The following is a 40,822-nucleotide window of genomic DNA, read 5'->3' as shown; positions in this document are numbered from 1 at the left end:
CTGCTCCTTATTAAGGTGTGCCTGCACCAGCAGCGCTTTGGCACGATTGCCTTGCTCGCCTTTTACCGACTTGATGGCGGCGAGCTGGGTCATGGCGGCATCTGTCTTGCCCTGTTGCAGCAGCAGTTCGGCGGCGCGCATGGCCGCTTTGGGCTGACCATGCTGGTTGGCCAGCTGTTGCCAGCTATCGACCGCTTGTGACCACTCCCGGGCACCTTCCCACAATTGGGCCAGCAGTTGGCGATTTTCAGCACTTTGCTTCATCTGTCCCTTGGTCATGGCCGCTTCAAGCAGACGGGCCCCACGATAAGGCAGCCCTTGCCAGGCATAGAGGCGGATCAGCTGATTGCGGGCAGACGCGTCATCCATCAGTTTTTTGTCGATGGCGGTCTGCAGCAATGCCAACGCCTGATCACCCCGTTTGGCAGAGAGGTTGAGCGACACCGCCTGCTGCCACCATTTGCTCTCTTTGGGTTCGTGGCTGATCAGCTCGGCCGCCTGATCGGCCGCCACGCCATAACGTTGCTGAGCGGTGAGGGCGGAGAGACGAATGATGGCAGCCTGCTTCTGCCAACCCTTTTTCAACAACTGTTCACTCTGGCTGGCGGCGTCACCGTACTGCTTGTTGTGGTAATAGAGGCCGGCCAGACGCAGGCGCAGTGCATCGTCTTGCTTGAGCGCCAGCGCCGCCTTGTAGCTGGCGATGGCACCAGACCAGTTGGATTGCTGGGCCTGAATATCGCCGCGCAGTCGCAGCAGCTGGAGCTGTTGTTGCTCGGGCCACTCTTTATAGGCAAGGGCCTGTTCGACATAACGGCTCGCCTGGGTGGTCTGTTGCAGATTGGCTGCCAGCGAGGCTTGCAACTGCGCCAGCCAGGCACGTTCGGCATCGCTATTTGGCTTGAGACCGGATGCCTTGCTCTGGGCTTGTTGCCACTGACCAGACTGATAGAGCTTCATCACGGGTTCAAGCTGACGGGAGAAGTGAGGGCTGACCTCCATCGCCAGACAGGCTTGGCCAACCAGGGCCAGCAGACAGATCCAGATCCGCAACATAGTTATGACTCCAGTTTGAATTTGAGCGTGATGACTTGCACCAGCTTGTCGGTGGCGCCCGGTCTCGGCTGATAGCGCCACTTGTTGATCGCCTGAATTGCCGCCCGCTCGAACTGTCGCTTGGGCTTAGCCTCAATCACCTCGACATCCTGCACACCACCTTCAGCATTCACGCTAAAACGCAGGGTGACGAATCCTTCGATCCCTGACTGCTGGGCACGATAGGGGTAGACCGGCTCGATCCGTTGCAGCGGCATCAGCATGTCACCGACGCCAATGCCCGCCCCCTGCTGCTGGCCGTGGTAGTTGCCACTCAATACCGGCGCGGTACTGGTCGCCACACCGGGGGCATAAACCTGCACAGCGCTGAGGCTGGATACCAGATCCAGACTCGGCTCAACGGCCGCCAAGGGGGCCGCTGCGGGCATCGGCAGCGGTGTCGAGGCCAATGCGGCAGGAGGCTCTGGCAGAGGCTCGGGCTCCTGCGGCACCGGACGCTCGCGCACCTGCACCTCGGTCACCTCGTTCTGCATATTGATGACAATGGGCTTCTGCTCGCTCGCCAGCTTCTCGCCCCGGGGCGGTTCAACCAGTGTGGCCATAAACAGCAGGATGCCCAGACTGAGGGCAATCCCCAGCCCCAGGCTCATCAGCTTGTATTTCATTTCGGCGCCACCGCCACAGCGATATTGGCGATACCCGCCGCCTTGGCCTCATCCATCACCCGCACCACCTTGCCGTGGGGCACTCGCTCATCGGCCTGGATCACCAGGCTGGCATCGGGTTGCTCCGCCAGCAGGCGGGCGATAGTGGCCTGTACCCGTTCCACATCGATCTGCTTGCGGTCGAGGAAGATCTGACCCTGAGCCCCGATCGCCAGCATGATGCTGGAGGATTTCTGCGCCTTGGCCTGAGTGGCCTGAGGTCTGTGTACCTCGAGCCCGGCTTCACGCACGAAGGAGGTGGTAACAATAAAGAAGATCAGCATGATGAACACGATATCCAGCATGGGGGTCATGTCGATCTGCACTTCGTCACGCTGGCGTTTGGATTGCCGTCTCATTGCATTACCTTCTCTTCTCGCAGGCCGTCCCGGGTCTTGGCCAACGCACGCTTGGCCTGACTCTCGAGCCGACTGAGTAACAACACGCCGGAGAGCGCCACCACCATGCCTGCCATGGTGGGGATGGTGGCGCGGGAGATCCCGCCCGCCATGCTCTCCGGGTTAAAGCGGTTGGCCGCGGCCAACGCATCGAATACACCGATCATGCCGGTCACAGTGCCCAGCAACCCCAGCATGGGGCAGAGCACCACCAGGGTGCGGATGAAGATCAGATGACGGTTCAGTTCCAGCTCGGCCTGCGCCAGCCAGCGGCTGCGGATTGCCCGGGCGTGCCAACTGTGGCGCTCGCTGCGGGCTTGCCAGCGGCCAAGCAGCTGTTGCTGCAAGGGGCCGAAACCCAGATTGAGGTAGAGCAGCCGCTCGATCATCAAAATCCACATCAGCACCAGCAGGGCCAGAATGACCCAGAGCACCGGACCGCCACGGCCCATGAAGCTCTGCAGCTGTTGCCAGATGTCGAGCATCATGCGGCTCGCTCCATCCCGTTGTTATTGCTCTCGGCGCGCTCGGCCAGAATGCCGGCCACCTGCTGCTCCAGTACATTGGAGAGCTCGGTGAAGCGCGATTGCAGCAGGCTGTGGGCCAGGATCAGCGGAATGGCAGCCACCAGTCCCTGTACCGTGGTGACCAGCGCCATAGATATGCCACCCGCCATGATCTTGGGATCGCCGGTGCCAAACTGGGTGATGGCCTGGAAGGTACCGATCATCCCGGTCACGGTACCGAGCAGGCCCAACATGGGGGCTATGGCCGCGATCACCTTGACCATTCCGATGCCGCGCTCCATGCGAGGAGTCTCCTGCAGGATCGCCTCATCAAGACGCAGTTCGAGGGTCTCCATGCTCAGCTCGGGGTGTTTGTCCGCCACCGTCAGCACCCGACCGAGGGCGTTGTCAGCGTGATACTCGCCGCTCTTGAGCTGGCGACGAACCCGACCCAGTTCACGGGAGAGGCTCCACAGCCGTACCGCAGCAATTCCCAGACCGATAGCAGCCAGCAGCACGATAATGGCGCCGACCTGACCACCTTGCTGTACCTGTTGCCAGAAGGTGGGCGCCTGCGCCAGCATCGCCAGCAGAGTGCCATGAGAAGGATCCAGCGGCAGCGCTTCCCCTTCCTGACCCTGATAATCAGCAACGGCAGAGAGTACGCTACCGGGCAGACCCAGTACCGGGCTCAAGCCTTCGGCGGTCGGTTGCAGGAAGCCTTCGCTCCCCAGCAGGGCAAAACTGCCAACCCGGGTCAGCGACTGCTCGCTGGCAGCCCCCTGGGCATCGAGCACCTTGCCGTTGAATTGGGCAATCCGGCCAGATTCGCGGATCTCCTGCAGCAGAGTGGCGGGCAGCAGGGCGAGGGCGGCGCGATCCGGCACCTGTTTATCCTGTGCCATGGCTTTCAGCGGGGCGAGACGCTCAGGGTACTGACCCTCGACGGCGGATTCGCTCAGCAGCTTGACTGCATCGCTGGCCCCCTGACGGGTGACCGCGAAGATCTCGTTCATGTCGCCGGAGGCTTGCTCCCACTGGGCGTTCAGCTCAGTCAGCTGCTTCTCGTTGCTGGCGAACTTGCCGGCCAGCTCCTTGCTCAGGCGCTGGGCCTCGGCCAATTTGGCGCGGGCACTGTTCAGCTCTTTGGAAACAGATGCCAGATCTTGTTGAGCCTGCTGTTCGCGAGCCTGTTCCTGCTGCTGCCACTCATCATTGGCGACAGTGGCATTGGCACCGCAGGAGAGGGCAATAAGGAGGGGAAACCACTTCATGGTGACTCTCATGATTGGGCCTCCTGACTGCGGCTGACAGAGAGGGGGACATTGAGCAACTGGGGAACTTTCTTGTCGCCGGCCACATCCATCGCCTCGGCGATAGGGGAGAGCCACTGGCTATCGAGGGCTTGCCACTGCTTCGCTTCGGCAGACCAGCGCCATGCCTGACTGCGATCGGCAGTCATCGCCAGCAGGGAGACCCGACCCAGTGCCAGCACATCAACCCGACGCGGGGCACCATCCAGCTCCAGCTCGGCGGAATAGCTATCCATCCGACTGCCATATTCGGCTTCGATCTGATAGGCCTGCAGCAACTGGCGGAATTTCTCCGCCTCGCTCACGTCCGCACGGGCCAGGGTCGCTTTCAACTGTTCAACCCGCGCCAGACGATCTTCCTTGCGCAGCGGGATGTCGTTTTGCACCAGCTGTTCCAGATCGGCCTGCATCTGCAGCATCAGCGGGATCAAGCCCTGACGGGTCTCTTGCACCGCCTCCAGCTGCTGGCTCAATTTTCCCAGCTCATTTTGCTGATCGGCCACCAGAGATTGCATGTAGCGGTTGTAGGCTTCGAGGTCACGCAGTTGCAGCTGGGCATTTTGCAGCTCCAGTCGTGCGGCAACGGCGGCATCGGCGGCTTTTTCCACCCGCTGCTGGGAAGCTTTCCCGGCGGCTATGCTGTTCTTGAGGGCGGGAGCAACCAGCTCGTCACCGACCGCAGCAAAGTGGACTGACAGTGGCAACAGTGCCACACCCCATAACTTGTTCATGGAATCACGTCTTATTAATGATAACTATTATCATTATCTCAAATGGCGTGCGGGCTGGCAACGAGAGGATTTTCTTGGCCTTTATGCACAAAAACAGGATAATTTTTAGACACGCACGGATAAATGGCATCGAGTGCCATCTCAAAAAAACATAAATAACGAGAAAAATCTTTTCGATCAGTGTGATAGAGATCGAAAAAGGAGAAAGTCATGCTCAACGATGCTATCTGGGAACACATCGACAAGTTCACCAAGGCAACAAAAACCAGCGATATCCAGCAGCTGCTGGAGCGCTTTAGTCATCAAATGGGCTTTGATTACTTCCGGCTGCTGATTATTTTCCCCATCAGCATGCAAAAATCCCACGTGGCACTGTTCAACAACTGTCCGACCAGCTGGTTCGATGCCTACAGCGAAAACCAGTATCTGACCCAGGATCCGGTGGTCTATCTGGGGCTGAAACAGACGCAACCGATCTTCTGGAACAAACTCGACTGCGACTCGCCCTGGCTGCCCAGCGCCAGCCGCGACGTGATGAATCTGGCTGCCGATTTCGGGGTGCGCAACGGCGTATCCTTCCCGCTCCACACCCCGCAGGGAGAGCACGGAATTCTCTCATTCATCACCAAGGACAAATCCAACACTGACCTGATGTTTGAAAACGTTCCCCTGCTGTCGTTTTGCGCCAGCTATATCTTCAACTCGGCGCTGCAGCTGATCAAAAGCCGCCCCGATTTGATGAGATACCTGACCGAGCTGTCGGATCGGGAAAAGGAGTGCCTGTTCTGGGCCAGCGAGGGCAAAACCTCCTGGGAGATCGCCACCATCCTCGGCATCAGCGAACGGACGGTGAACTTCCATCTCAATCAGGTGACCAACAAGACCGACTCGAAGAACCGCAGTCAGGCCATCGCCAAGGGGATCACCAGCGGCATCATAGTGCCCTCCCTCGACGAGGTGACCATCACCAACCTGCGCCTCTCCTGAGCGGAGGCCAGTAACAAAAAGAGCCGCAATTGCGGCTCTTTTTTTATCTCTGACAGCGACTTACTCGACCGTCACCGATTTTGCCAGGTTGCGCGGCTGATCCACGTCGGTGCCCTTGATGAGGGCAACGTGGTAGGAGAGCAGCTGCAGCGGCACGGTATAAACGATCGGCGCGATCACCTCTTCCACATGGTTGAGATTCATGACTCGCATGGTCTCGTCGCTCTTGAAGCCGGTATCGGCATCGGCGAAGACGTAGAGGATACCGCCGCGGGCACGCACCTCTTCCACGTTGGACTTGAGCTTCTCCAGCAGATCGTTGTTCGGCGCCACCACAATGATGGGCATCTCGGCATCGATCAGCGCCAGCGGGCCGTGCTTCAGTTCGCCTGCGGCATAGGCTTCGGCGTGGATGTAGGAGATCTCTTTCAGCTTGAGCGCACCTTCCATGGCGATGGGGTACTGACTGCCACGGCCGAGGAACAGGCTGTGCTGCTTGTCGGCAAACTCTTCGGCCAGCGTCTCGATCTGCTTGGCCAGCGCCAGGCTCTCTTTAATGCGCTGGGGCAGGGCGTGGAGCGCCTTGACCAGCTCGGCCTCGGCGGCCGCACTCAGGTTGCCGCGGCAGTGACCGACAGATGCCACCAGCATCAGCAGGCCAGCCAGCTGGGTGGTGAATGCCTTGGTGGAGGCCACACCGATCTCGGCACCGGCACGGGTCATAAAGGCCAGCGCCGATTCACGCACCAGCGAGGAGCCCGGTACGTTGCAGATAGCCAGCGAGCTCATATAGCCGGACTCCTTGGCCAGACGCAGAGCGGCCAGGGTATCGGCGGTCTCACCGCTCTGGGAGAGGGTGATCAGCAGGCTGTTGGGACGCACCACGGATTTGCGATAGCGGAATTCGGAGGCGATCTCCACATCGCAGGAGACGCCGGCAATCTCTTCAAACCAGTAGCGGGCGACCATGCCGGAGTGGTAGGAGGTACCGCAAGCGACGATCTGTACATGCTCCACCTTTTCGAAGATGGCGCGCGCGCCGTTGCCGAACGATTCGACCACTACGTGATCGCTGCCCAGACGCCCTTCCAGAGTGTTGGTGATCGCTTTGGGCTGCTCGTGGATCTCCTTGAGCATGTAGTGGCGATATTCTCCCTTGTCACCGGCATCGTGGGAGATATCGGACTCTTTCTCCTCACGCTCAACCGGATTGCCGCTTACGTCGAAAATGTGCACGTCGCGGCGAGTCACTTCGGCCACATCACCCTCTTCCAGGAAGATGAAGCGACGGGTTACCGGCAGCAGGGCCAGCTGGTCAGAAGCGATAAAGTTCTCGCCGATACCGCGGCCAATCACCAGCGGTGAGCCGGAGCGGGCAACGACCACGCGGCTGTCGTCGCGGCTGTCCATCACCACGGTACCGTAAGCACCGCGCAGCTGCTTCACCGCCTTTTGCATGGCAGCCAGCAGGGAGTCGGCGGTTTTCAGCTCGTGATGCACCAGATGAGCGATCACCTCGGTATCGGTATCCGAGTTGAACTCGTAGCCCAGCCCCTTGAGGGTTTCACGCAGCTCTTCGTGGTTCTCGATGATACCGTTGTGTACCACCACGATATGGTCGGAGACATGGGGGTGGGCGTTGCGCTCTGAGGGCTCGCCATGGGTTGCCCAACGGGTGTGGGCGATGCCGGTACCACCGTGGACGGACTGCTCGTCGAGCGCCTTGGCCAGCTCGGCCACCTTGCCCAGACGACGTACCCGCTGCAGCGGCTGGCTGGCGCTGAACACCGCCACACCGGCGGAGTCGTAACCGCGGTACTCGAGGCGACGCAGCCCCTCTACCAGAATTTCAGCCACATCACGTTGGGCAACAGCCCCGACGATGCCACACATACACTTCTCCTTGAGATGCAAATCGTAAATTCGGTTGGATGGTTCAGAGCTCGATGTCAGCAAGTGACCGGGGCGCAGATAAGCGTCACCCCTTGGGCTTGAATCTGTTCTCTGGCCTCGCTGGCCAGCCCCTCGTCGGTCACCAGGGTGTGGATGCTTGACCAGGGCAGTTCGAGATTAGGGATCTTGCGGCCGATCTTCTCCGACTCGACCATGACGATGACCTCCCGCGACACCTCGGCCATGACGCGCGACAAGCCCACCAGCTCGTTGAAGGTAGTGGTACCGCGATCCGGGTCGATGCCGTCAGCCCCGATAAAGAGCTGGTCGAAATCGTAGGAGCGCAGCACCTGCTCCGCCACCTGACCCTGAAAGGATTCGGAGTGGGGATCCCAGGTACCGCCGGTCATCAGCAGGGTGGGTTCGTTCTCCAGCTCGCGCAGGGCGCCCGCCACGTTGAGGGAGTTGGTCATCACGATGAGGCCGCGCTTGTTGCCAAGCAGCGGGATCATGGCGCTGGTGGTGCTGCCGCTGTCGATGATGACGCGGTTGTGATCACGCAGCCGTTCGGCTGCCGCACGGGCAATCGCTAACTTTCGATTCGAAATTTGTTCGGGGTTCGACTCCACCACCATCTCGGAGGGAAGGGGAATGGCGCCACCGTAGCGACGCAACAGCAGACCACCGGTCTCCAGCACGGCCAGATCTTTACGGATGGTCACTTCAGAGGTAGAAAAGTGCTTGGCGAGGGCGTCGACGCTCACTTCCCCCTGCTCTTGTACCAGGGTGACTATGGTGTGACGGCGCTGCTGAGTATTACGTTTGGTCATTTTTAAGTTTCGATTCGAAAGAACATCGAAATGTTAGCGCCTTTTTTGGAAAAATAAAACAGCAAATAGGATCCGCTTTGCTTCAATGCCAGAATGAGGAGCCGATTTGCGACGAGGATGCCATGCAAAAGAGAGTTATCTGGCTGGTGGAAGATGAAGCCAGCATCGCCGACACCCTGATTTATGCCCTGCAGACCGATGGCTTCGAGGTGGAGTGGTTCACTCTGGGCCAGCAGCTGCTGAGCCGGTTGGCCCAGAGCCGGCCCGACTTTCTGATCCTCGATGTGGGGCTGCCCGACATCAGCGGTTTCGAGCTCTGCAAGCAGGTCAGAACGCTGACCGACACTCCCCTGATGTTCCTCACCGCCCGCAGCGAGGAGATTGATCGGCTGATCGGGCTGGAGATCGGCGCCGACGACTATGTGGCCAAACCCTTCTCGCCGCGGGAGGTGTGTGCCCGGGTGCGGGTCATCCTGCGCCGCAGCCAGCCCTCGGCCCAGCCAGCCCCGCTACTGGCACTGGATGAGGAGCGAGCCCGTATTCACTTTCGCGGTCAACCGCTGGCCCTCACCCGTTACGAATATCTGCTGCTCAAGACCCTGATGCAGGCGCCGGGCCGGGTCTACTCCCGCCAGCAGCTGATGGATCTGGTGTGGCAGGATGCCGAAGAGAGTCTGGATCGCACCGTCGATACCCACATCAAGACCATCCGCGCCAAGCTGCGTGAGCATGACCCCGAAGCCAACCTGATCCTCACCCATCGCGGGCTGGGCTATAGCCTGGAGCTGGCATGAGACTCGGACTGCAACTGCTGTGCGGCCTGCTGCTGATCTTCGCGCTGGCCGCCTGGTTCGTGCTGGAGATCTTCGTCGAGGAGATCAAACCGGGGGTGCGCAGCGCCACCGAGGATACTCTGGTCGACATGACCCAGCTGCTGGCACCGCTGGCGCTCGATGATCTGCAAGCGGGCAATATGATGAACGGGCGGCTGGCCAGCGCCTTCGCCCGTCTCAACCAGAATCCCATCAATGCGATGATCGACGGCCACCTCAAACAGCAGGCGGAGTACCGCATCTATGTGACGGATCGGCGGGGGATGGTGATTTACGACTCCGACGGCACGGATCTGGGCAAGGATTATTCCCGCTGGAACGATGTCTACCGCACTCTGCGCGGTCAGTATGGCGCCCGCAGCACCCGCACCGATCCCGACGATGCCGCCAGCTCTACCATGTATGTGGCGGCACCGCTGCGGGAGGGGACAGAGATCATAGGCTCCCTCACCGTCGCCAAACCCAATCGGACCCTGATGCCCGCTATCGAGCGGGGTGAACGGGAACTGCTGCAGGCCGCCGGCCAGATGCTGTTCATCTCGCTGCTGATCGGCAGTCTGCTGGTTTGGTGGCTCAACCGCTCCATCGGCAAACTGGTGCACTACGCCGAATCGGTCAGCAAGGGGGAAGCAGCGCCGCTGCCGCAACTGCACACCGTCGAACTGGATCGGCTCGGCCACGCCCTTGAAACCATGCGCCACCAGCTCGATGGCAAGAGCTATATCGAGGGCTATGTCCACAGCCTGACCCACGAGCTGAAGAGCCCGCTGGCGGCCATTCGCGGGGCAGGGGAGATCCTGGCCGAAACGCCGCCCCCCGAGGTGGCCAGGCGCTTTATCGGCAACATCAATCAGGAGAGTGCCCGCATGCAGCAGCTGATCGAGCGGATGCTGCAACTGGCACGGCTGGAGTCGGGGCAGGGGCTGGATCGGCAAGCGGTAGAGCCAGCCGGGCTCGGCAAGCGGGCGCTCGATGCCCGCCAGATTATCGCCCAGCGCCGGCAGGTAGCGCTGGTCGCCGAGCTGGCCAGCGCGCCGAAACAAAAATGGGACCCGCTGCTGGTAGAGCAGGCCATCGGCAACCTGCTGGACAACGCCATCGACTTTTCACCGGCAGGCTCCAGCGTCACTCTCAGCGGCACCCAGCAGGAGGATGGCTACTGTTTTCGGGTCACCGACAGCGGCCCCGGCATTCCCGACTACGCATTGCCACGGATCTTCGAGCGCTTCTACTCACTGCCGCGCCCAGACAAGGGCAAGAGCAGCGGTCTTGGGCTCAGTTTCGCCCATGAGGTGGCCCACCAGCATGGCGGCCATCTGAGCCTCGCCAACCGGCCGGAAGGTGGCGCCATCGCCGAACTCTGGCTGCCGCTCATCTAGCAACGGCCACTTCACATTCACCACACAGAGCGGCGCTATCCTGCCGCTCTTTCACTTATCAACCCAAGGAATCGCCCCATGTCTCGCCTGCTTCTTTCCGGCCTGCTGGCTACCGGTCTGCTCTATGCAGTGCCGGCCTCTGCCGCCAGCGGCTGTTTTCTCTATGCCGACGGCAACGGTCAGACCCTCTCCAGCGAAGGGGACTGCTCCAGCCAGCTGCCGCCCGCGTCCACCTTCAAGATCCCGCTGGCGCTGATGGGTTACGACAGCGGCTATCTGGTGGATGAAGAACATCCGGCGCTGCCCTACAAACCGAGCTACGATGGCTGGCTGCCCGCCTGGCGCGAAACCACTACCCCGCGCCGCTGGGAAACCTACTCGGTGGTCTGGTTCTCCCAGCAGATCACAGAATGGCTGGGGATGGAGCGCTTCCAGCAATACGTCGACCGCTTCGACTACGGCAACCGGGATCTCTCCGGCAATCCGGGCAAGCATGACGGTCTGACTCAGGCCTGGCTCAGCTCCAGCCTCGCCATCAGTCCGGAGGAGCAGGCCCGCTTCCTCGGCAAGATGGTGAGCGGCAAGCTGCCGGTCTCGGCGCAGACCCTGCAATACACCGCCAATATCCTCAAGGTGAGCGAGATCGACGGCTGGCAGATCCACGGCAAGACCGGCATGGGCTACCCGAAGAAGCTGGATGGCAGCCTCAACCGCGATCAGCAGATCGGCTGGTTCGTCGGCTGGGCCAGCAAACCGGGCAAGCAGCTCATTTTCGTTCATACCGTGGTGCAGAAACCGGGCAAGCAATTCGCCTCGATCAAGGCGAAAGAAGAGGTGCTGGCCGCCCTGCCCGCGCAACTCAAGAAACTCTGATCCCCACATAACCTGACGACAGGGCTGGAGGCCAAAGCTTCGCAACCCGCTCCGATCATCAGGGTCAGCCCGCCGACACCGGGCTGACCGCCATCCGCACAAGAGACAAAAATGAAATTATTCCTGTGGCTGCTCTGGCTTCCGGCCAGCATGGCGCTGGCCGCCTGCGACCTCTCCGATCGCCTGACCCGGCAGGGGGCTGTCATCCATGATCGACTCAACCAGATCGAATGGCAGGTGTGCAGTCTGGGCAGCGAGTGGCAGGAAGGGAAAGGGTGCGTGGGCACACCGGCCCTGCTGACGCTGCTTGAAGCCAAGGATGAAGCGGCCCGTCTTGGCGAGGGGTGGCGACTCCCCACCATCGAGGAGCTCTTCACCCTGCTCGACGAGGATTGCCGGGCGCCGATGACAGACCCCAACTTCTTTCCGGACATCCATGACAACGGGGAAAATGCCGCTCCCTACTGGGCATCCAGCACCATCGAGGAGATGCCGGAGCTTATCTACTACATCGACTTTATCCACGGCTTGATCGATGGCCATACCGATCGCTTCGCGCAAGCCGCCCGGCTGGTGCGCTCCCGCCCCTGAACAATCCCACGGCGCCTGATGGCGCCGTTTTGCTCAGTTCACAGCCACTTCACACAAGCCCATCACCACTTCACGCCAGACTGACAGACTCGCTCCACAGAACAAGGAGACGTGTCATGGTCAAACAGATATTCACCCACAAGATCTTTCTGCTGCTGTTGCTCAGCCTGCTGCTGATGGTACCGGTGCAATCCATCATGGAGCTGAACCGGGAGCGGCAGATTTACCGCAATCAGGCGATCCAGAGCATCATGGCCAGCAGCAGTGGCCCGCAGCGGCTGATGGGGCCGGTTATTGTGCAGCCCTATACCCGTTCGGTGACGGTCGAGCAGGATGGCAAGCGCTTCGTCCGTCAGGAGCAGACCTATCACTACCTGCTGCCGGAACAGCTCGACGTGCAGGCCACCATGGAGGTGACCCCGCGCAAGCTCGGCATCTATCAGGCGCAGGTCTATCAGACCCGGCTCTCCCTCTCCGGCCGTTTGCCGACAGCCGCTCAACTACAAGAGAGCGCGCCGCTCGCCGGGGATGACGAGCTGGTGGCAGGCAAACCCTACCTGAGTCTGGTGCTCTCCGATGCCCGCGGCATCAACAGCGTGCCCGAGTTGCAGCTCGGTAAGCAGCGCACCCCCTTTGCCCCGGGTGCTCGCCTCGGCAGCACCCTGGCCGGGATCCATGCTCCTCTCGACAGCCTGCCGCAACAGGATGGCACCTTCCATCTGGAGCTCAATCTGCAGGGGATGAACGAGCTGGAAGTGGTGCCGCTCGGCCGGGAGAGCAAGCTGCAACTGGGCGGCAACTGGCCCCACCCCAACTTTATCGGTGACTTCCTGCCGGCCAGTCGCAGCCTCAATCAGGAAGGGTTCAACGCCAGCTGGCAGACCAGCTGGTTCGCCACCGATATGGAGAGCCGCTTCAATCGGGCGATGAATGGTGGGGAGGGTGTGTTGCCGACCTTCAGCGTCAGTCTGGTGCAACCGGTGGATCACTATCAGCTCAACGAACGGGCGGCCAAATATGCCCTGCTCTTCATCGGCCTAACCTTTATCAGCTTCTTCATGTTCGAACTGCTCAAGGGGCTGCGGCTCACCCGATCCAGTACGCGCTGGTGGGCATGGGGCAGGCCATCTTCTATCTGGTGCTACTGGCCCTGACCGAACACCTCGGCTTTGGCTGGGCCTATCTGGTGGCCGCGCTGGCCAGCGTGCTGCTCAACGGCTTCTACCTCAGCCATGTGCTGGGTGGCCCGAAGCAGGGGATCGGCTTTGCTGCGCTGCTCGGGCTGGTCTATGCCATTCTCTACAGCCTGCTGCAGGCCGAAGAGATAGCTCTGCTGCTCGGCGCCCTGCTGCTGTTCGCCACCCTGGCGCTGATCATGCTGCTGACCCGCAAGCTCGACTGGTATCAGGTGATGGACTACAACGCCCCCGCCACCACATGGGCAGCTCCCCAACCATCGAGCAGTGACACCGACCATCAGTCATAAGCAAAAAACCGGCGCCATCAGGCGCCGGTTCTATTTCATTGATCGGGCATCACTTCTTCTTGGCCGGACGAGCCCAGTTCTTGATGTGACGCTGGGGTACCCGGGTTATCACGAGTTCATTTTCACCCACGTCCTTGGTAATAGTAGAGCCGGCACCCAGGGTGGCCCCCTTGCCGATGCGAACAGGCGCTACCAGTTGGGTATCAGAACCGACGAACACATCGTCCTCGATGATGGTCTGGAATTTGTTGACCCCGTCGTAATTGCAGGTGATGGTACCGGCACCGATATTCACCCCGGCACCGATCTCGGCATCACCCAGATAGGTCAGATGACCACACTTGGAACCTACCCCCAGACGGGCCTTCTTCATCTCGACGAAGTTGCCAACGTGCGCATCCTGCTCCAGAACCGCCCCCGGGCGCAAGCGGGTAAACGGACCCACTGAGCACTGATCTGCCACCTGTGCCCCCTCGATAACCGAGTAGGGCTTCACCTCGGTGTGATCGCCAATGACGCAATCTTTCAGTACGCAACCGGCTCCGATACGAACGTGATTGCCGAGAGTCACCTTGCCCTCAATGATGACGTTTGCATCAATAACGACCTCTTCACCAATTTCCAAAACCCCACGCAAATCAAAGCGTGCGGGGTCGATCATGGTTGCACCTGCAATCATCAACTTCTCGGCCTGCATCTGCTGATAGCTGCGCTCAAGTTGGGCCAATTGAACCCGATTATTGGCCCCTTCCACCTCAGCGGCACGCTCCGGATGAACGGCGGCAATCGGGCAATTATCGCCGTGAGCCATCGCGATCACATCGGTCAGATAGAACTCGCCCTGAGCGTTTTTGTTGTCGAGACGAGACAACCATTGACGCAACTGGCCCCCATTGGCCACCAGCACGCCGGTGTTTACCTCACGGATCGCCAGCTGCTCGGCATTGGCATCTTTCTGCTCGACGATGCCGACCACCTGACCATTTTCACGGACGATGCGGCCATAGCCGGTGGGGTTGTCCAGCACCACGGTCAGCAGTGCCATCCCGTTTTCCGCTTTGGCGGCGAGCAAGCGCTGCAGGGTCTCGGGCTGGATCAGCGGGGTATCGCCGTAGAGCACCAGCACGTCGTCCTCATCCTTCCAGAACGGGGTGGCCTGGGCGACGGCGTGACCGGTTCCCAGCTGCTGGGCTTGCAACACCCAGTTGACATCAGCCGCCACGATCCGCTCTTTCAGCAGCTCGGCACCATGGCCATAGACCAGATGCAGCTGCTCGGCGCCGACCTGACGGGCGGTATCGATCACATGGGAGACCATGGGTTTGTTGGCAACCGGGTGCAGTACCTTGGGCAGGGAAGAGCGCATGCGGGTGCCTTTACCCGCAGCCAGGATCACGACGTTGAGGGACATAAATTGACCTTTGGAACATGAGGAAATACTCGGCGGAGTCTATCCAACGAGCAAAAAAAAAGCGACCCGAAGGTCGCTTTTTACATCACCGTTATTAGCGGTAATTCTTTTTGACGATATCGATGACTCGCAGTTGAGCCATCGCCTTGGCCAGCTCGGTAGCGGCCTGGGCGTAGTCCATATCGCCATGGGAGCTGTGGATCCGCTCTTCGGCTGCGCGCTTGGCTTCCTGGGCTTTCGCCTCGTCCAAGTCATCGGCACGAATCGCGGTGTCCGCCAGCACGGTCACGGCTTCGGGTTGTACTTCCAGCATACCGCCGGAGATGTACAGCACCTCTTCAGTTCCATTCTGCTTCACCAAGCGGACCAGGCCCGGCTTGATGGCAGTCAGCAACGGAGCATGACCGTGGCGGAGACCCAACTCACCTTCGGAGCCTGATACCTGAGCGGATTGCACGCGACCGGAAAACAGTTTTCCTTCGGCGCTCACCACATCCAGGTGAAAGGAGATCATCTCAGCCATGGGCCCTCCAGTAGAGGCTTACAGTTTCTTGGATTTCTCGACGACTTCGTCGATACCACCAACCATGTAGAACGCCTGCTCGGGCAGATCGTCATACTCGCCTTTCAGGATGCCCTGGAAACCACGGATGGTCTCTTTCAGCGGCACGTATTTACCCGGAGAACCGGTAAACACTTCTGCTACGAAGAACGGCTGGGACAGGAAACGCTCGATCTTACGGGCACGGGCTACGGTCAGTTTGTCTTCTTCTGACAGTTCATCCATACCCAGGATGGCGATGATGTCCTTCAGCTCTTTGTAGCGCTGCAGTACGGTCTGAACGCCACGAGCGGTCTCGTAGTGCTCTTTGCCAACTACCAGCGGATCCAGCTGACGAGAAGTAGAGTCCAGCGGGTCAACGGCCGGGTAGATACCCAGTGCCGCGATCTGACGGGACAGTACGACGGTCGCATCCAAGTGGGCGAAGGTGGTCGCCGGAGACGGGTCAGTCAAGTCATCCGCAGGAACGTAAACGGCCTGTACGGAGGTGATGGAACCGGTCTTGGTGGAGGTGATACGTTCTTGCAGAACACCCATCTCCTCGGCCAGAGTCGGCTGGTAACCTACTGCGGAAGGCATACGGCCCAGCAGTGCGGATACTTCAGTACCGGCCAGGGTGTAACGGTAGATGTTGTCCACGAAGAACAGCACGTCACGACCTTCGTCACGGAACTTCTCGGCCATGGTCAGGCCGGTCAGCGCTACGCGCAGACGGTTTCCGGGCGGCTCGTTCATCTGACCGTAAACCAGAGATACTTTGTCCAGTACGTTGGACTCCATCATCTCGTGGTAGAAGTCGTTACCCTCACGGGTACGCTCACCTACACCGGCGAACACGGAGTAACCGCTGTGCTCGATCGCGATGTTACGGATCAGCTCCATCATGTTTACGGTTTTGCCTACACCGGCACCACCGAACAGACCCACTTTACCACCCTTGGCGAACGGACATACCAGGTCGATAACCTTGATGCCGGTCTCCAGCAGCTCGGTGCTGTTGGACTGATCTTCGTAGCTGGGGGCTTCACGGTGGATTGACCAGCTCTCTTCTTCACCGATCGGGCCTTTCTCGTCGATTGGCTCGCCCAGTACGTTCATGATCCGACCCAGAGTCGCAGTACCGACCGGAACCTGGATGGATTTACCGCTATTCATTACTTCCAACCCACGACGCAGACCGTCGGAGGAACCCATGGTGATGCAACGAACGACGCCGCCACCGATCTGTTGCTGAACTTCCAGCACCAGACCCTGGCCTTGACCTTCGCTAACGACCTTCAGTGCATCGTACACCTGGGGCACGGCATTCTGCGGGAACTCGATGTCCACTACAGCGCCGATGATTTGGACGATGAAACCGTTACTCATGTCAAATCCTCTAAACCTTTGATAACCCTTGCCTTACACCGCAGCAGCACCGGATACGATCTCTGTCAGCTCCTGGGTAATACTGGCCTGACGGGCCTTGTTGTATACCAGTTGCAGATCGTTAATCAGGTTACCGGCGTTGTCAGTCGCGGCTTGCATGGCAACCATTCGGGCTGCCTGTTCACTGGCCAAGTTTTCCACTACACCCTGGTAAACCTGAGATTCGACATAACGAACCAGCAGGGTATCCAGCAGCTTCTTGGGATCCGGCTCATAGAGGTAATCCCAGTGGTGTTTCTTGGCGAGCTTGCTGTCTTCAGTTACGGGCAAAGGCAGCAGTTGATCGACCCGTGGTTGCTGCACCATGGTGTTGACGAACTTGTTGTACACCAGATACAGCTTGTCAATCTCACCGTTGTCGTAAGCCTTCAGCATGACCTTGACTGAACCAATCAGGTCATTGACGCTCGGGTTATCGCCCAGTCCTGCGACGTGAGCTTTCACCTTGGCGCCGTGCCGTTCAAAGAAGTTGGAGGCTTTGTTGCCGATCAGAGCCAGGTCAACCTTGGCACCTTTCGCGCTCCATTGCTTCATATCATTGAGGGCAGCCTTGAACAGGTTGATGTTCAGACCACCACACAGGCCACGGTCGGTGGAGACGACGATGTAACCCACTCGCTTGACCTCACGTTCGATGAGGTAGGGGTGCTTGTATTCCAGGTTCCCCTGAGCGATATGGCCGATCACCTTGCGCATGGTTTCAGCGTACGGACGGCTGGCAGACATGCGATCCTGCGCACGGCGCATCTTGCTTGCTGCCACCATTTCCATAGCGCTGGTGATCTTCTGAGTGTTTTTCACACTCCCGATCTTGTTACGTATCTCTTTTGCGCCGGCCATCTCTTCTCTCCATCAGGTGGCAGCTTGCGCTGCCACACACGCTTACCAGGTCTGGGTTGCCTTGAAGTTGTCCAGCAACGCAGTCAGCTTGCCAACGATCGCGTCGTTGTAGTCAGCCTTGGCATTGATTTCAGCCATCAGCTCGGCATGCTGGGTATCGGCGAAAGAGAGCAGAGCGGCTTCGAAATCGAGGATCTTGTTCAGCTCGACATCGGAGAGATAGCCTTTTTCCGCGGCGAACAGCACCAGAGACTGGTGAGCAACGCTCATCGGAGAGTACTGCTTCTGCTTCATCAGCTCGGTCACTTTCTGACCGTGGTCCAGCTGCTTGCGAGTCGCATCGTCCAGGTCGGAAGAGAACTGGGCAAACGCAGCAAGTTCGCGGTACTGAGCCAGCGCGGTACGGATACCACCGGACAGCTTCTTGACGATCTTGGTCTGGGCGGCACCACCCACACGGGATACGGAGATACCCGGATCAACCGCAGGACGAATACCGGCGTTGAAAGACTGGGAAGTCAGGAAGATCTGACCATCGGTGATGGAGATCACGTTGGTCGGAACGAACGCGGATACGTCACCAGCCTGGGTTTCGATGATCGGCAGCGCGGTCAGAGAACCGGTTTTGCCCTTCACTTCACCCTTGGTGAACTTCTCTACGTACTCGTCGTTGACGCGAGCAGCACGCTCCAGCAGACGGGAGTGCAGATAGAATACGTCGCCCGGGAATGCTTCACGTCCTGGCGGACGGCGCAGCAGCAGGGAGATCTGACGATATGCAACGGCCTGCTTGGACAGGTCATCATAAATGATCAGGGCATCTTCACCGCGGTCACGGAAGTACTCACCCATGGAGCAACCGGAGTACGGAGCCAGATACTGCAGGGCAGCAGCTTCGGAAGCAGAGGCAACCACCACGATGGTGTTGGCCAGAGCACCGTGCTCTTCCAGCTTGCGCACTACGTTGGCGATGGTGGAGGCCTTCTGGCCAATCGCAACGTAGACACACTTAATGCCGGAGTCTTTCTGGTTGATGATGGTGTCGATCGCGATGGCAGTTTTACCTACCTGGCGGTCACCGATGATCAGCTCACGCTGGCCACGACCGATAGGGATCATGGCATCGATGGCTTTCAGACCGGTCTGGACAGGCTGGTCAACAGACTTACGCTCGATAACGCCCGGGGCAATCACTTCTACCGGAGAGAAGCCATCGTGCTCGACCGGACCTTTACCGTCGATAGGCTGACCCAGGGTGTTGACCACCCGGCCCAACAGACCACGACCAACCGGCACTTCCAGAATGCGGCCAGTACCTTTTACTTTCATCCCTTCGGCCAGATCGGCATAGGGACCCATTACTACGGCACCAACGGAGTCACGCTCCAGGTTCAATGCCAGAGCGTAGCGGTTGCCCGGCAGCTCGATCATCTCACCCTGCATGGCATCGGCCAGGCCGTGGACACGAATGATACCGTCGCTTACAGAGACGATGGTACCTTCGTTACGCGCTTCGCTCTTTACATCAAACTGCGCAATGCGCTGCTTGATCAGCTCGGCGATTTCAGTGGAATTCAGTTGCATGCTCTAATACCCCAATCAAGATTGCAGCGCGTCAGCCATGCGATCCAGCTTACCGCGGACAGTTCCGTCGATAACCAGATCACCGGCCTTGATGAGCACCCCGGCCATCAAGGACGCATCGATGCTGCAATTCAGCTTCACTTTGCGCGCGAGACGTTGTTCCAGAGAAGCCTGAATATTGGCTTTCTGCTGGTCGGTCAGTGCAATCGCCGATGTCACGTCAGCCTGAACTTCTTTATCCAGTTCAGCCTTGAACACCACAAATTCGGCAACGACCGCCGGCAGCACACCCAAGCGACCATTCTCAGCCATTACCCGGATCAGGTTCTGGCCATGCTCGTCGAGTTGCTCACCGCAGATGCTGACAAACAGTTTTGCCAGCTCTTCGGCAGCCACAGAGCCGTTTACCAGGGAGTGGATGGTCTCGTTCTTCGCTACTTCCGCAGCGAAGCTGAGCATCCCCAGCCACTGATCAACCGCCTTGTGCTCAACGGCAAACTCGAAAGCAGCCTTGGCGTAGGGGCGAGCGATTGTAGTCAGTTCAGACATAGCCCCGTTCCCGTTACAGTTCTGCTACCAGTTTGTCGACGATGTCGCTGTTGGCAGCCTGGTCGATTTGGCGCGCCAGGATCTTCTCTGCACCAGCAATGGCAAGAGCAGCAACCTGCTTGCGCAGTTCTTCTTTGGCACGATGACGTTCAGCTTCAATCTCGGCACGGCCTTGAGCCAGGATTTTTTCCCGCTCAGACTGGGCTCCGACAGTTGCCTCATCAATGATCTGGGCCTTGCGTTTGTTGGCCTGTTCAATGATTTCAGCAGCCTGGAGCTTGGCTTCTTTCAGCTGATCGACGGCGTTGGCCTTGGCCAAATCCAGATCTTTCTTGGCACGCTCAGCAGAAGAGAGACCATCAGCAATAGCTTTCTGACGGGCTTCGATGGCAGCAATCAACGGCGGCCACACGTACTTCATGCAAAACACTACGAAGAAGAAAAAAGCAATTGCTTGGCCGAGGAGGGTGGCGTTGATATTCACAGCCGATGTCCTCTTTAGTTAGTTAATGGGTTATGCCTGGAGATGTCGTAACGACTTAGCCAGCAACCGCAAACATCACGTACAGACCCAGACCAACGGCGATCATCGGGATCGCATCGACCAGACCCATTACGATGAAGAACTGGGTACGCAAAACAGGGATCAGGTCAGGTTGACGAGCAGCACCTTCCAGGAATTTACCACCCAGAATACCGATACCGATGGAAGCGCCGATAGCAGCCAGACCCATCATCATTGCAGCAGCGATGTACAGCAGGTCCATGTTCAAGTTTTCCATGAGGATCTCCATTTATTTAGATGTAATTGATTGTATAAAAAGGATTATTTGAGTCGCATCATCAATGGTCTTCCTGCGCCATCGACAGATAGACGATGGTCAGAACCATGAAGATGAATGCCTGCAAAGTGATGATCAGGATGTGGAAAATTGCCCAAGGCACGGACAGAATCCACTGTGACCACCAGGGTAGCAAACCCGCAATCAGGATAAAGATCAGTTCGCCAGCATACATGTTGCCGAACAGTCGAAGACCCAGAGAGACCGGTTTGGATACCAGCGTAACAGTTTCCAGGATGAGGTTAACCGGGATGGCAGCCGGGTGATTGAAAGGCTGAAGAGTCAGCTCCTTCACAAACCCGCCGATACCCTTGACCTTGATGCTGTAGTACAGGATCAAGAAGAACACGCCCAAAGCCATGGACATGGTGATGTTAACGTCAGCGGAGGGAACCACACGCAGATAGGGAATACCCATCAATTGTGCAGCGTGAGGGATAAAGTCAACAGGGATCAGATCCATCAGGTTCATCAGGAAGATCCAGACAAACACCGTCAGCCCCAAAGGTGCGATGACCTTGTTGCGACCGTGAAAGATGTCTTTGACGTTACCATTCACAAACTCGACCAGCATCTCCACAAAGCACTGCAGCTTACCCGGCACCCCGCTGGTAGCGTTGACGGCTACTTTGCGGAACAACAGGATAAACAGGGCGCCTAGCACGACGGAAAATACCATTGAGTCGATATTGACCGTCCAGAACCCGGACCCGACTTGCAGGTGGGTCAGGTGGTGGGAGATATATCCCTGAGGAGTCAGGACTTCTCCGGTTGCAGACATGAGTTTTCCTAATAGTGGTTGTTAAGCGTGAATGAGACTATCCACTGTACAACGAGGGCGAGGATATAAGTGGCGAAAAACGAGACGGTAACGACCTCGACTCCCGCACCAAACATCAGGGCGAATAGACCTGTTGTAGTAATGAGCTTAATCCCTGCCCCACCATAAAAGTCCCGCAGAACCAGACCCACACTCTCGGCCGTTACCTTGCGGCGCAGTACCCAGAGAGTGAACAAGGCCTGAGGAACCCAGTACATCCCCCCTCCGTAAAGGGCGGAATAACCGGCGCTGGCACCAGTCAGGTAATACCAGACGGCACTCATCGCCAGGATCAGGACCAGCTGACAAACGAGCATAACCAAGGCCAGTGTCAAACCTTCCAAGGCTATTTTCTGCTTCACCAACCTACCCCTGAACATTACAGAACTGTAAAAAATCGGGATCCGAAGACCCCATGTTAACAGCTCTAAAAGCCGGTCAAATTATACCCTTGAGGGCCACTATTGCAATATGACAAAAATCCTTAATTTTTGCGGCTTTCAGCGCAAAATCAGGGTTATGCCCATATCAAAAGGAATGGATGTTTTATTACTACAAAAAGCGTAAAAATCACGATTCCGACACGCCAAAATAGCCCAATATGCGGTCCAAATCGGACAAGTTCTCGTAACTAATTACTAACTTTCCGCTATCCCGCTTGCCAGGCTGAAGTTGTACCTGATTGCCAATTTTTTCAGCCAACTGGCGCTCCAGGTAACCGAACTGGGGATCGCGGACCGGTTCGACCCTGGCTTTTGCCGGCTCCAGCGCCTTTTGCACCAGCTTTTCGGTATCACGCACAGTCAGCCCTTTCTGGGCAACCAGCTTGGCCAGTTCGGACTGGGCCTGGCCACTCAGGGCCAGCAGGGCACGGGCATGGCCCATGTCGAGATCGCCATGCTCGACGAAACGCTTCACGTCATCGTTGAGCTGGTTGAGACGCAACAGGTTGGTCACCGTGGTGCGGGACTTGCCCACCGCCTCGGCCACCTGCTGGTGGGTGAGTTCAAATTCGGTCAGCAGTCGCTGCAGGGCGACCGCCTCTTCGATGGCGTTGAGATCTTCGCGCTGGATGTTCTCAATCAGCGCGATGGCCACCGCAGCTTCGTCAGGTACATCCTTGACGATGCAGGGAACCACTTCAAGCCGGGCCAGCTGGGACGCACGCCAGCGCCGTTCGCCAGCGATGATTTCAAAAGAGTGTTCGGCGACCGGACGCACCACGATGGGCTGGATCACCCCCTGGGCGCGGATGGAGTTGGCCAGCTCTTCCAGCGCATCCTGCGACATGTCCTTGCGCGGCTGGTACTTGCCCGAGTGCAGCCACTCGACCGGCAGCTTGCGCAGCTCACCCTGGTTGGTGGGGGCCATGGCCTGCTCGGTACGTTGATCGCTCATCACCTGTTTCTGGCGGGCAGCCGTACTGGTACTGAGCAGAGCATCCAGCCCCTTGCCCAGTCCACGTTTTTTCGGAGTCATACGCTCTCTCGGTCTGCGATGGTCGCCTGACGTTCCTGCTCCTGGCGGCGCAGGATCTCGCCAGCCAGAGCCAGGTAGGCCTTGGCGCCCACCGATGATTTGTCATAGTGCATGGCCGGCGCACCGAAGCTCGGCGCCTCCGCCAGTCTGACGTTGCGGGGAATGATGGTGCGGTAGACCTTGTCGCCGAAGTGCTGTTTTAGCTGATCGGACACATCATTGGCCAGCCGGTTGCGGTGATCGTACATGGTACGCAGCACCCCTTCGATCTTGAGATCGGGATTGACCACGGCGGCCAGCTTGCTGATGGTATCGACCAGGGCGGTGAGCCCCTCCAGCGCATAGTATTCGCACTGCATGGGCACCAGCACGGAGTCGGCGGCGGCCATGGCATTCACGGTCAGCATGTTGAGGGAAGGGGGACAGTCGATGAAGACGTAGTCGTACTTGTCCCGCACCGAGGCCAGCGCATTGCGCAGGCGGATCTCGCGGGCGAAAAACTCCATCAGGCGGATTTCGGCCGCGGTCACGTCGGCGTTGGCAGCAATCAGGTGATAGCCACCGGAAGTTTCGGGGATGATCACCTCGCTGATGGGGGCATCTTCGATCAGCAGCTCATAGGCGGTGCGCTCGACTTCGTACTTGTCGACGCCGCTGCCCATGGTGGCATTGCCCTGCGGATCCAGATCGATCACCAGCACCTTGCGCCGGGTGGCGGCCATGGAGGCGGCCAGGTTCACACAGGTGGTGGTTTTACCCACTCCACCCTTCTGGTTGGCTATGGCAATGACTTTTCCCACACTATCCCCTAAATGAAACTGCGACCCTATTCGGGCTGGATATGTTTGAATTCCAGCAGATGACGTTCGCCTTCCAGCTCCGGCACCCGTAACTCATGACAGGCTACCAGACGGATATTGGCAGGCAACTGGGCCAGCTCCTCTGCGGGATATTGTCCCTTGAGCGCGAGGAAGCTGCCCTGTTCTGACGGCAGGTGGTGACACCAGCTCAGCATGTCCTCCAGCGAAGCGAACGCTCTGCTGAGTACACCATCAAACCCGACTTCGGGTTGATACTCTTCAACCCGGGATTTGATCGGCGTCACATTGGTCAACCCCAGCTCCAGAATGACCTGGCGGATGAAGTTGATCCGTTTACCCAGACTGTCCAGCAGAACGAACTGCTTGTCCGGGTTGATGATGGCCAGCGGCAGTCCAGGCAAGCCGGGCCAGCACCACATCGATGAAGCGCTCCCCGTGCAAGTGGGGGCTTACCACCAGACTGTCGAGGATATGCTTGACCAGCATGGCGTCCGGATCACGAACCGAGGTGAGATTGTAAGCCTTGTTCCACTTGTGCAGCAACTCGACCAGCTGCACCAGTTGGCTCTTTTGGGTATCAGTGATAACAATTCCGGCCTGCATGAGCAGGCCGTTCAATCTTTCCAGCATATTTTCCAACGGTAAGAATCCTCAGGCGGTTTTACGCAGCAGGCCGTGCTTTTTCAGGTGCACCAGCAGAATGGAGATGGCCGCCGGGGTGATGCCGGAGATGCGGGAAGCCTGACCGATGGTCTGCGGCTTGGCATCGTTGAGCTTGGCTTTCACCTCGTTGGAGAGGCCATTCACATCGCGATAGTCGAGATCCAGCGGCAACAGGGTGTTCTCGTTGCGCAGCTGCTTCTCAACTTCGTCCTGCTGACGATCGATGTAACCGGCGTACTTGATCTGGATTTCCACCTGCTCGGCAGCGGCAGGATCCGCCACAGCAGGGCCGATCCCGTCGATTGTCATCAGGGCATCGTAGGTCACTTCCGGACGGCGCAGCAGCTCTTCCAGGCTCTGTTCGCGCGTCAGCGGGGTGTTGACCAAGGCGTTGACCGCCTCCAGTGACGGATGCTGCGGGTGGATCCAGGTCGAGCGCATGCGCTGACGCTCCAATTCTACCTGTTCCATCTTGGCGTTGAACTTGCTCCAGCGCTCGTCATCCACCAGACCCAGCTCGCGACCAATAGTGGTCAGGCGGATATCGGCGTTGTCTTCACGCAGCAGCAGGCGATATTCGGCACGACTGGTGAACATGCGATAGGGCTCGCGGGTACCCAGGGTGGAGAGATCGTCCATCATCACGCCCATGTAGGCCTGATCCCGACGCGGATTCCAGGGATCCTTGTCCTGCGCACGCAGGGCCGCGTTCAGACCAGCCATCAGGCCTTGTGCCGCCGCCTCTTCGTAACCGGTCGTCCCGTTGATCTGGCCAGCGAAGAACAGGTTTGGAATGCACTTGCTCTCCATGTTGGCCTTGAGATCCCGCGGATCGAAGAAATCGTACTCGATGGCATAACCCGGGCGGGTGATGTGGGCATTCTCGAAGCCACGTACGGAGCGAACGATCTGCACCTGCACGTCAAACGGCAAGCTGGTGGAGATCCCGTTCGGGTAAAGCTCGTGGGTGGTCAGTCCTTCCGGCTCGACGAAGATCTGGTGCGCAGTCTTGTCGGCAAAGCGGGTGATCTTGTCCTCGATCGACGGGCAGTAGCGCGGGCCGATCCCTTCGATCACCCCGGCGTACATGGGGCTGCGATCCAGGTTATTGCGGATCACATCGTGGGTGCGCTCGTTGGTATGAGTTACGTAGCAAGGCACCTGACGGGGATGCTGGCTGGCATCACCGATGAAAGAGAATACCGGACGTGGATCGTCACCGTGCTGCTCCTGCATTACGGAGAAATCGACGCTGCGGGCATCGATACGGGGCGGTGTGCCGGTCTTGAGGCGATCGATGCGCAGCGGCAGTTCGCGCAGGCGCTGGGCGAGGGCGATCGAGGGAGGATCCCCGGCACGGCCGCCCTTGTAGTTCTCCATCCCGATATGGATCAAACCATTCAGGAAGGTGCCTACGGTCAGCACCACAGTCTTGCCGCTAATGCGGATCCCGCTCTGGGTCACCACACCGGCAACACGATCCCCGTCCATGATGAGATCGTCACAGGCTTGCTGGAAGATCTTCAGGTTGGGGTAGTTCTCCAGCATCTGGCGCACGACAGCCTTGTAAAGCAGGCGATCCGCCTGAGCGCGGGTAGCGCGTACTGCCGGCCCTTTGGATGAGTTGAGAGTGCGGAACTGGATCCCGCCAAGATCGATGGCACGCGCCATGATCCCGCCGAGAGCGTCAACTTCCTTGACCAGGTGTCCCTTGCCGATCCCGCCGATCGCCGGGTTGCAGGACATATGCCCCAGCGTATCGATATTGTGGGTCAGCAACAGGGTATTCATGCCCATACGGGCTGCCGCTGTTGCTGCTTCGGTTCCGGCATGACCGCCACCGACGACGATCACATCAAATTGTTCATGGTATTGCATTGGGATCACCTTGATCTGCACGCCTGAAGATCTGTATTTGCCTGGGCTAAAAGGCGGAACATTCTATCTGTTTCACGCCCTGAGGGGAACGTCTACTTAACGTTCAGTATGAAGAGAGGATCCACTAAATAGATCTTAAGGATCTTTAGATCGATCTTTTACTGGATCTTTTATTAGGATCAGCCAGATCTGTTGATAAGCACTTTTTGATCATAAAGATCATTCAGTTAAAGGCGATCCCAGCTTGTGGAAAAGCTTGGATCCTGGCTCCTTGAACCGTGGGACAACCCTGACTTTTATGCACAGTGCAAACCTGCACAAGATCTCATTCATAGGATAACTATAGGTTTTACAGAGGTTAAACCTGTAGTTATGCACATTTATATGGATTGCTGTGGGTAACCGTGTAGAACAACTTGGCAAGATCCAGCTGTTAATAACCTGGTGGATAGCCGATCTGGGGATAAGTCGGGAGATCGCACTTTTATTGCGGATCTCCCGTGAGTGATCAGGCGATCATGGTCATCCAGTTATGGATCCAGGCTTCTGCGGCATCTTCCGGTATCTCGTAACGGGTTACATCGATGTCGAGTCGTTCGCCGATCCGGCTGGCTCCGCACTCGGCCAACAGCCGATCCACTGTCTTGCCGCCCTGACAAAAGGTGTCATAACTGCTGTCACCAAGGGCGATCACTCCATATTTCAGTGAGTTAAGATCCGGATGCTGCTCGGCAAGATCCTTGGCGAAGGGCTGCAGGTTGTCGGGCACATCCCCGGCACCATGGGTGGAAGTGACCACCAGCAGGATGGATCCGGGCTCATCCAGTACCTCGGTCAGCTTGGCCGGGTTGTGGATCCGGGTCTGGTGACCCGCCTGTTCCAGCAGATTGGCCACATGATCGGCGACATATTCGGCGGCCCCCAGCATGGAACCGACGACGATATTGAGTTTTGCCATGGAATGGATCCTGATTCAGAGAAAAGAGGCGAAGCCGGATTCTAACTCCAAAGGATGTGGATAAATATGGATAAAGCTTGGGGATAATGGATCCACTCAGAGATAGCTGTGGATCTTGTCTCTGTAAGATTCGCCGAGTGGCGTTGTTGAGCGGATGAAATAAAAGAGGCTTGTCAGGAGCCTTGGTTTCATTTCCCGATGGCATCTTAATGCGGCTGGGCTCTTTCTACTTCTTTTTCAGCAAGTGCTTGAGGATGTGAAATGGTGGGAATTTTCCTTTATTGCACGATATAAAGCGGCGGTTAGGGGGCGCTTACTTCATGTGGTGCCTGCGTCGCCTCTAGGTTTGTGGACGAAAAATGCACAAAAAAGCCCGGGACGAACCCGGGCTTTTTGTTGTCTGCGGTACCAGCTTACTTGCCGATGCAGAAGCTGGAGAAGATGCGGCCCAGCAGATCGTCGGAGCTGAATTCGCCGGTAATCTCGGAGAGGGACTCCTGCGCCAGGCGCAGCTCTTCGGCCACCAGCTCGCCAGCCACGAACACTTCCAGCTGCTCCTTGGCCACCAGCAGGCGCTCGGCGGCGCGCTCCAGCGCATCCAGATGGCGACGGCGGGCCATAAAGCCCCCTTCGGTGTTGCCCTGGAAGCCCATGCAGGCTTTCAGGTGCTCGCGCAGGGCGGGCAGCCCCAGCTCGGTCTTGGCGGAGATGCGATAGACGGCGTGGCCCTGCTCCTGGCTCGGTGCCAGATCCTCGCCGGTCAGGTCGGCCTTGTTGCGAATGACGGTGAGGCCGATGTTTTTTGGCAACCGATCAACAAATTCTGGCCAGATTTCGCGCGGGTCGACCGCATCCGTGGTAGTGCCATCCACCATGAACAGCACCCGATCGGCCTGTTCGATCTCGGCCCAGGCGCGCTCGATACCGATCTGCTCCACCTTGTCTTGGGTGTCGCGCAGGCCGGCTGTGTCGATGATATGCAGCGGCATACCATCGAGATGGATGTGCTCGCGCAACACGTCGCGGGTGGTACCGGCAATCTCGGTAACGATGGCTGACTCACGGCCTGCCAGGGCGTTGAGCAGGCTCGATTTGCCGGCGTTGGGACGACCGGCGATCACCACCTTCATCCCTTCCCGCAGCAGGGCGCCCTGCTTGGCTTCACCACGCACGTCGTCCAGCTCGGACATGATGGCGTAGAGGTCGCCCGCCACTTTGCCATCGGAGAGGAAGTCGATCTCCTCGTCCGGGAAGTCGATGGCCGCTTCCACATAGATGCGCAGCCGGGTCAGGTTTTCCACCAGCTGCTGGATCTTGCTGGAGAACTGCCCCTGCAGGGAGTGCATGGCGCTGCGGGCAGCCTGTTCGTTGGAGGCTTCGATCAGGTCGGCAATCGCCTCGGCCTGGGCCAGATCCAGCTTGTCGTTGATGAAGGCGCGCTCGCTGAACTCGCCGGGGCGGGCAGGGCGGATCCCTTCAATTTGCAGAATCCGGCGGATCAGCATGTCCATGATGACGGGGCCGCCGTGGCCCTGCAGCTCCAGCACATCTTCGCCGGTAAAGCTGTTGGGGGCCTTGAACAGCAGGGCTATGCCCTGATCCAGTACTTCGCCTTGCTCATCCCTGAACGGCAGATATTCGGCGTAGCGTACCCGCGGGCACTTGCCGAGCACTATCTCGGCAACCTGTTCGGCGGCGGGGCCGGATACCCGGACTATGCCGACGCCACCACGGCCGGGGGCGGTGGCCTGGGCCACGATCGTATCTGTAGTCATCTTGCTTGGCTCGTTTGTTCGCTGATAGGAAAACGTAGTGGGAGACATTGTAATAAAAAAGGCGGCCAGAAGGCCGCCTCTTTTGTCATCACGGGAAGATTAGCTGCGCATCAGTTGCGAGTGTGCAGGCCTTTCTTCTCCAGCTGACGATAGATGATGGTCTGCTGGGTGATGGAGATAACGTTGCTCACCAGCCAGTAGAGAGTCAGGCCTGCCGGGAACCAGAGGAACATGAAAGTGAAGATGATCGGCATGAACTGCATCACTTTCTGCTGCATCGGGTCGGTCACGGTGGTCGGGCTCATCTTCTGCAGATACCACATGGAGGCACCCATGAGGATTGGCAGCACGAAGAAGGGATCCTTCACTGACAGGTCGGTGATCCACAGGGCGAACGGCGCGTGGCGCAGCTCAACAGACTCCATCAGTGCCCAGTAGAGGGCAATGAAGATGGGCATCTGAACCAGGATCGGCAGACAGCCACCCAGCGGGTTGACCTTCTCCTTCTTGTACAGCTCCATCATGCCTTGAGACATCTTCTGGCGATCGTCGCCGAAGCGCTCGCGCAGGGCCGCAATCTTGGGTTGCAGCATGCGCATCTTGGCCATGGAGGTGTACTGGGCCTTGGTCAGCGGGAACATGATTCCGCGCACCAGCAGGGTCAGCATGATGATGGCCACACCCCAGTTCTGGACGAAACCGTGGAACACGGTCAGCAGCCAGTGCAGCGGTTGGGCGATAAACCACAGCCAGCCGTAATCGACGGTCAGGTCGAGGTGGTTTGCCACCTTGGCCATCTGGTCTTGCAGCTTGGGACCAACCCACAGTTTGCTGGTCACTTCGGCCTGTTGACCGGCGGCCACGTCAACCATCGGTGCCTTGTAACCGATGATGGCCTGGCCTTTGCCCGGGATCACACGGCTGTAGAAGCTGTTGGTATCGTTTGCGTTCGGAGCCCAAGCAGAGACGAAGTAGTGTTGCAGCATGGCGACCCAACCACCCTTGGTGGTCTTGCTCAGGTCGGCATCCTTCATCTCGTCGAAGGTGTACTTCTTGTAGCGGGTATCTTCAGTGGAGAAGGCTCCGCCGCGGTAAGCACTGGCTACCATGGCATGGCCTTGCTGGTCTTTCGGAGTCGCCACGGTCTGCTTCAGCTGACCGTAGAACTGCACCTGTACCGGCTCGGCGGATTTGTTGTCGATCTTGTAGTCGACGCCAACGGCATAGTCACCACGCTTGAGGATGAACTCCTTGGTGAAGACAACGCCCTTGCTGTCGGTCCAGGTCATCGGTACGACGACTTGATCCTGACCATCGGCCAGCTGGTAGCTGGTCTGGGCGGCTTCATAGGTGGGACGACCCTGGGCCTGGCTGTCAGGACCATCGCGACCAACCAGACCGCTCTGGGCAACATAAAGATGCTCAGGCTGGCTGGTCAGCAGTACGAACGGTTGATCCTTGCCTTCTTCCAGCTTGTGGGCCAGCAGTTCAGCAGAGACGATGTCGCCACCCTGGGTATCCAGAGTCAGCTTGAGCACGTCGGAGGAGACGGTGATCAGCTTGCGTGCGGCAGTCGCATTGGCTTGCTCGGAAACCTGAGGAATATCACCGGATTGACCGGCTTCAGGTACGAAATGTTCGGTTTGGGCCACGGTAGTCGGGGCCGGCTTGGGAGCCTTGTCGGACTCCCACTGTTGCCAGAGCAAAAAGCTCACGAACAGCAAACCGATCAGGAGTAGATTGCGTTGTGATTCCATAGTCTTCAGTTTCTTCGCTTTGGTTGCGGAACCGGGTCATAACCACCCTCGGATAAGGGATGGCATTTTAATAGACGTTTGCTGGCTAACCAAACGCCTTTTATGAAACCGTGAAGTCGGATTGCTTCTATCGCAAATTGGGAACAAGTCGGGGTAAAACGGCAGCGCGGCCCCAGCAGGGGACTAATGATTAGCTGATACAGACGTATCAGTTTGATAGCTACCCATTGCAACGGCGTGACAGAGTGCGCCATAGCTTTTCCAGTAACTTGAACAGTTCCTCGTTATCCATCTCTTTCACACCGGCCTTGGCGATCACCACGATGTCGATAGCGGGCAGCTGATGTTGTTTGAGGCGGAAACTTTCCCGAACCACCCGTTTGACACGGTTACGCCAAACGGCACGCTTGAGTGCTTTTTTGGGCACAGCGAGACCAAGACGAGGGTGTTCGAGCGAATTGGGAGAGGCGAGAAGAGTAATCTGCGGAGAGGCGGCCCGGACAGGCTCGGCGAAAACGCGTTTGAAGTGTTCGGGAGTTAACAGACGTAACTCCCGAGAGAAGGTGTGCTGGGTAGGCATTAGACTACCAGGCGGGCACGACCCTTGGCACGACGAGCGGCCAGAACTTTACGACCGTTGGCAGTTGCCATGCGGGCGCGGAAACCGTGAGAGCGCTTGCGCTTCAGGTTGGACGGTTGAAAAGTACGTTTCATGATTCGATTCCGTATTACTGTACAGTTTTGATTGTCACACTTAGCCGACGCGCCAGCTATAGCGTGTGACGACTAGCAAAAGAGGCCGAATTCTAAACAGAGTTCGGCTTTTAGTCAATCCGCCGTTCCCTCTCATCCTGCGGTGGCCCTGAAAAGGCTACTGCCGAGCGTGAGGATCCAGAGGATCGAGGGCTCCGGATTATACTGGCAACCCGGGGTTAAACAAGGGATCCCTCAATAAAAAAGGCGGCCAGGCCGCCAAAGAGAGAGCTATTTAAGGACTTTCCGCAAGAACTCCCGGGTACGGGGATCCTTGGGATCGACCAATATCTGATCCGGCGGGCCCTGCTCGACGATCCGGCCACCTTCCATGAAGATCACCCTATCGGCCACATCCCGTGCGAATTCAATCTCGTGGGTCACCACCACCATGGTCTGGTGCTGGCTAGCCAGCTTTTTCATCAGCCCGAGCACTTCATCGACCCATTCCGGATCGAGCGCCGAGGTGGGCTCGTCAAACAGGATTACCTTGGAGTGGGCCGCCATGGCCCGACCGATGCCTACCCGTTGCTGCTGGCCGCCGGAGAGGGAGGCCGGATAGGCGTCCCGCTTGTCGGCAAGACCTATATCCTCAAGGATGCCGAGGGCGGTAGCACGGGCTTCCGCTTTTGGCTGTTTCCAGACAGTGATCAGCCCTTCGGCGATGTTGTCCAGCGCCGTCTTGTTGGCAAACAGGGCGTAGTTCTGGAACACGAAGGAGGCGCGCTTGCGCAGCTCGATGGCCTGCTGCTCGCTGGCATTTGCCAGATTGAGCTGCAGATCGTCGATGGCAAGCGAACCCGCATCCGGGGTCTCCAGCAGGTTCAGGCAGCGCAGCAGAGTCGACTTGCCGGTGCCGGAGGGGCCGATAATGACCACTATCTCCCCCTTCTTTACCTCCAGATCGATACCGTTGAGCACCTGATTGCCGTGATATGCCTTGGAGAGGCCGGTTAGCTTGATCATGAGAGCCCTCCTTTAATAGGCACGGTTGAGACGAATTTCCAGCAGGTGCTGCAAGCGGGTGAAGAAGATGACCACAACCCAGTAGATAAGCGCCACCGCCATAAAGCTCTCGAAGAACTTGAAGGAGGAGGAGGCTTCCATCTGCGCCTTGCCCATGATCTCGGCCACACCGAGGGTAAAGGCCAGCGAGGTGCTCTTGATCATGTCGATGAAGTAGTTCATCAGCGACGGGGTGGCTATGCGTGCCGCCTGCGGCAGAATGATCCGCTGCATCGCCTGTAGCCGGCTCATGCCGATGCTGAGCGCCGCCTCCATCTGACTTTTATGGATACCCAGGATCGACGCTCTGATCGACTCGGCCATGTAGGCGGCAAAGTGGAGGGTCAGACCTATGATGGCGGCGGTAAAGGCATCCATCCCGGAAAATACGTGGAACAGTTGTGGCAGCCCGTAATAGAGCAGGAACAGCTGGACGAGCAGCGGTGTACCCCGAAAGAACGAGATATATAGCATCGCCAGCCAGTGGATCACGGGGATGCGAAAGACCCGTACTATCGCCAGGGCCAGCGACAGTACGAGTGCCAACGCGAATCCCCACAGGGCCATCTCCATCGTGGTGCCCAGATATTTGAGCAGGATGGGAAACAGCCCCAGGGTGTACTCGATATCGAAGTGCATCATTTATTTGTCGGTGATGTCGGACGCGAACCATTTCTCGGAGATTTGACGCAGGGAGCCATCCTTGCGCATGGCGGTCAGAGCCTCATCGACCTTTTTCAGCAGCGCCTGCTTCTCTGGGGTCTTCAGGAAGGGCAGGGCGTTCTCGATGGTTTCGAACGGTGCGCCAGCCTGTTGCAGCGGCAGCTTGGACTCCTTGATCAGCTGGGCGGTGGAGACGCGGTCCATCACGAAGGCGTCGATGCGGCCCAGCGCGACATCCTGTTCGAAGGCGGAGTCATAGGTGCGGATATCGATCTTGTGGTTCGGATCGTTCTTGCGCAGCAGCTCTTCAAAGTTGGAGCCAAGGTTGACCGCGACCTTCTTGCCTTCCAGATCCTTGATGCCGTGGATGGTGTTGTTGCCCTGACGGACCACGATCTGGGCGCCGTCATAGACGTAGGGCTGGGAAAAGTCGTACTTCGCTTTGCGCTCGTCGGTGATGGTGATCTGGTTGGAGATGGTATCGACACGGCCGGTTTCCAGCATGCCGAACAGGCCGGAGAAGCTGGCGGTCACGAACTCGACCTTGTAGCCGGTGCGTTCGCCGATCTGGTTCCACATATCCACTTCAAAGCCCTGCAGCTTGTCCTGCTTGACGAAAGTGAACGGGAAGTACTTGCCGGACATGCCGACCTTGATGGTCTCCTGGGCGATGGCCTGACCAGACAGGGTAGCTAACAGGATGGCTGCGCCGGAAATAAGCTTGATGGAAGTTTTCATGGGGGTTCTCTCTCTAAATGTCTTGTATTTGTAGTTGTAATAACTGCTTTGGCGCTGATGTTATTGGAATAAAATTTAAAAAATAAATGACATTTGGTTATATGAAATAACAGGAGTGCAGCACGAGATCCGCCAGTTGCAGCAGTGGATCAAGCTGTGGGTAACTTTGGGGATGAAAGATGATCCGGAGGCGCTGGATCCTTGAAAGTCAAGGATCTTATTTGCTGGATCCGTGGGGGCACGGCTGGAGATCCGGCGGCTAAAAACGTAGAATAGCCGGTCTTTAGTTAATCAATCGACAGGAGTTTAGAGTGACTGCTTCGCTATGGCAGCAGTGCCTTAACCGGCTGCAAGATGAGTTGCCCTCGGCAGAATTCAGCATGTGGATCCGGCCGCTTCAAGCGGAGTTGAGTGACAATACTCTGACCCTGTATGCACCGAATCGCTTCGTTCTGGACTGGGTACGAGACAAGTACCTCATCCGGGTGAACGGCATCATTAACGAACTTTGCGGGGTCGATGGCCCCGCCCTGCGTTTTGATATTGGCAATCGTCCCCACCCCGTCACCGTCGCTGCAAGCAGAGCGCCGGCGCAGGGTGCTGCGCCTGTGAATAACTTGCAGAAGAGCTGGGAAAGCAAGCCCGAAACCAAGCCCGAGCCGAATCACAAGAGCAACACCAACGTGAACTATACCTTCGAGAATTTCGTCGAGGGTAAGTCCAACCAGTTGGCTCGTGCGGCGGCCCGTCAGGTGGCGGACAATCCGGGTGGCGCTTACAACCCGCTGTTCCTCTATGGCGGTACCGGTTTGGGTAAAACCCACCTGCTGCACGCCGTTGGCAATGCCATCAAGGAGAGCAAAAAAGATGCGAAAGTCATCTATATGCACTCCGAGCGGTTCGTGCAGGACATGGTGAAAGCGCTGCAAAACAACGCCATTGAAGAGTTCAAGCGTTACTACCGCAGCGTCGATGCCCTGCTCATCGATGACATCCAGTTCTTCGCCAACAAGGAGCGCTCCCAGGAGGAGTTCTTCCATACCTTCAACGCCTTGCTCGAAGGCAACCAGCAGATCATCCTCACCTCGGATCGCTATCCGAAAGAGATCAACGGTGTCGAGGATCGCCTCAAGTCCCGCTTCGGCTGGGGCCTGACCGTGGCGATCGAACCGCCGGAGCTGGAGACTCGCGTCGCCATCCTGATGCGCAAGGCGGACGAGAACCAGATCCACCTGCCGGACGAAGTGGCTTTCTTCATTGCCAAACGGCTGCGCTCCAACGTCCGTGAACTGGAAGGGGCTCTCAACCGGGTAATCGCCAACGCCAACTTTACCGGTCGCGCCATCAATATCGACTTCGTACGCGAAGCGCTGCGCGATCTGCTGGCGTTGCAGGAGAAGCTGGTCACCATCGACAATATCCAGAAGACGGTGGCGGAGTACTACAAGATCAAGCTTGCGGATCTGCTCTCCAAGCGCCGTTCCCGCTCCGTGGCCCGCCCGCGCCAGCTGGCGATGGCTCTGGCCAAGGAGCTGACCAATCACAGTTTGCCGGAGATAGGTGATGCCTTTGGTGGCCGTGACCATACCACCGTTCTTCATGCCTGCCGCAAGATCGAGCAGCTGAAGGAGGAGAGTCACGACATCAAGGAGGACTACTCCAACCTGATCCGTACCCTTTCTTCCTGATAACGGAGAGCACAGATGCAGCTCGAAATTAGCCGTGAGGCCCTGTTACGTCCTCTGCAACTGGTGTCCGGTGCCCTGGGTGGCCGACCGACCCTGCCGATCCTCGGCAACGTGCTGCTTGATGTCAGCAACGGTCTGCTGTCGCTGACCGGTACCGATCTCGAAGTAGAGATGATCGGTCAGGTCTATCTGAATGGTGCCAGTGAAGATGGCCGCACCACTGTGCCGGCGCGCAAGTTGCTGGACATCTGCCGTGGTCTGCCGGAAGGCGCCGAGATCCGTCTCAATACCGAAGGCGATCGCCTGATCATCCGTTCCGGCCGTTCCCGTTTCAATTTGTCGACCCTGCCGGCGACCGAGTATCCGAACATCGAGGATTGGGAGTCCGTGCTCGAGTTCGATATCAGCCAGCTGGAGCTGAAGAAGCTGATCGACGCAACCCAGTTCTCCATGGCCAGCCAGGATGTGCGTTACTACCTGAACGGCATGCTGTTCGAGAGCGAAGGTCACGGTCTGCGTACCGTAGCGACCGACGGTCACCGTCTGGCCACCTGCCGCCGCGAGGTAGTGGGGGAATCGCTGCCCGATCATCAGGTTATCCTGCCGCGCAAAGGGGTGCTGGAGCTGGTGCGTCTGCTGGAAGCGGAAGAGAAGCCGGTGCGACTGCAGATCGGTCGCAGCAACTTGCGTGCCGCTCTCGACGGCTTCATCTTCACCTCCAAGCTGGTGGATGGCCGTTTCCCGGACTGGCGTCGGGTCATTCCGCGCAACAGCGACAAGGCCCTGATTGCCGGCCGTGAGGATCTGCGTCAGGCGTTTGCCCGCGCTGCGATTCTCTCCAACGAAAAATTCCGTGGGGTGCGTCTCAATCTGCAGGAAAACCTGCTGCGCATCACCGCCAACAACCCGGAACAGGAAGAAGCGGAAGAGCTGCTTGACGTACAATACGCTGCTGGCGAGATGGAGATCGGATTCAACGTCTCTTATGTGCTGGACGTGCTGAATACGTTAAAATGTGAGCAAATCCGGGTTAGCCTGAGCGATTCCGTCAGCAGCGCCATTATTGAGGATTTTGAAAATCAGGATGCTCAGTACGTGGTAATGCCGATGCGGATCTAGTCGTGTCTCTGGTCAAACTCCAGCTCAGCGACTTTCGCAATATCCAGCAAGCCAGTCTCGCGTTGTCACCCGGCCTCAATATTCTGGTCGGGTGCAATGGCAGCGGCAAGACCAGCGTGCTGGAAGCCATTCACTACCTTGGTCTGGGGCGCTCCTTTCGCACTCATCTGACCGGGCGGGTTATCCGCCAGGGGGAGAGGGCGTTTACCCTGTTTGCCCAGTGCGAACTGGATGGGCGTCAGGTGCCTATCGGTCTTGCCAAGGACAAGAGTGGCGAGACCCAGCTCAAGATTGCCGGAGCACAGGCGCAGCGATTGGCCGATCTGGCCGAACTGCTGCCGGTGCAACTCATCCATCCGGATGGCTTCAATCTGCTGACCGGGGGGCCGCAGGCTCGTCGGGCCTGGCTCGATTGGGGGGTGTTTCATCAGGAACCCACCTTCTTCGCCCTCTGGGGTCGGGTGCGGCGGCTGCTGAAACAGCGCAATGCGCTGCTGCGCCAGAGCACCCAATATCGCCAGCTGGCGTTCTGGGATCAGGAGCTGGTGCGGTTGGGTGGTGAACTGGCAGGCTTTCGCGCCAGTTATTGTCAGGCCATTACGCCCCTGATCAAGGATATGACGGCGGATTTCCTGCCGGAATTCGATATCAGTCTTGGTTTTTTCCGGGGCTGGGAGAAAGATACCCCCCTCAACGAACTGCTGGAGGCGGGGTTTGAGCGGGATCGGGCGCTGGGCTACACCGGTGTCGGTCCGCAGAAAGCCGATGTTCGCCTCAAGGCGAACGGGGTGCCTGCTCAGGATATTTTGTCCCGGGGTCAGCTCAAGCTGCTGGTTTGTGCCATGCGCTTGGCCCAAGGGCTCTATTTGAATCAACATAGCAGCCGTGGCTGTATTTTTTTAATTGACGATTTTGCCTCTGAACTGGATGTCGAGAAGCGTCGCCTCCTGGCCGCAAGGCTGAAGCAGTGCGCGTCCCAGGTGTTTATCACCGCCATCGATACCGGTCAGCTCGCAGACATGATGGATGCGAATGACTGCAAGTTGTTCCACGTGGAACAAGGCAAGATCTCCGAAACGTTAGAGAAGGCAGAGAGTAAGCTATGAGTGAAAATACTTACGACTCCTCGAATATCAAGGTGCTGAAGGGCCTGGATGCGGTCCGCAAGCGCCCGGGGATGTATATCGGCGATACGGATGATGGCTCGGGTCTGCACCACATGGTGTTCGAAGTCGTCGATAACTCCATTGACGAGGCGCTCGCTGGCTACTGCTCCGATATTCAGGTCAAGATCCATTCCGATGGCTCCGTCTCCGTGCGCGATAACGGCCGTGGTATTCCGGTCGATATTCACCCGGAAGAGGGCCGCTCCGCTGCCGAAGTCATCATGACCGTGCTGCACGCTGGCGGTAAGTTCGATGACAACTCCTACAAGGTTTCCGGTGGTCTGCACGGCGTCGGCGTCTCCGTTGTTAACGCGCTCTCTGACAAGCTGCTGCTGACCATTCGTCGTAATGGCCACGTCTACGAACAGACCTATCATCTGGGTGAGCCGCAGGCTCCGCTCAAGCAGATCGGTGACAGCACTGGCACCGGTACCGAAGTACGCTTCTGGCCGAGCCCGACTATCTTCAGCGACACCCTGTTCCACTACGAGATCCTGGCCAAGCGCCTGCGCGAACTCTCCTTCCTCAACTCCGGCGTTTCCATCCGTCTGATGGATGAGCGTGATGGCCGCGAGGCGCACTTCTGCTACGAAGGCGGTATCAAGGCGTTCGTTGAGTACCTGAACCAGAACAAAACCCCGATCCACCCGAAGGTGTTCCACTTCACCACCGAACAGGATGGCATCGGTGTGGAAGTCGCGATGCAGTGGAATGACGCCTATCAGGAAGGGGTCTACTGCTTCACCAACAACATTCCGCAGCGCGATGGTGGTACCCACCTCGTTGGTTTCCGTACCGCGCTGACCCGTACCCTCAACTCCTACATGGAGAAAGAGGACTACAGCAAGAAGGCCAAATCTGCCGCCAGCGGTGATGACGTGCGTGAAGGTCTGATTGCCGTTATCTCCGTCAAGGTGCCGGATCCCAAGTTTTCCTCCCAGACCAAGGACAAGCTGGTCTCTTCCGAAGTGAAGACTGCTGTCGAGCAGGCGATGGGTGAGAAGCTGGCCGACTTCCTGCTGGAAAACCCGGGCGATGCCAAGATCGTGGTCAACAAGATCATCGATGCGGCCCGTGCCCGTGAAGCAGCCCGCAAGGCCCGCGAACTGACCCGCCGCAAAGGCGCGCTGGATATCGCCGGTCTGCCCGGCAAGCTGGCTGACTGTCAGGAAAAAGACCCGGCTCTCTCCGAACTCTACATAGTGGAAGGGGACTCTGCTGGCGGTTCCGCCAAGCAGGGTCGCAACCGTAAGAACCAGGCCATTCTGCCGCTCAAGGGCAAGATCCTGAACGTGGAGAAGGCCCGTTTCGACAAGATGATCTCCTCGCAAGAGGTGGGCACCCTGATCACCGCACTGGGCTGCGGTATCGGTCGCGACGAGTACAACCCGGACAAGCTGCGTTATCACAACATCATCATCATGACCGATGCGGACGTCGATGGTGCGCACATCCGAACCCTGCTGCTGACCTTCTTCTATCGTCAGATGCCGGAAATCATCGAACGTGGCTATGTCTACATTGCCCAGCCGCCGCTCTACAAGGTGAAGAAGGGCAAGCAGGAGCAGTATCTGAAAGACGAAGATGCGCTGCTGCAATACCAGACCGCCATGGCGCTGGATGGTGCGACCCTGCACGTCAACGAGTCTGCCCCGGCCATCGGTGGCGAGGCGCTGGAGCGTCTGGTCAACCAGCATCGCTCGGTGACTCACCTGATCACCCGAATGTCTCGTCGTGCGCCGGAAGCGGTTCTGACCCAGCTGATCTATCAGCCGGAGCTGAACGAAGCGCTGCTGAACAGCGAGAGCGATCTGCTGGCCTGGTGTCAGGGTATGGAAGCCGTGCTCAACGAGAGCAACCAGGGTATCCAGTATCAGATGCAGGTTCGCCGCGATGAAGAGCGCCGCCTGTTCGTGCCGCATGCCGTGGTACGTCAGCACGGTGTCGACCGCGAATATCCGATCAGCTACGACTTCCTGCAATCCTCCGAGTACCGTCAGCTGGTCTCGCTGGGCAAGGAGATCGCCAACCTGATCGAGGAAGGTGGTTACATCAAGCGTGGCGAGAAGGTGAAGCCGGTCTCCAGCTTCGTCGAAGCGGTCGAGTGGCTGATGGGCGAAGGCAAACGCGGCATCTACATCCAGCGCTACAAAGGGCTGGGCGAGATGAACCCAGACCAGCTGTGGGAAACCACCATGGATCCGGAAGCCCGTCGCATGCTGCGCGTCACCATCGACGACGCCGTCGGTGCCGACCAGCTCTTCTCCACCCTGATGGGTGATGCAGTAGAGCCACGTCGCGACTTTATCGAGACCAACGCCCTGCGCGTAGCCAACCTCGACGTCTAATCAGACTCGCTGATTGCAATAAAAAGCCGCTCACAAGAGCGGCTTTTTTACATCTGTAGTCTGCTTTATCAGAGCATTTTGCTCATGATGACCAGATTGTGGGTTAGCACTGCGCCATCGCTAGCCGTGCGGTGACGCAACGCTGGCACTATGTGGTGGATGACCCTGAACCCCAGCTTGGTATAGAAAGGCTCGGCGGTCTGGGTACCGAGATTGACCTCGTAAACCCCTTGCTGCGTCAGGTACTCCAGCACGGTATTGGCGAGCAGGGTGCCTGTTCCTGCGGGTTGCCCAGGTTGCACCACCACAGTGCCGATATAGGCGTATCGCCGATTGTCTGTGGAGTAGATAGACCCGGACATACCTCCCTGCAGTTCACCATTCTCATCATGCAG

At 58.2% G+C, this 40,822-nt stretch carries 40 protein-coding genes and 2 pseudogenes (2 of these 42 only partly in view); 10 read left to right on the top strand and 32 right to left on the bottom strand.

Annotated features, from left to right (window positions below; translation table 11 throughout):
* The 6 genes in view from WE862_RS04265 to WE862_RS04240 are tightly spaced (at most 2 nt apart) and all read right to left on the bottom strand, a layout consistent with a single transcriptional unit that may run on beyond the window.
* A protein-coding gene (locus WE862_RS04265; protein ID WP_042031073.1) for a hypothetical protein crosses the window boundary here: on the bottom strand, nt 1-1,056 show its 5' portion. The gene continues 123 nt to the left of window position 1, outside the view; the window shows 1,056 of its 1,179 coding nt (coding positions 1-1,056); the start codon lies at nt 1,054-1,056; its stop codon lies beyond the left edge, outside the window.
* A gap of 2 nt (nt 1,057-1,058) precedes the next feature.
* The gene (locus WE862_RS04260; protein ID WP_042031074.1) at nt 1,059-1,721 is read right to left on the bottom strand and encodes an energy transducer TonB; all 663 of its coding nucleotides are present in this window, start codon (nt 1,719-1,721) and stop codon (nt 1,059-1,061) included.
* Nucleotides 1,718-2,119, bottom strand: a complete 402-nt coding sequence (locus WE862_RS04255; RefSeq protein ID WP_021230423.1) for an ExbD/TolR family protein — start codon at nt 2,117-2,119, stop codon at nt 1,718-1,720. Before WE862_RS04255 ends, WE862_RS04260 begins: the two co-directional genes overlap by 4 nt.
* The gene (locus WE862_RS04250) at nt 2,116-2,646 is read right to left on the bottom strand and encodes a MotA/TolQ/ExbB proton channel family protein (RefSeq protein ID WP_005339367.1); all 531 of its coding nucleotides are present in this window, start codon (nt 2,644-2,646) and stop codon (nt 2,116-2,118) included. Before WE862_RS04250 ends, WE862_RS04255 begins: the two co-directional genes overlap by 4 nt.
* Entirely contained in the window at nt 2,643-3,950 is a 1,308-nt protein-coding gene (locus WE862_RS04245; protein ID WP_042031075.1) for a MotA/TolQ/ExbB proton channel family protein, read from the bottom strand. Before WE862_RS04245 ends, WE862_RS04250 begins: the two co-directional genes overlap by 4 nt.
* A complete protein-coding gene (locus WE862_RS04240) occupies nt 3,947-4,708 on the bottom strand; it encodes a DUF3450 domain-containing protein (RefSeq protein WP_042031076.1) in 762 nt (253 codons plus the stop codon). Before WE862_RS04240 ends, WE862_RS04245 begins: the two co-directional genes overlap by 4 nt.
* A 210-nt stretch (nt 4,709-4,918) precedes the next feature.
* Here WE862_RS04240 and WE862_RS04235 point away from each other — a divergent pair, with 210 nt between their 5' ends.
* Nucleotides 4,919-5,695, top strand: a complete 777-nt coding sequence (locus tag WE862_RS04235) for a helix-turn-helix transcriptional regulator (protein WP_033115220.1) — start codon at nt 4,919-4,921, stop codon at nt 5,693-5,695.
* 60 nt (nt 5,696-5,755) lie between these two features.
* On the opposite strand, the gene glmS is transcribed toward WE862_RS04235, so the two are convergent.
* Complete coding sequence (gene glmS / locus WE862_RS04230; RefSeq protein WP_005342365.1) at nt 5,756-7,588, bottom strand: glutamine--fructose-6-phosphate transaminase (isomerizing); 1,833 nt, start codon at nt 7,586-7,588, stop codon at nt 5,756-5,758.
* A gap of 56 nt (nt 7,589-7,644) precedes the next feature.
* Entirely contained in the window at nt 7,645-8,418 is a 774-nt protein-coding gene (locus WE862_RS04225) for a DeoR/GlpR family DNA-binding transcription regulator (RefSeq protein WP_042031077.1), read from the bottom strand.
* Nucleotides 8,419-8,540: 122 nt separating this feature from the next.
* Between WE862_RS04225 and blrA the strand changes: the two genes are divergently transcribed.
* From blrA to creD, 5 genes and pseudogenes are all read left to right on the top strand, one after another.
* Nucleotides 8,541-9,212: a beta-lactam response regulator transcription factor BlrA gene (blrA, locus tag WE862_RS04220; RefSeq protein WP_041210465.1), complete on the top strand. Its 672-nt coding sequence runs from the start codon at nt 8,541-8,543 to the stop codon at nt 9,210-9,212.
* Nucleotides 9,209-10,630, top strand: a complete 1,422-nt coding sequence (gene blrB / locus WE862_RS04215) for a beta-lactam sensor histidine kinase BlrB (protein WP_042031079.1) — start codon at nt 9,209-9,211, stop codon at nt 10,628-10,630. Before blrA ends, blrB begins: the two co-directional genes overlap by 4 nt.
* Before the next feature lie 78 nt (nt 10,631-10,708).
* Nucleotides 10,709-11,503 (top strand): OXA-12 family class D beta-lactamase, encoded by a 795-nt coding sequence (blaOXA, locus tag WE862_RS04210; RefSeq protein WP_042031080.1) that lies wholly within the window; start codon nt 10,709-10,711, stop codon nt 11,501-11,503.
* A 111-nt stretch (nt 11,504-11,614) separates the two neighbouring features.
* On the top strand, nt 11,615-12,094 hold the full coding sequence (locus WE862_RS04205) for a DUF1566 domain-containing protein (protein ID WP_042031081.1): 480 nt from the start codon (nt 11,615-11,617) through the stop codon (nt 12,092-12,094).
* Between the two features lie 116 nt (nt 12,095-12,210).
* A pseudogene (gene creD, locus WE862_RS04200) lies at nt 12,211-13,580 on the top strand (cell envelope integrity protein CreD).
* Nucleotides 13,581-13,629: 49 nt separating this feature from the next.
* Here creD and glmU read toward each other — a convergent pair.
* From glmU to WE862_RS04085, 23 genes and pseudogenes are all read right to left on the bottom strand, one after another.
* Nucleotides 13,630-14,991 (bottom strand): bifunctional UDP-N-acetylglucosamine diphosphorylase/glucosamine-1-phosphate N-acetyltransferase GlmU, encoded by a 1,362-nt coding sequence (gene glmU / locus WE862_RS04195; RefSeq protein WP_042031085.1) that lies wholly within the window; start codon nt 14,989-14,991, stop codon nt 13,630-13,632.
* 94 nt (nt 14,992-15,085) lie between these two features.
* Nucleotides 15,086-15,514, bottom strand: a complete 429-nt coding sequence (locus tag WE862_RS04190) for a F0F1 ATP synthase subunit epsilon (RefSeq protein ID WP_033115239.1) — start codon at nt 15,512-15,514, stop codon at nt 15,086-15,088.
* Nucleotides 15,515-15,532: 18 nt separating this feature from the next.
* Nucleotides 15,533-16,921, bottom strand: coding sequence for a F0F1 ATP synthase subunit beta (gene atpD / locus WE862_RS04185; protein ID WP_026455856.1), 1,389 nt, complete (start codon nt 16,919-16,921; stop codon nt 15,533-15,535).
* 33 nt (nt 16,922-16,954) lie between these two features.
* The gene (atpG, locus tag WE862_RS04180) at nt 16,955-17,821 is read right to left on the bottom strand and encodes a F0F1 ATP synthase subunit gamma (protein WP_041210471.1); all 867 of its coding nucleotides are present in this window, start codon (nt 17,819-17,821) and stop codon (nt 16,955-16,957) included.
* A gap of 42 nt (nt 17,822-17,863) precedes the next feature.
* A complete protein-coding gene (gene atpA, locus WE862_RS04175) occupies nt 17,864-19,405 on the bottom strand; it encodes a F0F1 ATP synthase subunit alpha (RefSeq protein ID WP_042031086.1) in 1,542 nt (513 codons plus the stop codon).
* 15 nt (nt 19,406-19,420) lie between these two features.
* The gene (gene atpH, locus WE862_RS04170; RefSeq protein WP_033115241.1) at nt 19,421-19,954 is read right to left on the bottom strand and encodes a F0F1 ATP synthase subunit delta; all 534 of its coding nucleotides are present in this window, start codon (nt 19,952-19,954) and stop codon (nt 19,421-19,423) included.
* A gap of 13 nt (nt 19,955-19,967) precedes the next feature.
* Nucleotides 19,968-20,438: a F0F1 ATP synthase subunit B gene (gene atpF, locus WE862_RS04165; RefSeq protein WP_005342350.1), complete on the bottom strand. Its 471-nt coding sequence runs from the start codon at nt 20,436-20,438 to the stop codon at nt 19,968-19,970.
* Nucleotides 20,439-20,493: 55 nt separating this feature from the next.
* A complete protein-coding gene (gene atpE, locus WE862_RS04160; RefSeq protein ID WP_005307205.1) occupies nt 20,494-20,736 on the bottom strand; it encodes a F0F1 ATP synthase subunit C in 243 nt (80 codons plus the stop codon).
* Between the two features lie 61 nt (nt 20,737-20,797).
* Complete coding sequence (gene atpB, locus WE862_RS04155; RefSeq protein ID WP_033115242.1) at nt 20,798-21,577, bottom strand: F0F1 ATP synthase subunit A; 780 nt, start codon at nt 21,575-21,577, stop codon at nt 20,798-20,800.
* Nucleotides 21,578-21,585: 8 nt separating this feature from the next.
* A complete protein-coding gene (locus WE862_RS04150) occupies nt 21,586-21,996 on the bottom strand; it encodes an ATP synthase subunit I (RefSeq protein ID WP_033115243.1) in 411 nt (136 codons plus the stop codon).
* A gap of 190 nt (nt 21,997-22,186) precedes the next feature.
* Complete coding sequence (locus WE862_RS04145) at nt 22,187-23,095, bottom strand: ParB/RepB/Spo0J family partition protein (protein ID WP_042031087.1); 909 nt, start codon at nt 23,093-23,095, stop codon at nt 22,187-22,189.
* Nucleotides 23,092-23,895 carry a ParA family protein gene (locus tag WE862_RS04140; protein WP_033115245.1) on the bottom strand — a complete coding sequence of 268 codons (804 nt, stop codon included), beginning with the start codon at nt 23,893-23,895 and terminating at the stop codon, nt 23,092-23,094. The genes WE862_RS04145 and WE862_RS04140 overlap by 4 nt, the downstream gene beginning before the upstream one ends.
* Before the next feature lie 26 nt (nt 23,896-23,921).
* Nucleotides 23,922-24,546, bottom strand: a pseudogene (gene rsmG / locus WE862_RS04135) (16S rRNA (guanine(527)-N(7))-methyltransferase RsmG).
* Between the two features lie 21 nt (nt 24,547-24,567).
* A complete protein-coding gene (gene mnmG / locus WE862_RS04130) occupies nt 24,568-26,457 on the bottom strand; it encodes a tRNA uridine-5-carboxymethylaminomethyl(34) synthesis enzyme MnmG (protein ID WP_033115247.1) in 1,890 nt (629 codons plus the stop codon).
* 508 nt (nt 26,458-26,965) lie between these two features.
* A complete protein-coding gene (gene mioC / locus WE862_RS04125) occupies nt 26,966-27,415 on the bottom strand; it encodes an FMN-binding protein MioC (RefSeq protein ID WP_042031088.1) in 450 nt (149 codons plus the stop codon).
* Nucleotides 27,416-27,828: 413 nt separating this feature from the next.
* Nucleotides 27,829-29,190 carry a tRNA uridine-5-carboxymethylaminomethyl(34) synthesis GTPase MnmE gene (gene mnmE, locus WE862_RS04120; protein WP_042031089.1) on the bottom strand — a complete coding sequence of 454 codons (1,362 nt, stop codon included), beginning with the start codon at nt 29,188-29,190 and terminating at the stop codon, nt 27,829-27,831.
* Nucleotides 29,191-29,300: 110 nt separating this feature from the next.
* A complete protein-coding gene (yidC, locus tag WE862_RS04115) occupies nt 29,301-30,947 on the bottom strand; it encodes a membrane protein insertase YidC (protein ID WP_041210478.1) in 1,647 nt (548 codons plus the stop codon).
* Between the two features lie 5 nt (nt 30,948-30,952).
* On the bottom strand, nt 30,953-31,201 hold the full coding sequence (gene yidD, locus WE862_RS04110) for a membrane protein insertion efficiency factor YidD (RefSeq protein WP_010672280.1): 249 nt from the start codon (nt 31,199-31,201) through the stop codon (nt 30,953-30,955).
* The gene (gene rnpA / locus WE862_RS04105; protein WP_005342318.1) at nt 31,168-31,527 is read right to left on the bottom strand and encodes a ribonuclease P protein component; all 360 of its coding nucleotides are present in this window, start codon (nt 31,525-31,527) and stop codon (nt 31,168-31,170) included. Before rnpA ends, yidD begins: the two co-directional genes overlap by 34 nt.
* Nucleotides 31,527-31,661, bottom strand: coding sequence for a 50S ribosomal protein L34 (rpmH, locus tag WE862_RS04100; protein ID WP_005307156.1), 135 nt, complete (start codon nt 31,659-31,661; stop codon nt 31,527-31,529). Before rpmH ends, rnpA begins: the two co-directional genes overlap by 1 nt.
* Before the next feature lie 270 nt (nt 31,662-31,931).
* The gene (locus tag WE862_RS04095; protein WP_042031090.1) at nt 31,932-32,666 is read right to left on the bottom strand and encodes an amino acid ABC transporter ATP-binding protein; all 735 of its coding nucleotides are present in this window, start codon (nt 32,664-32,666) and stop codon (nt 31,932-31,934) included.
* Between the two features lie 12 nt (nt 32,667-32,678).
* Nucleotides 32,679-33,347 carry an amino acid ABC transporter permease gene (locus tag WE862_RS04090; protein ID WP_104016737.1) on the bottom strand — a complete coding sequence of 223 codons (669 nt, stop codon included), beginning with the start codon at nt 33,345-33,347 and terminating at the stop codon, nt 32,679-32,681.
* On the bottom strand, nt 33,348-34,106 hold the full coding sequence (locus WE862_RS04085) for an amino acid ABC transporter substrate-binding protein (RefSeq protein WP_033115252.1): 759 nt from the start codon (nt 34,104-34,106) through the stop codon (nt 33,348-33,350).
* 311 nt (nt 34,107-34,417) lie between these two features.
* Here WE862_RS04085 and dnaA point away from each other — a divergent pair, with 311 nt between their 5' ends.
* Genes dnaA through gyrB form a run of 4 tightly spaced genes read left to right on the top strand, consistent with a single transcriptional unit; the run spans nt 34,418 to nt 40,427 of the window.
* Nucleotides 34,418-35,794 carry a chromosomal replication initiator protein DnaA gene (dnaA, locus tag WE862_RS04080; protein ID WP_033115253.1) on the top strand — a complete coding sequence of 459 codons (1,377 nt, stop codon included), beginning with the start codon at nt 34,418-34,420 and terminating at the stop codon, nt 35,792-35,794.
* 15 nt (nt 35,795-35,809) lie between these two features.
* Nucleotides 35,810-36,913: a DNA polymerase III subunit beta gene (gene dnaN, locus WE862_RS04075; RefSeq protein ID WP_042031091.1), complete on the top strand. Its 1,104-nt coding sequence runs from the start codon at nt 35,810-35,812 to the stop codon at nt 36,911-36,913.
* Between the two features lie 2 nt (nt 36,914-36,915).
* Nucleotides 36,916-38,019 (top strand): DNA replication/repair protein RecF, encoded by a 1,104-nt coding sequence (gene recF, locus WE862_RS04070; RefSeq protein WP_042031092.1) that lies wholly within the window; start codon nt 36,916-36,918, stop codon nt 38,017-38,019.
* Nucleotides 38,016-40,427, top strand: coding sequence for a DNA topoisomerase (ATP-hydrolyzing) subunit B (gene gyrB / locus WE862_RS04065; protein ID WP_042031093.1), 2,412 nt, complete (start codon nt 38,016-38,018; stop codon nt 40,425-40,427). Before recF ends, gyrB begins: the two co-directional genes overlap by 4 nt.
* 68 nt (nt 40,428-40,495) lie before the next feature.
* Here gyrB and WE862_RS04060 read toward each other — a convergent pair whose 3' ends face one another.
* Nucleotides 40,496-40,822, bottom strand: the final stretch of a protein-coding gene (locus WE862_RS04060; RefSeq protein WP_042031094.1) for a GNAT family N-acetyltransferase. It continues 438 nt past the right edge of the window; only the last 327 of its 765 coding nucleotides appear in the window; its start codon lies beyond the right edge, outside the window — the gene reads right to left on this strand; its stop codon occupies nt 40,496-40,498.

Origin of the sequence: Aeromonas jandaei, assembly GCF_037890695.1 — a bacterium.
In the GTDB taxonomy this organism is placed as follows: domain Bacteria; phylum Pseudomonadota; class Gammaproteobacteria; order Enterobacterales; family Aeromonadaceae; genus Aeromonas; species Aeromonas jandaei.
This window is presented reverse-complemented; position numbering and strand designations above follow the sequence as displayed.

What these genes read in the sequence shown, in the direction of transcription:
- WE862_RS04250 (WP_005339367.1), bottom strand. Translation starts at nt 2,646, where the DNA reads ATGATGCTCGACATCTGGCAACAGCTGCAGAGCTTCATGGGCCGTGGC.
- WE862_RS04095 (WP_042031090.1), bottom strand. Translation starts at nt 32,666, where the DNA reads ATGATCAAGCTAACCGGCCTCTCCAAGGCATATCACGGCAATCAGGTG.
- glmU (WP_042031085.1), bottom strand. Translation starts at nt 14,991, where the DNA reads ATGTCCCTCAACGTCGTGATCCTGGCTGCGGGTAAAGGCACCCGCATG.
- WE862_RS04245 (WP_042031075.1), bottom strand. Translation starts at nt 3,950, where the DNA reads ATGAGAGTCACCATGAAGTGGTTTCCCCTCCTTATTGCCCTCTCCTGC.
- atpB (WP_033115242.1), bottom strand. Translation starts at nt 21,577, where the DNA reads ATGTCTGCAACCGGAGAAGTCCTGACTCCTCAGGGATATATCTCCCAC.
- blrA (WP_041210465.1), top strand. Translation starts at nt 8,541, where the DNA reads ATGCAAAAGAGAGTTATCTGGCTGGTGGAAGATGAAGCCAGCATCGCC.
- dnaN (WP_042031091.1), top strand. Translation starts at nt 35,810, where the DNA reads ATGCAGCTCGAAATTAGCCGTGAGGCCCTGTTACGTCCTCTGCAACTG.
- glmS (WP_005342365.1), bottom strand. Translation starts at nt 7,588, where the DNA reads ATGTGTGGCATCGTCGGGGCTGTTGCCCAACGTGATGTGGCTGAAATT.
- WE862_RS04150 (WP_033115243.1), bottom strand. Translation starts at nt 21,996, where the DNA reads ATGTTCAGGGGTAGGTTGGTGAAGCAGAAAATAGCCTTGGAAGGTTTG.
- WE862_RS04145 (WP_042031087.1), bottom strand. Translation starts at nt 23,095, where the DNA reads ATGACTCCGAAAAAACGTGGACTGGGCAAGGGGCTGGATGCTCTGCTC.
- atpH (WP_033115241.1), bottom strand. Translation starts at nt 19,954, where the DNA reads ATGTCTGAACTGACTACAATCGCTCGCCCCTACGCCAAGGCTGCTTTC.
- atpG (WP_041210471.1), bottom strand. Translation starts at nt 17,821, where the DNA reads ATGGCCGGCGCAAAAGAGATACGTAACAAGATCGGGAGTGTGAAAAAC.
- blaOXA (WP_042031080.1), top strand. Translation starts at nt 10,709, where the DNA reads ATGTCTCGCCTGCTTCTTTCCGGCCTGCTGGCTACCGGTCTGCTCTAT.
- rpmH (WP_005307156.1), bottom strand. Translation starts at nt 31,661, where the DNA reads ATGAAACGTACTTTTCAACCGTCCAACCTGAAGCGCAAGCGCTCTCAC.
- yidD (WP_010672280.1), bottom strand. Translation starts at nt 31,201, where the DNA reads ATGGCGCACTCTGTCACGCCGTTGCAATGGGTAGCTATCAAACTGATA.
- WE862_RS04260 (WP_042031074.1), bottom strand. Translation starts at nt 1,721, where the DNA reads ATGAAATACAAGCTGATGAGCCTGGGGCTGGGGATTGCCCTCAGTCTG.
- atpD (WP_026455856.1), bottom strand. Translation starts at nt 16,921, where the DNA reads ATGAGTAACGGTTTCATCGTCCAAATCATCGGCGCTGTAGTGGACATC.
- blrB (WP_042031079.1), top strand. Translation starts at nt 9,209, where the DNA reads ATGAGACTCGGACTGCAACTGCTGTGCGGCCTGCTGCTGATCTTCGCG.
- gyrB (WP_042031093.1), top strand. Translation starts at nt 38,016, where the DNA reads ATGAGTGAAAATACTTACGACTCCTCGAATATCAAGGTGCTGAAGGGC.
- WE862_RS04085 (WP_033115252.1), bottom strand. Translation starts at nt 34,106, where the DNA reads ATGAAAACTTCCATCAAGCTTATTTCCGGCGCAGCCATCCTGTTAGCT.
- mioC (WP_042031088.1), bottom strand. Translation starts at nt 27,415, where the DNA reads ATGGCAAAACTCAATATCGTCGTCGGTTCCATGCTGGGGGCCGCCGAA.
- WE862_RS04190 (WP_033115239.1), bottom strand. Translation starts at nt 15,514, where the DNA reads ATGGCTGAGATGATCTCCTTTCACCTGGATGTGGTGAGCGCCGAAGGA.
- WE862_RS04235 (WP_033115220.1), top strand. Translation starts at nt 4,919, where the DNA reads ATGCTCAACGATGCTATCTGGGAACACATCGACAAGTTCACCAAGGCA.
- WE862_RS04255 (WP_021230423.1), bottom strand. Translation starts at nt 2,119, where the DNA reads ATGAGACGGCAATCCAAACGCCAGCGTGACGAAGTGCAGATCGACATG.
- atpA (WP_042031086.1), bottom strand. Translation starts at nt 19,405, where the DNA reads ATGCAACTGAATTCCACTGAAATCGCCGAGCTGATCAAGCAGCGCATT.
- rnpA (WP_005342318.1), bottom strand. Translation starts at nt 31,527, where the DNA reads ATGCCTACCCAGCACACCTTCTCTCGGGAGTTACGTCTGTTAACTCCC.
- WE862_RS04240 (WP_042031076.1), bottom strand. Translation starts at nt 4,708, where the DNA reads ATGAACAAGTTATGGGGTGTGGCACTGTTGCCACTGTCAGTCCACTTT.
- mnmG (WP_033115247.1), bottom strand. Translation starts at nt 26,457, where the DNA reads ATGCAATACCATGAACAATTTGATGTGATCGTCGTCGGTGGCGGTCAT.
- mnmE (WP_042031089.1), bottom strand. Translation starts at nt 29,190, where the DNA reads ATGACTACAGATACGATCGTGGCCCAGGCCACCGCCCCCGGCCGTGGT.
- atpE (WP_005307205.1), bottom strand. Translation starts at nt 20,736, where the DNA reads ATGGAAAACTTGAACATGGACCTGCTGTACATCGCTGCTGCAATGATG.
- yidC (WP_041210478.1), bottom strand. Translation starts at nt 30,947, where the DNA reads ATGGAATCACAACGCAATCTACTCCTGATCGGTTTGCTGTTCGTGAGC.
- WE862_RS04205 (WP_042031081.1), top strand. Translation starts at nt 11,615, where the DNA reads ATGAAATTATTCCTGTGGCTGCTCTGGCTTCCGGCCAGCATGGCGCTG.
- WE862_RS04225 (WP_042031077.1), bottom strand. Translation starts at nt 8,418, where the DNA reads ATGACCAAACGTAATACTCAGCAGCGCCGTCACACCATAGTCACCCTG.
- WE862_RS04090 (WP_104016737.1), bottom strand. Translation starts at nt 33,347, where the DNA reads ATGATGCACTTCGATATCGAGTACACCCTGGGGCTGTTTCCCATCCTG.